At 74.6% G+C, this 55,276-nt stretch carries 55 protein-coding genes and 2 pseudogenes (1 of these 57 cut by a window edge); 18 read left to right on the forward strand and 39 right to left on the reverse strand.

Going from position 1 to position 55,276, the window contains the following annotated elements; genetic code table 11:
• The 3 genes from NMK34_RS16825 to NMK34_RS16835 form a co-directional block, all read right to left on the reverse strand.
• Positions 1-31: the 5' portion of a class I SAM-dependent methyltransferase gene (locus NMK34_RS16825; protein ID WP_318334212.1), read on the reverse strand. It extends 746 nt beyond the left edge of the window; 31 of the gene's 777 nt are visible here — the first part of the coding sequence; the start codon lies at positions 29-31; its stop codon lies off the left edge, out of view.
• 134 nt (positions 32-165) lie between these two features.
• A complete protein-coding gene (locus NMK34_RS16830) occupies positions 166-1,098 on the reverse strand; it encodes a hypothetical protein (protein WP_318334213.1) in 933 nt (310 codons plus the stop codon).
• Complete coding sequence (locus NMK34_RS16835; protein WP_318334214.1) at positions 1,095-2,072, reverse strand: TolB family protein; 978 nt, start codon at positions 2,070-2,072, stop codon at positions 1,095-1,097. The genes NMK34_RS16830 and NMK34_RS16835 overlap by 4 nt, the downstream gene beginning before the upstream one ends.
• A 139-nt stretch (positions 2,073-2,211) precedes the next feature.
• On the opposite strand from NMK34_RS16835, the gene NMK34_RS16840 reads away from it, so the two are divergent.
• The 5 genes from NMK34_RS16840 (at position 2,212) to NMK34_RS16860 (ending at position 4,419) form a co-directional block, all read left to right on the forward strand.
• Positions 2,212-2,805: an HD domain-containing protein gene (locus tag NMK34_RS16840; RefSeq protein ID WP_318334215.1), complete on the forward strand. Its 594-nt coding sequence runs from the start codon at positions 2,212-2,214 to the stop codon at positions 2,803-2,805.
• 82 nt (positions 2,806-2,887) lie between these two features.
• Positions 2,888-3,529 (forward strand): dihydrofolate reductase family protein, encoded by a 642-nt coding sequence (locus tag NMK34_RS16845; protein ID WP_318334216.1) that lies wholly within the window; start codon positions 2,888-2,890, stop codon positions 3,527-3,529.
• A gap of 31 nt (positions 3,530-3,560) precedes the next feature.
• Entirely contained in the window at positions 3,561-4,040 is a 480-nt protein-coding gene (locus tag NMK34_RS16850; RefSeq protein WP_262011649.1) for a DUF2975 domain-containing protein, read from the forward strand.
• Positions 4,040-4,258, forward strand: coding sequence for a helix-turn-helix domain-containing protein (locus tag NMK34_RS16855; RefSeq protein ID WP_013476639.1), 219 nt, complete (start codon positions 4,040-4,042; stop codon positions 4,256-4,258). Before NMK34_RS16850 ends, NMK34_RS16855 begins: the two co-directional genes overlap by 1 nt.
• The gene (locus NMK34_RS16860) at positions 4,255-4,419 is read left to right on the forward strand and encodes a hypothetical protein (RefSeq protein WP_318334217.1); all 165 of its coding nucleotides are present in this window, start codon (positions 4,255-4,257) and stop codon (positions 4,417-4,419) included. The genes NMK34_RS16855 and NMK34_RS16860 overlap by 4 nt, the downstream gene beginning before the upstream one ends.
• Before the next feature lie 32 nt (positions 4,420-4,451).
• Here NMK34_RS16860 and NMK34_RS16865 read toward each other — a convergent pair whose 3' ends face one another.
• Both NMK34_RS16865 and NMK34_RS16870 read right to left on the reverse strand, forming a co-directional pair.
• Entirely contained in the window at positions 4,452-5,651 is a 1,200-nt protein-coding gene (locus NMK34_RS16865; RefSeq protein ID WP_318334218.1) for an RtcB family protein, read from the reverse strand.
• Between the two features lie 389 nt (positions 5,652-6,040).
• The gene (locus NMK34_RS16870; RefSeq protein ID WP_073828521.1) at positions 6,041-6,433 is read right to left on the reverse strand and encodes a hypothetical protein; all 393 of its coding nucleotides are present in this window, start codon (positions 6,431-6,433) and stop codon (positions 6,041-6,043) included.
• A gap of 147 nt (positions 6,434-6,580) precedes the next feature.
• Here NMK34_RS16870 and NMK34_RS16875 point away from each other — a divergent pair, with 147 nt between their 5' ends.
• On the forward strand, positions 6,581-7,354 hold the full coding sequence (locus NMK34_RS16875; protein ID WP_318334219.1) for an alpha/beta hydrolase family protein: 774 nt from the start codon (positions 6,581-6,583) through the stop codon (positions 7,352-7,354).
• Positions 7,355-7,378: 24 nt separating this feature from the next.
• On the opposite strand, the gene NMK34_RS16880 is transcribed toward NMK34_RS16875, so the two are convergent.
• Genes NMK34_RS16880 through NMK34_RS16890 form a run of 3 tightly spaced genes read right to left on the reverse strand, consistent with a single transcriptional unit; the run spans position 7,379 to position 9,768 of the window.
• Positions 7,379-7,885, reverse strand: coding sequence for a DinB family protein (locus tag NMK34_RS16880; RefSeq protein ID WP_318334220.1), 507 nt, complete (start codon positions 7,883-7,885; stop codon positions 7,379-7,381).
• 44 nt (positions 7,886-7,929) lie between these two features.
• Positions 7,930-8,742 carry a M15 family metallopeptidase gene (locus tag NMK34_RS16885; RefSeq protein WP_318336363.1) on the reverse strand — a complete coding sequence of 271 codons (813 nt, stop codon included), beginning with the start codon at positions 8,740-8,742 and terminating at the stop codon, positions 7,930-7,932.
• A 60-nt stretch (positions 8,743-8,802) separates the two neighbouring features.
• Positions 8,803-9,768, reverse strand: coding sequence for an acetylxylan esterase (locus NMK34_RS16890; protein ID WP_318334221.1), 966 nt, complete (start codon positions 9,766-9,768; stop codon positions 8,803-8,805).
• 199 nt (positions 9,769-9,967) lie between these two features.
• Between NMK34_RS16890 and NMK34_RS16895 the strand changes: the two genes are divergently transcribed.
• Positions 9,968-10,993 (forward strand): LacI family DNA-binding transcriptional regulator, encoded by a 1,026-nt coding sequence (locus NMK34_RS16895; protein WP_135240348.1) that lies wholly within the window; start codon positions 9,968-9,970, stop codon positions 10,991-10,993.
• Between the two features lie 15 nt (positions 10,994-11,008).
• Here NMK34_RS16895 and NMK34_RS16900 read toward each other — a convergent pair whose 3' ends face one another.
• From NMK34_RS16900 to NMK34_RS16935, 8 genes are all read right to left on the reverse strand, one after another.
• Positions 11,009-12,289 carry a D-alanyl-D-alanine carboxypeptidase gene (locus NMK34_RS16900; RefSeq protein ID WP_318334222.1) on the reverse strand — a complete coding sequence of 427 codons (1,281 nt, stop codon included), beginning with the start codon at positions 12,287-12,289 and terminating at the stop codon, positions 11,009-11,011.
• Positions 12,290-12,389: 100 nt separating this feature from the next.
• Complete coding sequence (locus tag NMK34_RS16905; RefSeq protein ID WP_318334223.1) at positions 12,390-13,112, reverse strand: polysaccharide deacetylase family protein; 723 nt, start codon at positions 13,110-13,112, stop codon at positions 12,390-12,392.
• Complete coding sequence (locus tag NMK34_RS16910) at positions 13,109-14,272, reverse strand: MGDG synthase family glycosyltransferase (protein WP_318334224.1); 1,164 nt, start codon at positions 14,270-14,272, stop codon at positions 13,109-13,111. The genes NMK34_RS16905 and NMK34_RS16910 overlap by 4 nt, the downstream gene beginning before the upstream one ends.
• Before the next feature lie 54 nt (positions 14,273-14,326).
• Complete coding sequence (locus NMK34_RS16915; RefSeq protein ID WP_318334225.1) at positions 14,327-15,631, reverse strand: D-alanyl-D-alanine carboxypeptidase family protein; 1,305 nt, start codon at positions 15,629-15,631, stop codon at positions 14,327-14,329.
• A gap of 101 nt (positions 15,632-15,732) precedes the next feature.
• Positions 15,733-16,149, reverse strand: a complete 417-nt coding sequence (locus NMK34_RS16920) for a protein-tyrosine phosphatase family protein (protein ID WP_318334226.1) — start codon at positions 16,147-16,149, stop codon at positions 15,733-15,735.
• Positions 16,150-16,247: 98 nt separating this feature from the next.
• On the reverse strand, positions 16,248-16,868 hold the full coding sequence (locus NMK34_RS16925) for a hypothetical protein (protein ID WP_318334227.1): 621 nt from the start codon (positions 16,866-16,868) through the stop codon (positions 16,248-16,250).
• Between the two features lie 13 nt (positions 16,869-16,881).
• Positions 16,882-18,666 (reverse strand): DUF4012 domain-containing protein, encoded by a 1,785-nt coding sequence (locus NMK34_RS16930; RefSeq protein ID WP_318334228.1) that lies wholly within the window; start codon positions 18,664-18,666, stop codon positions 16,882-16,884.
• A 103-nt stretch (positions 18,667-18,769) separates the two neighbouring features.
• On the reverse strand, positions 18,770-20,011 hold the full coding sequence (locus NMK34_RS16935; RefSeq protein ID WP_318334229.1) for a glycosyltransferase family 4 protein: 1,242 nt from the start codon (positions 20,009-20,011) through the stop codon (positions 18,770-18,772).
• A gap of 123 nt (positions 20,012-20,134) precedes the next feature.
• On the opposite strand from NMK34_RS16935, the gene NMK34_RS16940 reads away from it, so the two are divergent.
• A complete protein-coding gene (locus NMK34_RS16940) occupies positions 20,135-20,716 on the forward strand; it encodes a low molecular weight phosphatase family protein (protein ID WP_318334230.1) in 582 nt (193 codons plus the stop codon).
• Here NMK34_RS16940 and NMK34_RS16945 read toward each other — a convergent pair.
• Positions 20,697-22,145, reverse strand: coding sequence for a polysaccharide biosynthesis tyrosine autokinase (locus tag NMK34_RS16945; RefSeq protein ID WP_318334231.1), 1,449 nt, complete (start codon positions 22,143-22,145; stop codon positions 20,697-20,699). The two genes, NMK34_RS16940 and NMK34_RS16945, sit on opposite strands and share 20 nt — an antisense overlap.
• Before the next feature lie 185 nt (positions 22,146-22,330).
• Between NMK34_RS16945 and NMK34_RS16950 the strand changes: the two genes are divergently transcribed.
• Together NMK34_RS16950 and nhaA are read left to right on the forward strand one after the other, a co-directional pair.
• Positions 22,331-24,178: a nucleoside-diphosphate sugar epimerase/dehydratase gene (locus NMK34_RS16950; protein ID WP_318334232.1), complete on the forward strand. Its 1,848-nt coding sequence runs from the start codon at positions 22,331-22,333 to the stop codon at positions 24,176-24,178.
• Between the two features lie 161 nt (positions 24,179-24,339).
• Positions 24,340-25,641, forward strand: a complete 1,302-nt coding sequence (gene nhaA / locus NMK34_RS16955) for a Na+/H+ antiporter NhaA (protein WP_318334233.1) — start codon at positions 24,340-24,342, stop codon at positions 25,639-25,641.
• Positions 25,642-25,701: 60 nt separating this feature from the next.
• Here the strand turns inward: nhaA and NMK34_RS16960 are convergent, their stop codons facing one another.
• The 8 genes from NMK34_RS16960 to NMK34_RS16995 form a co-directional block, all read right to left on the reverse strand.
• Entirely contained in the window at positions 25,702-25,905 is a 204-nt protein-coding gene (locus NMK34_RS16960; protein WP_013286558.1) for a hypothetical protein, read from the reverse strand.
• A gap of 122 nt (positions 25,906-26,027) precedes the next feature.
• Positions 26,028-26,615 carry a TMEM165/GDT1 family protein gene (locus NMK34_RS16965; protein WP_128137940.1) on the reverse strand — a complete coding sequence of 196 codons (588 nt, stop codon included), beginning with the start codon at positions 26,613-26,615 and terminating at the stop codon, positions 26,028-26,030.
• 226 nt (positions 26,616-26,841) lie between these two features.
• A complete protein-coding gene (gene egtD / locus NMK34_RS16970) occupies positions 26,842-27,807 on the reverse strand; it encodes an L-histidine N(alpha)-methyltransferase (RefSeq protein ID WP_318334234.1) in 966 nt (321 codons plus the stop codon).
• Between the two features lie 32 nt (positions 27,808-27,839).
• Complete coding sequence (gene egtC, locus NMK34_RS16975) at positions 27,840-28,586, reverse strand: ergothioneine biosynthesis protein EgtC (RefSeq protein WP_318334235.1); 747 nt, start codon at positions 28,584-28,586, stop codon at positions 27,840-27,842.
• 9 nt (positions 28,587-28,595) lie between these two features.
• Positions 28,596-29,903 carry an ergothioneine biosynthesis protein EgtB gene (gene egtB / locus NMK34_RS16980; RefSeq protein WP_318334236.1) on the reverse strand — a complete coding sequence of 436 codons (1,308 nt, stop codon included), beginning with the start codon at positions 29,901-29,903 and terminating at the stop codon, positions 28,596-28,598.
• Positions 29,900-31,135 carry an ergothioneine biosynthesis glutamate--cysteine ligase EgtA gene (gene egtA / locus NMK34_RS16985; RefSeq protein WP_318334237.1) on the reverse strand — a complete coding sequence of 412 codons (1,236 nt, stop codon included), beginning with the start codon at positions 31,133-31,135 and terminating at the stop codon, positions 29,900-29,902. The genes egtB and egtA overlap by 4 nt, the downstream gene beginning before the upstream one ends.
• 155 nt (positions 31,136-31,290) lie before the next feature.
• Positions 31,291-32,052, reverse strand: coding sequence for a hypothetical protein (locus tag NMK34_RS16990; RefSeq protein WP_318334238.1), 762 nt, complete (start codon positions 32,050-32,052; stop codon positions 31,291-31,293).
• Between the two features lies 1 nt (position 32,053).
• Entirely contained in the window at positions 32,054-32,689 is a 636-nt protein-coding gene (locus tag NMK34_RS16995; protein ID WP_262011675.1) for an RNA polymerase sigma factor, read from the reverse strand.
• A gap of 507 nt (positions 32,690-33,196) precedes the next feature.
• On the opposite strand from NMK34_RS16995, the gene NMK34_RS17000 reads away from it, so the two are divergent.
• Positions 33,197-34,582, forward strand: a complete 1,386-nt coding sequence (locus NMK34_RS17000; protein ID WP_318334239.1) for a serine/threonine-protein kinase — start codon at positions 33,197-33,199, stop codon at positions 34,580-34,582.
• 61 nt (positions 34,583-34,643) lie between these two features.
• On the opposite strand, the gene NMK34_RS17005 is transcribed toward NMK34_RS17000, so the two are convergent.
• A complete protein-coding gene (locus NMK34_RS17005) occupies positions 34,644-34,970 on the reverse strand; it encodes a hypothetical protein (RefSeq protein WP_412098895.1) in 327 nt (108 codons plus the stop codon).
• A gap of 49 nt (positions 34,971-35,019) precedes the next feature.
• Complete coding sequence (locus tag NMK34_RS17010; RefSeq protein ID WP_318334240.1) at positions 35,020-35,715, reverse strand: DUF305 domain-containing protein; 696 nt, start codon at positions 35,713-35,715, stop codon at positions 35,020-35,022.
• Positions 35,716-35,853: 138 nt separating this feature from the next.
• Between NMK34_RS17010 and NMK34_RS17015 the strand changes: the two genes are divergently transcribed.
• Positions 35,854-37,305, forward strand: coding sequence for a hypothetical protein (locus NMK34_RS17015; RefSeq protein WP_318334241.1), 1,452 nt, complete (start codon positions 35,854-35,856; stop codon positions 37,303-37,305).
• A gap of 88 nt (positions 37,306-37,393) precedes the next feature.
• The gene (locus tag NMK34_RS17020) at positions 37,394-38,008 is read left to right on the forward strand and encodes an HD domain-containing protein (RefSeq protein WP_318334242.1); all 615 of its coding nucleotides are present in this window, start codon (positions 37,394-37,396) and stop codon (positions 38,006-38,008) included.
• A 26-nt stretch (positions 38,009-38,034) separates the two neighbouring features.
• On the opposite strand, the gene NMK34_RS17025 is transcribed toward NMK34_RS17020, so the two are convergent.
• Positions 38,035-39,030, reverse strand: coding sequence for a carcinine hydrolase/isopenicillin-N N-acyltransferase family protein (locus NMK34_RS17025; RefSeq protein WP_318334243.1), 996 nt, complete (start codon positions 39,028-39,030; stop codon positions 38,035-38,037).
• A 48-nt stretch (positions 39,031-39,078) separates the two neighbouring features.
• Positions 39,079-39,552, reverse strand: coding sequence for a DUF1203 domain-containing protein (locus tag NMK34_RS17030; RefSeq protein ID WP_318334244.1), 474 nt, complete (start codon positions 39,550-39,552; stop codon positions 39,079-39,081).
• A gap of 122 nt (positions 39,553-39,674) precedes the next feature.
• Between NMK34_RS17030 and NMK34_RS17035 the strand changes: the two genes are divergently transcribed.
• Positions 39,675-40,550 carry a transglutaminase domain-containing protein gene (locus NMK34_RS17035; RefSeq protein WP_318334245.1) on the forward strand — a complete coding sequence of 292 codons (876 nt, stop codon included), beginning with the start codon at positions 39,675-39,677 and terminating at the stop codon, positions 40,548-40,550.
• A gap of 45 nt (positions 40,551-40,595) precedes the next feature.
• On the opposite strand, the gene NMK34_RS17040 is transcribed toward NMK34_RS17035, so the two are convergent.
• The 9 genes from NMK34_RS17040 to NMK34_RS17080 form a co-directional block, all read right to left on the reverse strand.
• On the reverse strand, positions 40,596-42,206 hold the full coding sequence (locus tag NMK34_RS17040; RefSeq protein WP_318334246.1) for an asparagine synthetase B family protein: 1,611 nt from the start codon (positions 42,204-42,206) through the stop codon (positions 40,596-40,598).
• A 4-nt stretch (positions 42,207-42,210) separates the two neighbouring features.
• The gene (locus tag NMK34_RS17045; RefSeq protein WP_318334247.1) at positions 42,211-43,170 is read right to left on the reverse strand and encodes a hypothetical protein; all 960 of its coding nucleotides are present in this window, start codon (positions 43,168-43,170) and stop codon (positions 42,211-42,213) included.
• Positions 43,171-43,272: 102 nt separating this feature from the next.
• Positions 43,273-44,067 carry an isocitrate lyase/phosphoenolpyruvate mutase family protein gene (locus tag NMK34_RS17050; protein WP_318334248.1) on the reverse strand — a complete coding sequence of 265 codons (795 nt, stop codon included), beginning with the start codon at positions 44,065-44,067 and terminating at the stop codon, positions 43,273-43,275.
• Positions 44,064-45,068, reverse strand: coding sequence for a cytochrome P450 (locus tag NMK34_RS17055; RefSeq protein ID WP_318334249.1), 1,005 nt, complete (start codon positions 45,066-45,068; stop codon positions 44,064-44,066). The genes NMK34_RS17050 and NMK34_RS17055 overlap by 4 nt, the downstream gene beginning before the upstream one ends.
• Before the next feature lie 89 nt (positions 45,069-45,157).
• Positions 45,158-45,901, reverse strand: a complete 744-nt coding sequence (locus NMK34_RS17060) for a winged helix-turn-helix domain-containing protein (protein ID WP_318334250.1) — start codon at positions 45,899-45,901, stop codon at positions 45,158-45,160.
• Between the two features lie 242 nt (positions 45,902-46,143).
• Complete coding sequence (locus NMK34_RS17065) at positions 46,144-46,434, reverse strand: hypothetical protein (protein ID WP_318334251.1); 291 nt, start codon at positions 46,432-46,434, stop codon at positions 46,144-46,146.
• A gap of 323 nt (positions 46,435-46,757) precedes the next feature.
• On the reverse strand, positions 46,758-47,291 hold the full coding sequence (locus NMK34_RS17070; protein ID WP_184686197.1) for a 2'-5' RNA ligase family protein: 534 nt from the start codon (positions 47,289-47,291) through the stop codon (positions 46,758-46,760).
• A 44-nt stretch (positions 47,292-47,335) separates the two neighbouring features.
• Positions 47,336-47,941, reverse strand: a complete 606-nt coding sequence (locus tag NMK34_RS17075) for a response regulator transcription factor (RefSeq protein WP_013286580.1) — start codon at positions 47,939-47,941, stop codon at positions 47,336-47,338.
• Entirely contained in the window at positions 47,938-49,083 is a 1,146-nt protein-coding gene (locus tag NMK34_RS17080) for a sensor histidine kinase (RefSeq protein WP_318334252.1), read from the reverse strand. Before NMK34_RS17080 ends, NMK34_RS17075 begins: the two co-directional genes overlap by 4 nt.
• 132 nt (positions 49,084-49,215) lie before the next feature.
• Between NMK34_RS17080 and NMK34_RS17085 the strand changes: the two genes are divergently transcribed.
• From NMK34_RS17085 to NMK34_RS17095, 3 genes and pseudogenes are all read left to right on the forward strand, one after another.
• Positions 49,216-50,043 (forward strand): hypothetical protein, encoded by an 828-nt coding sequence (locus NMK34_RS17085; protein WP_318334253.1) that lies wholly within the window; start codon positions 49,216-49,218, stop codon positions 50,041-50,043.
• A 118-nt stretch (positions 50,044-50,161) separates the two neighbouring features.
• Positions 50,162-50,452: pseudogene (locus NMK34_RS30920) on the forward strand (DEAD/DEAH box helicase); the annotation flags it as partial.
• A 179-nt stretch (positions 50,453-50,631) separates the two neighbouring features.
• A pseudogene (locus tag NMK34_RS17095) lies at positions 50,632-52,098 on the forward strand (DEAD/DEAH box helicase); the annotation flags it as partial.
• A gap of 102 nt (positions 52,099-52,200) precedes the next feature.
• On the opposite strand, the gene lon reads toward NMK34_RS17095, so the two are convergent.
• Complete coding sequence (lon, locus tag NMK34_RS17100) at positions 52,201-54,537, reverse strand: endopeptidase La (protein WP_318334254.1); 2,337 nt, start codon at positions 54,535-54,537, stop codon at positions 52,201-52,203.
• 234 nt (positions 54,538-54,771) lie between these two features.
• On the opposite strand from lon, the gene NMK34_RS17105 reads away from it, so the two are divergent.
• A complete protein-coding gene (locus NMK34_RS17105) occupies positions 54,772-55,119 on the forward strand; it encodes a histone-like nucleoid-structuring protein Lsr2 (protein ID WP_262011993.1) in 348 nt (115 codons plus the stop codon).
• Positions 55,120-55,276 lie beyond the last annotated feature (157 nt).

A 55,276-nucleotide genomic window follows, 5' to 3' on the forward strand; every position in this document is an offset into this window, starting at 1 on the left:
GCGACGACGTCCCGGTCGGCGGCTCGGCCATCACCCCTCCTGGAGCGGACGCCGGCCCCGTCGGCGGCGTCCGCCCCCAAGCCTCGCACCGCTTCCGCAGTCCGGGGTGCACATCCGCCGGGTACTCCGACGCGGCGGCCGGTCGTCCGGCCGCCGCGTCGATCGTCAGACGGCCGGCGCCCAGTCCAGCCGCATGCTGTCGTCGTACTCGTCGCCCGGGATCCACCACGGCTCACCGAAGCCGCTGGTGAAGACGATGATGTTGCCGCCGTCGGCGTCCGGGTTGCTGTCCGGGACGGACAGCGCGGCGCAGTAGCGTCCGTCCGGTGAGAACACCGGCGAGATGATGAACCGCGGTTCGTCGGTGAGCTTCTTCAGCCCGGTGCCGCCGATCCGCACCGACGCCAGCGACAGGTTGTGCCGTTCCTGGTCCAGGTACCACCTGTTGGTGCTGAACACGATCCGCTGGGAATCGGGCGTGAAGACCGCGTGATCGGCGAACTCGCCCGGTACGCGCTGGAGGACCAGTCGCGCCTTGCCGGTGGCCAGTTCCAGCACGCGCAACTGCCCGCCGTTGGACCGGCTGGTCCACTCCATCACGATCATCGAGCCGTCGCGGGACCAGTTGGGTCGCATCATGCTGTGCCCCTCGACGAGGACGCGCCGGCCGCCGGTGGCGACGTCGACAGCGACCAGTGTGGAGCCGTTGACCACGAGGGCGATCTCGGTGCTGTCCGGGGACCAGGTCGGCCACCCGTAGCGGTTGCCGGGAGCGTCGCTGATCAGCGTGCGGACCTGACCGGTGACGCGGTCGAGGAGCAGGAGCACGGGCTGCCCCTCGTAGTCGGGCACCGCGATGTAGCGCCCGTCGGGCGAGGCGGCCGCGTCGGCGCCCGGGGGCAGCAGCACCTGCGGGGTGGTGCGGCCCGGGTTGATCTGCAGCACGCCGGCGCTGCCGGTGACGATCCACGGCCCGTTGACGCCCGAGGCGGCCGAGGCGGGTGCGGCGGACGCCGGCCCGCCGGCCAGCCCGGTCGCGGTGGCGGCGCCGGTGAGCGCGGCGGCGCGCAGCAGCGTACGGCGGTTCAGCGTGGTCATGCCGGCACCTCCGTGGTGATCGCCCGCGCCCAGTCCAGCCGGGTGCTGTCGTCGTACTCGTCGCCGCGGATCCACCACTGCTCGCCGAAGCCACTGGTGGACACGATGATGTTGCCGCCGTCCGGGTACTCGTTCTCCGGCGGGATCGACAGCGCGGCACAGTAGCGGCCGTCCGGGGAGAACACCGGCGACAGGTAGAACCGGGGCTCGTCGGTGAGCTTCTTCAGCCCGGTCCCGTTGATCCGCACCGACGCCAGCGACTGGTTGTAGACCTCGCGGTCCAGGTGCCAGCGGTTGGTGCAGAAGACGACGCGCCCGGAGTCGGGCATGAAGACCGGCGAGATGAACATCTCGCCGGCCACCGGCGTGTAGACGGGCCGCACCGTGCCGGTCGCGAGTTCCAGCACCCGCAGTTGCCAGCCCTGCGAACGGCTGCGCCACCGTACGACGATCATCGAGCCGTCCCGGGACCAGTCCGGATCCCTCATGGAGTGCCCCTCGACCAGCACGCGGGTGGTGCCGGTGACCACGTCCACAGCGATCAGCCGGTCGTTGTCCAGGCCGGTGACGAGTGCGATCTCGGAGCCGTCCGGCGACCACGTCGGCGCGCCGTAGCGGACACCGAACGGGTCGGCGAGCAGCGTGCGCTTCTGGCCGGTGACCCGGTCGTACACGGCCACGAACGGCTCCAGCGTGCCGTCGCCCGAGCGGGCCGTGTTGACCCAGGCCACGTACCGGCCGTCCGGTGAGGACTTCGCGTGGTCTCCGTTCGGCAGCAGCTCGCGCGGCGTGGTGCGGCCCGGATCGACCTGGAGCACACCCCAGCCGACGCTGACCAGCCACGACCCGTTCACCACGTCGGCGGCGGCCGGCGCGGCGGACGCGGCGTGCGGCACGGCGGCCACCCCGGTCGCGGCGGCGAGCCCGGTCAGCGCGGCGGTACGCAGCAGGGCACGACGATTCAGTGCGGTCATTCGACAACCCCCGTGAGAGACGTGGCCCTCACCCTCCCGAGTGGATCGACGCACCGGAATCGGACGAGCGGCCGCTTCACGTTCGGCTGCTCGTCCATCACCGCCGGTGAGGCCACGGCGGCCCGGTACGCTCGCCCCGATGACCTCCGACGCGCTGCACCGCGCCCTCACCGAAGCGGGCGACCCGCCACTGCGCCCCCTCCCGGGCGTGGCGGTCGAACTGCTGGCCGCCCTCGCCGCCCCGCCGCGCCTCGGCGCGCACCTGCGGCTGGTGCACGACGTCGCCTGGCACCTGACCGCCGCGTTCGCCGACCGGTTCGCCGCGGTGCCGTTCGACAGGCAGGCGGTGCTGTTCGGTGCCGCAGTGCACGACCTCGGCAAGGTCGAGCATCCCGCCGAGCTGACCGGCCCGGGGTCGGCGCACGAGGAGGCGGGCTACCAGTTGCTGCTGCGCTTCGGCGTACCGGAGGAGCGGGCCCGCTTCGCCGTCACCCACGCCGCCTGGCACTCCCCCGGCGTGCAGCTGGAGGACCTGCTGGTCAGCCTCGCCGACAAGGTGTGGAAGGGCCGCCGGGTCACCGACCTGGAGCAGCTCGTGGTCGACCGGCTCGCCGGCATCACCGGCCAGGAGCGCTGGCAGACGTTCCTGGACCTCGACGACGTGCTCGCCGAGCTGGCCGCCGGCGCGGACCGCCGGCTGGCGTTCCAGGCCGAACATCCGGTGTACGGCTGACGCCGGACCGACGGCGGCGATGAGTCCGGCATCGGCCGCCGGTCTGCCCTGGGTCGGTGTTCTCCGATCTCCGGGAGGAAGCATGAGCACCAGCGAAGCGCGGGGCCGGGTACGGGCGTTCGTCACCGTGTCCCTGGACGGCTACGTCACCGGTCCGGACGACCACGCGGGCCAGGGGCTCGGTGTCGGCGGCGAGCGGCTGCACCACTGGGTGATGGGCGGGCCGTGGACGTACGACACGCCACGCGAGCCCGGCACCGGCATGACCGGTGAGGACCGCGCGTACTTCGACGAGTTGCTGGCGGGCGTCGGCGCCGCGCTGTGCGGCCGGGGCATGTACGACAGCGCCGGCGCCTGGGGCGGCCGCAACCCGTTCGAGGCGCCCCTGGTCGTGCTCACCCACCGCACCGCCGACCAGCCCGACCCGGACGCCGGCTTCCTCATGGTCGACGGGTTCGACGCGGCGCTGGCGGCGGCCCGGCGTACGGCCGGTGACGGCGCGGTGGTCATCGGCGGGGGTGCCGACGTCATCCGGCAGGCGCTCGCGGCCGGCGTCGTGGACGAGCTGGGCCTGTCCACCGCGCCGGTGATCCTCGGCCGCGGGAAGCGGCTGTTTGAGGGCTTCGACCGGGACGTCGACCTGGAGATCCGCGCCGTGCACCACTCGCGGTACGCCGTCCACGTCCGCTATGCCGTCAGCCGCCGCGCGAGCGACACCGATTGACTTTCGATAGATTCCGCGCGATAGTCGATGCATGCTTACGGCGCAACGCGCGGTGACACCACTCCGCGCCTTCCTGGTCCTGCTGTTCGCGATCCTGGTGCTGTTCCAGACCATGTCGCTGCCCGGGCAGTTCGCGCACATGGCGCGCGAGAACCCGGACATGGCGTACCTGCGGTGGCCCGCCACCGCGGTGACGATCTTCTGGGTGCTGTGCGTGCAGGTGGTGATCGTCTGCACCTGGCACCTGCTCACCCTGGTCAAACGCGACCGCATCTTCACCGAGGCGTCCCTGGGCTGGGTCGACGGGATCGTCTGGGCGGTCGCCGCCGCCTGGGTGGTGCTCGTCGGCGTGTTCGGCTACGTCGGCTTCAACGCCGACGACCCGGGCCTGCCGCTGCTGCTGTTCCTGCTGGTCACCGGCGTCAGTGTGCTGGGGCTGCTGATGGTCGTGCTGCGCGCGCTGCTGCGCCAGGCCACCACGCTGCGCACCGACATGGAAGCGGTGATCTGATGCCGATCGTCGTGCGCATCGACGTCGAACTGGCCAAGCGCAAGATGAGCGTCGGCGAGTTCGCCGAGCGCGTCGGGCTCACCCCGGCCAACGTCGCCGTGCTCAAGAACGGCCGCGCCAAGGCCGTCCGGTTCAGCACCCTGGAGGCCATGTGCCGGGTGCTCGACTGCCAGCCCGGCGACCTGCTCGAATGGGTCGCCGACGAGGAGGAGCGATGAGATACCTGGCCGCCGCCGTGGCCCTGCTCGCCGTCGTACTCGGCGTCACCGGCTTCGTGTACGGCGAGGCCGACGACTCCCCCGGCCTCCAGCTCCTGTCCGCGCTGCTCGTCATCGGCGCGGTCGCCATCGGCGTACGCGTCGCCCGGCGTACCCGATAGGGCCGGCGCCCCCTCGACGCCGGCCCTGTCGCTCAGCCCTTCACGCAGACGACCTGCTTGAGGTGGGCGACCACCTCGACCAGGTCGTCCTGCTGGGCCATCACCTCGGTGATGTCCTTGTACGCGCCGGGGATCTCGTCGACCACACCGGCATCCTTGCGGCACTCCACCCCGGCGGTCTGCGCGGCCAGATCCTCGGTGCTGTACGTCCGCTTCGCCTGCCCCCGCGACATCCGCCGCCCGGCGCCGTGCGACGCCGAGCAGTACGCGTCGAGGTTGCCCTTGCCGCGCACGATGTACGAGCCGGTGCCCATCGAGCCCGGGATGATGCCCAGATCCCCCTTGCCGGCCCGGATCGCGCCCTTGCGGGTCACCAGCACGTCCACCCCGTCGTAGCTCTCCTCCGCCACGTAGTTGTGGTGGCAGGAGATCGGCTCGTCGTAGCCGACGTGCGGGAACGCGTCCCGGACCACCTGGCTCAGCAGCGCGAGCATGACCGCCCGGTTACGGCGGGCATACTCCTGCGCCCACCACAGATCCCGCCGGTACGCGTCCATCTCGGGCGTGCCGGCGAGGAACACCGCGAGGTCCCGGTCCGGCAGGCCGGTGTTGTGCGGCAGGCCGCGCGCCACCGCCATGTGCCGCTCGGCCAGCTCCTTGCCGATGTTGCGGGAACCGGAGTGCAGCATCAGCCAGACCCGGCCGTCGTCCGCGCCGCCCTGCTCCAGGCAGACCTCGATGAAGTGGTTGCCGCCGCCGAGCGTCCCGAGCTGACGCTGCGCCCGCGTCTGGAGCTGGGCCACCTTCCGGTCCAGCGTGCCGAACCGCCGCCAGAAGTCGTCCCAGCCGGCCTGCTCCAGCCCTCGGATCCGGCGCGGGTCGACGGCGTCGTCACGCATCGCGAAGCCGACCGGGATCGCCGCCTCGATCGCCGACCGCAGCGGCGCGAGGTCGTCGGGCAGGTCGGCGGCGGTCAGCGAGGTCCGCACCGCGGACATGCCGCAGCCGATGTCCACGCCGACCGCGGCCGGTGACACGGCCTGCCGCATCGCGATCACCGAGCCGACGGTGGCGCCCTTACCGAAGTGCACGTCCGGCATCACGGCGACGCCCTGCACCCACGGCAGCGCGCCGATGTTGCGCAGCTGCCGGGCCGCCTGCGCCTCGATCGCGTACGGGTCGGTCCAGACCCTGACCGGTGCCCGGGTACCGGCCAGCGGGGTGAAACCCATCGTCGTCTCCTTGCTCATGTCCGTCTGACATAGGTGCCCCGGACACGGAGAACCGCCCGGCTCCGGTGTCGGGGCGGGCGGTTCGCGCGGATCGTCGCGCCGGCGCTAGACGCGCCACCACCCGGGTTGCCACTGCCGTCGCCGGCCCGTGCCCGCTTCGGGCAGCAGGGCACCGGCGCGCGGCGCGAGCCGCTCGGCGCGGGTGCGGTTCTGCTGCGACACGGCAGGCTCCCTGGTGGATCGGATCGACGTTGCCCGTTCACCGTACGGGCGCCGCGCACGAGCGGCAACGCGATATCTCTTCGGGCGCAGTGGCGACAGCGGGGGCGAGGAACGACGCACCCCGCCTCGCGACTCCGTGAGTGCCGGGCGCGCCCGGCGGCCGGCTGCTAGCCGGCGTGCGCCACCGGGTGGCGCCGCATCTCCTCCATGAACGGGTAGCGTGCGGTCAGCTCGGCGAGCGTGATGCCGGCCCGCCACGCGGCGGCGACCTGCGCGACCTGGAGCAGGTCGGTGGCGTCACCCCGGGCCTGGACGTCGCCGTCCACCCGCAGGTCGATCATGAAGTAGCGGGCCTGGGAGCCGAGGCTGACGCAGACGACGCCCCGGGGAGAGGTCATCTCGGCGCAGGTGAACCGGCTGCGCCCCTGCTCGGGCGCGGTCACCTCGCCGACGTCGAGCTGGTGCGCGGCGGCGGTCGCCACGAGCGCGGGGGCGAGACCGCCGGGCTCGACCAGATCCGGGTAGAGGCGCACACCCAGTGCGGCGGACACGTCGCTCATGCCTGACTCCCACTTCCTCGTGACAGAGACCAGCAGCGCGCAGGTTACGAGTGTGTTTCCGGCACGCACGGCCATCCTTTCCCGTACGACCGTCCCGGGGCAATAGGAACGCCCTCATCGAACCCCTCCGAGGTACGCTGCCGCCTCATGGCGCTGATCCGCTGTGACTTCTTCTCCGAGGCGCTCGGCATGGGCACGTCGATGACGGTGCTGCTGCCCGATCGCGGCGCAGCCGGGATCGGCGTGCCCGGCGCCGCCGCCGACGGTGACCCGCCGGTGCTCTACCTGTTGCACGGCCTCACCGACGACGACACGGTGTGGACCCGGCGTACCGCGATCGAGCGGTACGTGGCACCGCTGGGGCTGGCCGTGGTGATGCCGCAGGTGCAGCGGAGCTTCTACTGCGACGAGGCGCACGGCAACCGGTACTGGACGTTCCTCAGCGAGGAGCTGCCCGAGGTGTGCCGGTCGTTCTTCCGGCTGTCCGACAGGCGGGAGGACACGTTCGTCGCGGGCCTGTCGATGGGCGGCTACGGGGCCGTGAAGTGGGCGCTGCGCCACCCGGACCGGTTCGCGGCGGCGGCGAGCCTGTCCGGCGCGCTGGACGTGACGCGCCGCCGCCACCATGCGACCCGTCCGGTCGACCCGGCGGTGTGGCGCACCGTCTGGGGTGACGGCCCGGTACCCGCCGACGACGACACGGTGGGGCTGCTGGAGCGCTCCGGCGACGACCGGCCCGCACTCTACGTCGCCTGCGGCACCGAGGACTTCCTGTACGAGGACAGCCTGCGGTTCCTCGACGTGGCCCGGAAGCGCGACGTGCCGGTCACCGTCGACTTCGGTCCGGGTGACCACGACTGGGCGTACTGGGACGCGCGCATCCAGGACGTGCTGGCCTGGCTGCCGCTGCGCGCGCGCTGACCGGTGCGCGGGCGCCGAGCGGGCTCAGACGCCCACGGTGCCGTCGATCGCCTCGCGGATCAGGTCGGCGTGCCCGTTGTGGCGGGCGTACTCGTGCAGCATGTGCAGCATGACCAGGCGCAGCGAGACGTCCTCGCCCCAGCGTGCCTGGTGACCTGTCACGTCGAGCGACTCGGCCTCCCGTTCGATGCGCCGGGCGTGCTCGATCTCCCGCTGCCACGCCTCGAACGCCTCCGCCGCGTCGGCGTCGCGGGCGTCGTACGCCTGCTGGAAGTCACCGCTGTCCGACCACACCAGCGGCACGTCCTCGGCGGCGATGACCCGGCGGAACCAGGTGCGCTCCACCTCGGCCATGTGGCGGACCAGGCCGAGCAGGGACAGCGTGGACGGCGGTGACGCCTGCCGGCGCAACTGCGCATCGGTCAGCCCCTCGCACTTGAGGGCCAGCGTGGCCCGGTGGAAGTCGAGGAAGGCGCGCAGCGACTCCCGCTCGCCGGCGAGCAGCGGCGGGCCGATCCGTTCGGTCTCCATGAGCGTCGAGCCTAGCCGCGATCGATCTTGGTGGAACGACCGCGTCACCGCAGTGACGAACCGGCCACCGGGAAGTCGAACCAGGTGTCCGGGTACGGCTCGTCGACGTACCGGTAGTGCCACCACTCCAGCGGATAGTTCTCGAAGCCCTGCGCGGACATGAGCCGGCGCAGCAGATCCCTGTTGCTCCGGGCGGTGTCGCTGATCCGCGCGTCGGCGGTGTGGGCGCGCGGGTCGAAGCAGTCGAACCCGGTGCCCATGTCGATCGAGTCGTCGGCGAAGCGGCGCCCGGCGGGGTCGGTGCAGGGCACGAGCGGCTGGCCGGGCGTGTACGCGGGCTGCGGGGGCCCGGAGACCGGGACCAGGGTCAGGTCGACGGTGCTGCCCCGGCTGTGCGCGGTGGGCGCGCCGATGTAGCCGTCGGCGAACAGCCGGTCCTTGGGTACGCCGGGATAGAACTCGCCCTTCATCCGCTGCTCACCGGGCAGTTTCGCCCAGGCGACGAAGTCGTCGGCGGCGCGCTGCGGGCGGTAGCAGTCGTACACCTTGAGGCTGTGCCCACCGGCGAGCGCGGCGGTCTGCACCCGGTGCAGCGCCTGCGCCGCCGGGCGGGTGAGCAGGCAGCGCGGTTCGGCGTACCCGTCGATCGGCCGGCCGACGAAGTTGTGCGGGCCCGCGTACCGGATGTCGGTGCGGACGGTGGGGTCGACGGTGGTGAGGTCCACGATGTCCGCCGGGGCCCGCGGGCCGGTCGGGGTGGGTGACGGCGGCGCGGACGGCGACGGCGACGGCGCGGGCCGCTGGCAGGCGGCGGCGAGCAGCGCGGCCGTGACGGCCAGGACCGCCGTCGCGCGCATGCCGGTGCCCATCCGCCGTGTCTACCAGCCCGGGCGGGCCGGCATCGGCGGAACCGGTGGTCAGCCGCCCAGCACGGTACGCAGGAAGTCGACGGCGGCGGCGTCGTCGTCGATGGCGCCCGCCTCGTGGCCGTTGAACCGCCACACCGTCAGATCCTTGTCGCCCCGGTAGTCGTGGTAGGCGGCGTAGACGGTGGACGGCGGCGTGATCTCGTCCATCAGCGCGACGGAGAACCGGGCCGGCACTGTGGCGCGGCGGGCGAACGCGACGCCGTCGACGTAGCCGAGCGTGCGCAGCGCCTGCTCCTCACGGTCGCGGTGTACGGCGAGGTAGTCGCGGATCTCCCGGTACGGCGTGGCGTCGGTGATCGTGATGGCGCGCGGGATGTCGCAGAGGAACGGCACGTGCGCGACCGCCGCGCGGACCCGTGGGGCCAGCGCGGCGGTGGCGAGCGCGGCGGCGCCGCCCTGGCTGTGACCGAGTACGGCGATCCGGTCCGGGTCGACAGCGGGCAGCTCGCACGCGGCGTCCACGGCGCGGACCGCGTCGGTGAGGAAGCGCCGGTAGTAGTACCTGTTCGGATCCTCGATGCCCCGGGTGGCCATGCCCGGCGCCTGTGGCCCGGCGGCGGCGACGTCGGGTGTGTCACCCCGGCTCCACCCCGAGCCCTGACCGCGCGTGTCCATCTGGAGGTGGGCGAAGCCGGCCGCGGACCAGAGCAGGTTCTCCAGCGCGTGGCCGCGGCCGCCGCCGTACCCGACGTACTGCACGATCGTGGGCAGCGGCTCCGTCGCGCCGCGCGGCACCCGCAGCCAGGCGCGGATCGGCTGTCCGGCGAAGCCGGGGAACGTGACGTCGAAGACATCGACGCCGGTCAGCGGCGTGGGCAGCGGGGTCACGGACACCGGGTCGCCGCAGGAGCGCGCCTGTGCGAGAGTGTCAGCCCAGAAGGCGTCGAAGTCCGGAGGCTCGTGCAGGTCGCTGCGGTAGGTGCGGAGTTCGGCCTCGGTCAGGTCGGTGAACACGCCTCGGTTTTCCTCGTCGTTCGTCGGGGGTGGACGGCGAGCCGTCGGAAGATGACTGGCGCATTTCCGGAACGTTTCCGCAACTCGTGCGAACGCTAGGGCCGGTCCGGCCTGTCGTCAAGCCCTCGGCGTACGGCAAGATGTGCGTGGGGCGGGACGGTCTACCGGTCGGTTCCGGCAGCCGGCGAAGGGAACACGGGTGAGCGCGGACGACGAGCGCAGGGTGACCATCACCGCGATCGCACGGGAGGCCGGCGTCTCGGTCCCGACCGTGTCGCGCGTGCTGAACGGACGTTCCGACGTCGCACCGGACACCCGGGAGCGCGTCGAGGAGCTGCTGCGTCACCACGGTTACCGGCGCCGCGGCAGCCGCACGGTGCGCCGGGCGGACCTGGTCGACCTGGTCTTCAACGACCTGGACAGCCCGTGGGCCGTGGAGATCATCCGCGGCGTGGAGGATGTCAGCCACGCCGCCGGGGTGGGCACCGTCGTCTCGGCGATCCACCGCGAGTCCAGCTCCACCCGGCAGTGGCTGCACAACCTGCGTGCCCGCGCGTCCGACGGCGTGATCGTGGTGACCTCGCACCTGAGCCCGGCCGTGCAGGCCCAGCTGCGGCGCCTCAACGTGCCGGTGGTGGTGGTCGACCCGGCCGCCGGCGTGGCCGCCACGGACGTGCCCGCGATCGGCGCCACCAACTGGACCGGCGGCCTGGCCGCCACCGAGCACCTGCTCAAGCTCGGCCACCGCCGGATCGGTTTCGTGGCCGGCCCGCCGCACCTGCTGTGCAGCCGGGCCCGGCTGGACGGCTACCGGGCCGCGCTGGCCGCCGCCGGTGTGGCCGCCGACGACCGGCTGGTGCAGCCCGGCGACTTCTACCACGCCTCCGGGTTCACCGCCGGCGGCGCGCTGCTCGACCTGGACGACCCGCCGACGGCCATCTTCGCCGCCAGCGACCAGATGGCCTTCGGCGTGTACGAGGCGATACGCCGCCGCGGACTGCGGGTCTGCGACGACGTGAGCGTGGTCGGCTTCGACGACCTGCCCGAGGCGCGCTGGGCCTCCCCGCCGCTGACCACTGTGCGCCAGCCCCTCGTCGAGATGGGCCGGCTCGCCGCGCGGACCGTGCTGCGGCTGGCCCAGGGCGAGGAGATCGACTCGCCCCGGGTCGAACTGGCCACCGAACTGGTGGTGCGGGACAGCACCGCGGGGCCCGCCTGCCGCTGATCCGGGCCGCTCCTTTCACTCCTGTTCCGGAATTTCCGGCTCCCGCAGCGCCGACCCGGTCGCCATGGCTACCGCGGCGGCGTTGCGGCGCCGCCGGGCCAGCAGCAGCGCTCCCCCGGCCGTCAGCACCGCGCCCACCGCCACCGTCACCCCCGCGCCGGGCCGCGGCCCGGGTGCCGCCCCGCCGCCGCGCAGATCGGCGTGCCCGGCCAGCGCCGAGGCCGCCCCGCCCGCCGGTGGCGCCGAGCGGTCCAGCTCCCCCGGCTCGACGAGCCGGCCGACCCGCGCGTCGCGGGGCTGCGCGAACCCCCAGTCGAGCAGCGCCGCGCCCTGCTGCCAGCCCCGCTGGGTGGTCACCTCGGCGCCGAGCAGCGTGACCACGAGGCGCCGGCCGCCGCGCTCGGCCGCGCCGACATAGGTGTGCCGGGCCAGGTCGGTGAAGCCGGTCTTGCCGCCGAGCGCGCCCGGGTAGTGGTCCAGCAGCATGTTGTCGTTGGAGATGGCGAACCCCTTCGCCCGCTGTGCCGGCTGGGCCGGTATCTGCGCGACCCGGGTGGCGGCGTATTCGCGGAACGCCGGGTCGGCGAAGCACGCCCGCGCGATCAGCGCCAGGTCGTACGCGCTGGTGAACTGCCCCGGTCCGTCCAGCCCGGACGGGGTGACCGCGTGCGTCTGCCGGGCCCCGAGCCGGTGCGCCTCCTCGTTCATCGCCCGCACCCCGCCGGCCAGCCCGTCCGGGCCGCCGCCGAGGCGGGCGAGCGCGTTGGCCGCCTCGTTGCCGGAACGCAGCAGCAGGCCGAGCCAGATCGTCTCGATCCGGTAGTGCCCGCCCTCGACCAGCCCGACCGCCGAGCTGCCCGGTTCCACGGCCAGATCCCCCGCGGTCACCGTGACCTCCCGGTGCGGATCCAGCCGGGGCAGCATGGTGGCGGCGAGCAGCAGTTTCTGCACGCTCGCGGGCACGCCGTACTCGTGCGGGCCGCAGCCGCCGAGCACCGCGCCGCTGTCCAGGTCGGCGACCACCCAGGAGGTGGCGGTCACCGCCGGTGGCGCGGTCGACGCGGGCGGGACGACGAGGCCGGCGGTGTCGAGCGCGGCGCCGCCGACGGCCCGCGCCGCCGGATCGGGCGCGGGCGGCGGCTGCGGCGGCCGGGTCGCCGGGGCCGGCACGTTCGGGCAGGGCGGCGCGGCCGGCAGCCGGCGTACCGGAGCGCGGGCGGCGGCCGCCGCCGGTGTCACGGAGGCCGGCAGCAGCAGGACGGCGGCCAGCGCCACGAAGGATCCCCAGGTCCTCATGACCCGGACGCTAGCCACGCCGACCCGAACGGGTCACCGGCTCCGGGATTCGGGCCCTCGCGCCGGAGTCAGGCGGTAGGCTCCCCGGCCCGCTCGCGGCTCAGCGCGCGTGGAGCCCGTGCCCGGCGAGCGGGCCGACCTGCCATCCGCGGCGGCGGCACTCGGCCAGCACGCGCGGGAGCGCGGCGAGACCGGCCCGCCAGGCGCCCGGCGCGGCGGTGCGGGAGGAGTCGTGCAGCAGGATCGTGCCGCCCGTGTCCAGTCCGGCCAGGACGGTGCGCGTGACGGTGTCCGCGGTGGCGGTGGCGGTCCAGTCCCGGCCCCAGCAGCTCCACAGCACCGGCCGAAGGCGCAGCCGCCGGGCGGCCAGCAGCGCGGCGGTGGTGAGCACGCCGTACGGCGGTCGCAGGAACCGGGGCGGACTGCCGGTCACGTCGGTGACCAGGTCGTACGTGCGAGTCAGGTCGCTGACGGTGCGGGCCGGGCCGCGCAGCAGCAGGTTGTCGTGCGTCCAGCCGTGCACGGCGATCTCGTGGCCGTCGCCGGCGACCCGGCGGCCCAGCGCGGGGTGGCGCCGCAGCATCGCGCCGAGCACGAAGAACGTGGCGCGGACCCGGTGCGCCGCCAGGACGTCCAGGACGTGGCCGGTGGACTCCGGGTCCGGGCCGTCGTCGAAGGTCAGCGCGACCCGGCCGGGCGTCCCGAGCCCGTGCAGCCCGGGCAGCAGCCGTCGCCGCAGCGCGGGTAGCGCCGTCACCGCCGGTGCCGCGTGCAGCGCCGGCAACGCGAGCGCGGCGGCCCGTGCCAGGGTGGCCGCTCTCATCGCAGGCCGCCGGTGGACTGCAGCAGCGCGGCGAGCACGGCGACGGCGTCGCCGACCGGGTCCAGCAGCGGGCGGCGCGTACCGGCCGGTCCGGCCGGCGGTGCCCGGCGTGCCGCCTCGGCGACCAGGCCGGCCGGGTCGCGGGACACGTCGTCGCGGGACGGGCTCACCGGTCCGGTCCCGATCACGGCCGCGAGGACCGGCCCGAGCTGCTGCGGTGTGGCCGCCCACCGGCTCAGGCCGGCCCGGGCCAGGATCGCGGCGTTGGCGCGCCCGTGCCCGGCGATGGGGCGGTAGGTGACCACCGGCAGCCCGGCCGCCAGCGCCTCCTGGCAGGTCAGCCCGCCGGCGTTCTCCACCATGACGTCGACCGCGCGCATCAGCGCCGGCATGTCGTCGACCCAGCCCAGCACGTGCCGGCCGGCGCCGCGCAGCCGGTGACGCAGCGCCGCGTTGTGCCCGCACACCACCACCGGCCGGACGCCCGCGGCGGCGACCTCGGCCACCGTGGCCGCCACCTCGCCGGCGCCCCAGGAGCCCGCGACGACCAGCGCGAGCACCCCGTCGGCCGGGAGGCCGAACCGCTGCCGGGCCCGCCGCCGGTCCTCCGGGGCGGGCCGGGCGAAGGCGCGGGACACCAGCGGCTGCACGGCGGTGACGTCGGCCGCGCCGGCCGTGTGCGTCTCGGCGTGGCGGACCGCGCAGTACACGTCCACGCCCGGCGCGAGCCAGGTCGGGTGCACCACGAAATCGGTCACATAGGTGATCACCGGGACACGGAGCCGCCCGCGCCGCCGCAGCGGACCGAGGAGCTGGTTGGCGAACGGGTAGGTGGTGACCACGGCCCGCGTGTCGGGCGGGATGCGGCGGCGCAGGCGGCGGCGGAACGGCCGCATCAGCGCACGGATCGCGCGTACCGCGGTCCGCGAGCTGCCGGTCAGCCGGAACAGCGCGTGGTAGCCCCAGGGAAGCCGGTGCAGCACCCCCCGGTACGTCTCACGTACCGCCCGGTGCACCGGGCGGGGCAGCAGGTGCAGGAGGTTCAGCCGGTCCACCGCGAAGCCCCGCGCACGCAGCCGGTGCGCCAGCTCGTCGGCGGCCCGGTCGTGTCCGGCGCCGATGTCCGCCGAGACCACCACGATCCGGCCCGGGTGCTCCATGCCGGGCGCATACCCACGGAATCGGTGTCCACGCGAACCGCCGGGACGCCGGGTTCAGGCGCGGCGGCGTCCGCGACGGCGGGACCGGCCCCTCCGGGCGGCGAGCACCGCCGCCACCCCGCCGACGGTCAGGGCCAGCAGACCGGCGAGCGGCACGATCATCCGCCAGTCCCCGTCGCCGACCCGGCGCAGCGCGGTACCGGCCGGCCCCCGCCAGGGCGGGGATGCGGTACGGCTCGGCTCCGCGGCCGCCGCCGGCCGGGGCTCCGCCGCCTCGGCGTCCCGCTCGCCCGGCTCGACCAGCCGGCCGACCGAGGCGTCCCGGGGCTGCCGGAAGCCCCAGTCGAGCAGTTGGGCGCCCTGCTGCCAGCCGCGTACCGGGCGGGCCTCGGCGCCGAGCAGCGTCACCACGAGACGGCGTCCGCCACGCTGGGCGGCGCCGACGTAGCTGTGCCGGGCCAGCTCGGTGAAGCCGGTCTTGCCGCCGAGCGCGCCGGGATAGCGGTAGATGAGCTGGTTCTCGTTCTGGATCTGGAACCCGCCCTTCTTCAGCGCGGGCTGGGCCGGGATCTGCGTGCGCTCGGTGAGCGCGTACCGGCGGAACGCGGCGTCGGCGAAGCAGGCCCGCGCGATGAGCGCCAGGTCGTAAGCGCTGGTGAACTGGCCGGGGCCGTCCAGGCCGGACGGGGTGACCGCGTGCGTCTGGCCGGCGCCGAGCCGGCGGGCCTGCGCGTTCATCTCGGCGACGCCGGCCTGGGAGCTGCCGGCGCCGAGGCGGGCCAGCATGTTGGCGGCGTCGTTGCCGGACTGGAGCAGCAGGCCCAGCCACAGCGTCTCCACGCTGTAGCGGCCGCCGACGAGCAGGCCGACGGCCGAGCTACCCGGTTCGATGTCCAGGTCGGCGCGAGTGGCGACGGCGACCTGCCTGGGGTCCAGCCGGCTCAGCATGGTGGCGGCCAGCAGCAGCTTCTGGGTGCTGGCCGGGGTGCCGGGGACGTGTGCGCCGCAGGCGCCGAGGACAGCGCCGGTGTCCAGGTCCGCCACGAGCCAGGTGGTGGCGGTGACCGCCGGGGGTGCGGGACTGCCGGGTGGAGTGACCAGCCCGGTGCCGGCCAGCGCCTCGCCGCCCACCGCCGCCTGTTCGGGTGTCGTGGCCGGCGGTGTCGGGCGGGGCGGCCGGCTGACCTTCGGCGCGGGCAGGCGCGGGCAGGGCACGGGTGCCGCGGCCGGCGCGGCTGCGGCTACGCCGGCCGGGGCGGCCGCGGGTGTGAGCGCCGGGGCGGCGGCGGTGGCCGGGGCCGGAACGCCGGTGGTGAGCAGGGTGACGGCGGTGGCGGCGGCCAGGACCCGGGCTCTCATGAGATGGCACCCTACCGAGCCGGATGATCAGGTCTGGACGACTCACCGGTGTCGTGACGCCGTGCCGATCATGCGGTCCCGGTCGGTGACCGGCGGGGGCGTCAGCGCACGCCGCGCAGCCACCACCGCTGCCACGGCGTCTCCACCGCGCGCCTGTGGTAGCCGGACCGCACCCAGGCCACCGCCCGCGCGGGCGGCAGCCCGTCCAGCACGGCGAGGGCGGCCAGCGCGGTTCCGGTGCGGCCGATGCCGCCGTGGCAGGCCACCTCGACCCGCTCCCCCGCGTACGCGCGCCGCCACGCCTCCCGCAGCGCGTCGAGGGCGTCGGCGCGGTCGGCCGGGATCCAGAAGTCGGGCCAGCGGACCCGCCGGGACTGCCAGTCCGGCTCGGGACCGGGTGCCAGCAGCAGGGCGAAGTCGGCCGGCGACGCTGCCCCGGCGACCCGGCGGCCGCGTACGGTGGCGCCCCCGGGGAGCGTGAGCAGGCCGGCCCGGTCGGTCCACGGTGTCGCGTCCATCGGCTCATTGTGTCCCGGCGCCCGGACGCGTGAGTGCCCGCCGGACGGCGTCCGGCGGGCACTCACGATCGGGCCGGGTCGTCCCCGGCGCACCCGGATCAGCCGAGGCGACGGCGACGCCAGGCCATCGAGGCCAGCAGCAGCACCGCACCGGCGGCGGCGAGGCCCCCACCGAGCTTCAGCGGCGTGCCGATGCTGTCGCCGGTGACCGGCAGCCCGCCGTGGTGCGGCGAGCGGGTCGGCCGCGGCGGCAGGACGGTTCCGGTCGCGCTCGCGATCCGCCCGGACGTCAGACCGGTGGCGGTGAACGTGTACCGGCCCGGCCGGGTCGGCCGGTAGGTGACGGTGAACTTGCCGCTGGCGTCGGCCGTCACGGTGAACGTGGTCGGTGCGGGCTGCGGCTGGGCACGGTTCGGCGTGTAGGCGACGGGCGCCATCGCCACCGTGCTGCCGTCGCTGCGCCGCGCGGTCCCCTCGGCCGGGGCGGCCGCGGGCAGGCCCGTGATCGCCACGTCGATGCGCACCGACTCGTTCGGCGCGAAGTTCGAACCCCGCAGGGTGAACGTCTCGCCGAGCCGGATGGTGGTCGGTGAGACGGTCAGCGACGCGACCTCGGGCGGGTAGACCGGGGGCTGCGGCTGTGCCGCCCCGGCCGCGGTCGGCACGGCCGCTACGGCCAGGCCCACCGTGAGCGCCATGATGATGCGGGATAGCCGCATGATGGTTTCCCTCCTACTGTTCACAGCTTGGTGCGTTGACTACTTGGGTGGTCCATGGGGTGACGGTGGGCGTGTGCACCAGTTCGGCAGTCCCGGCGCCGGTCTGGCCGGTGAGCACCGTGACGTCGAGCGTCCGGGTCTGCCCCGGTCGGGTCTCCACGTTCGCCACCGCGACCTGGCGGCGGCCGTGGGTGCCACTGCCCATCGCGGTGTCCCGTCCGTCCAGCCGGCCGGTGAGCACGGCCCCGCCGGTGGGCGTGTGCACGGAGACGAAGGTGCGTGCGGTGTACTTGTCGCCGGCCAGGGCCAGTCCGGTGACCGACTTGCTCAGGCCCGACTTGGGGGCGGCGGAGTGCACCGTGACCCGCAGCCGCAGCTCGCGGCGCCCGTCCGGGTGGCATTCGCCGACCGTCACGGTGGCCGAGAACCTGAGGTAGTAGCCGAGCTTCGCGCCGCTGCCGTCGTTGAGGAACACGCCGACGGTCGGCACGGTGTCCTTCTCCGGGAGTTGACCGGCCAGCCGGCTGCCGGCCAGTGCGCGTTGCTCCTCAGATCGGACACTCCAGAACAATATCCGACGTTCATTGATTGAACTGGTAAAAACGGTCAAAAGCGCCCTCGGGTCTACCGTCTTGGTGAACAGCGTGTCGAAGACGCCCGACGCCGATCTGCTGAAGAACTCGTCCTGGTCCTTCGTGTCCAGATCCCGGTACGAGTCACTGAGCAGCGTCCGTACCGCGGTGGCGGCGGCCAGCGACGGCCCGTCCGGCACGTTCACCGGACCCACCACGCCGAGCAGGTACGACAGGACCACCGGGTCCACCGCCAGCACCCCGTCCACTGTGGTGCCGGTCCGGCGGCGCACCATCTCCCGGTAGAGCGCGGCGGCGGCCGGGAAGTCCGGGGTGAGGTTCACGTCCGCCGGATAGAGGCCCGGCAGCTCGCCCCAGAGCCGCTTCGCCTCCTCGTCGACCTTCAGCGGCGGGTCGAAGGACCCCAGTTCGGACGAGCTGCCCTGCTTCACCAGGCGGATCCGGCCGCCCTCGGCGCGCAGCACGGCGTACGCGCCGAACATGCCGCCGGTGGCGCGCAGCTCGGCCGGGTTCTGCGAGACCAGCAGGTAGGTGCGCGGCCCGTCCGCGCCGAGCAGCGGCGGCAGCAGCCGGGCGCCCCGGTCGGCGGCCGAGGTCAGCTCGCCGAGCTGGTCCAGCTCGGTGCGCAGCGCGACGACCGCGTCGCGTACCTGCGTCACGAGGTCGCCGGTGGGCACCTGCCGCAGCCGGTCGGCGGTGCGGCGCACGGCCTGGTCGGCGGCGGACACCTCGGCCGAGACGGCACGCAGGCGGGCCAGATCCAGCTTGCCCTGCTTCGGCACCAGCGAGGCGAGGTCGACGCGCAGCAGCGTGGGGAACGCGAGCCGGGCCAGGTCGTCCACCGCCACCGAGATCTGCCGGACCGCGGCCAGGTTGTCCCCCGCGTACGGCGTCTGCTGGCCCACCCACCACACCGGGTCGCCGGTCTCGCCGCGCGCGGCGGCGGCCTGCTCCTGCAACGCGGCGAGCGTGCGCTGGGCGCGGGTCACGTCGCCGTCGAGCACCTGGGCGCTGAGTTCCCGGGCCAGCCCGGCGGCGTTCACCAGGTGGGCGCGGGCCTGCCAGCCCCGGAACGCGACCCAGCCGCCGGCGCTGAGCAGCACCGACACGACGACCAGCCCGGTCAGCAGGATCCGGCGGACCCGGGCGCGCCGACGCCGCCGCGAGCGGCGCCGCCGGCCGGGCGTGGCACCAGGTCCGGTCACGGATTTCCCCCTACGTGTCGGTCGAATCGGACACAATTCGCGATCGAATGCTTTTTAGCACGTGAAAGAGCCTTTTCGAGGCGTTATTCGACACTCTGGTAATTCATCGGCTGTGTGCGAGGTTTGTTCGGTTCGAGGACCACGCGGCCGCCTCGTGCAGCAGCGCCTCGATCCGATCGACCCCGGCTCGCATCGACATGTCCCGCAGGTACGCGTCGCGGCCCCGTCTGCCCATGTCGAGCCGGGCGGCCGGCGGGATCGCGGCGGCCAGCCAGAAGCGGTCGGCCAGTGCCGCCCAGTCCTCCGGCGGGCAGGACAGGCCGGCGCGGGCCCGCTCCACCAGCTCCGCCGTCTCCCCCGCCGCGGAGGCGACCACCGGCGCGGCGCAGGAGAGCGCGGCCTGGAGCTTGCCGGGCACCCGGCCCCGCAGCTCCGGCAGGTCGCGCTGGGCCACGAGCTGGTAGTCGGCGGCGGCGTACAGCTGCGGCATGTCCACCGCTGACCGTCGCTCCAGGAACCTGACGTTGTCCGCGCCGAGGTCGGCGGCGAGCCCCCGCACCCGCCGCTCCTGCGGACCGGAGCCGACGAGCACCAGATCCATCCGGTCGCCGAGCGCGGCGGCCGCCCGGACCGCCGTCTCCAGATCCTGGCGCGCGCCGATCGTCCCGGCGTGCATCACCACGCAGCGGTCGTCCCGGCGGACCAGCCGCCGCACCGCCGGACCGGCCTGGGTGGGGCGGAAGATGCGCTCGTCGGTCCAGTTCGGCGCCGCGCGCACCCGGTCCGGGTCGGCCCCGGCAGCACGGACCAGATCCGCCATGGACGGTGAACCGACGGCCACCACCGCCGCCTCCCGGTGGAGGCGGCGGGAGGCCGCCTCCAGCCGCGCGGACCACCCGCCGTCCGGCGCCGCGCGACCGTCCCGCTCCGTCCACACGTCCTGCACGTGCAGGACCGTCGGCGTACGGCCGAGCAGCCGCAGCAGCCCGGTGGCGGCGAATGTGACCGCCGGGTGCCCGTAGACGTAGAGCGCGTCGACCCCGCGCAGCAGGCCCCGGCCGGCGAGCGCGGCGCTGCCGGCGAAGGACAGCCAGCTCGCGGTACGGGCACGCGCGGAGCCGTCGCCCGCGGCGTACCGGGGCACCCGGCGCACGGTCAGCCGCTCGCTGTGCGTCTGGTGCCGCCAGCGCTGCCGCCAGCCGGGATAGACGTGGCCGCCCGGGTAGTCCGGGAATCCGGTGAGCACCCGTACCTCGTGCCCCCGGGCCACCAGCTCCTCGGCCAGGCTGCCCGGGACGAACGCCGGCTCCGGCGGGAAGTGGTAGGTGAGGATGCCGACCCTCATGACCGCGCTCCCGGCGCGGCTTTCCGGACGGCCGGGCGCCGCACCGCGTACCATTCCCGCATCCCCTCTGCGTCCGGCCGCGACCGCCGGAAGAACGCCGTCGCGGCACCCTCCGTCGCGACCGTGCCGACGAGAGGGGTGCAGATGGTCGACGAGGTGCTCTTCGTCTGCCACGCGAACATGTGCCGGTCACCGATGGCGGAGTTCATCGCCCGCCGGATGCTGGCCGGCCTGCCGCTGGCGGTGGCCAGCGCGGGAACCGACGCGATCGACGGGGCGGCCATGCACCCGTACGCGGTCGAGGTGACCGCGGCCGCCGGCGCGGACCCGGCGGCCTTCCGCACCCGCCGGCTGCGTGCCGAGCACCTGACCGGTGCGGCGCTGGTACTGACCGCGACCCGCCGGCAACGCTCGGCCTGCACCTCGCTGGCGCCGGCCGCGCTGACCCGGACCTTCACGCTGCGGCAGTTCGCCCGGCTGGCCGCCGAGGCCCGCCCCGCCGAGGCCGAGGCGGACGCGGGCACGCCGTTGCGGGCGGCGGTGTCGGCCGCGGTCCGCGCCCGGGGGCGGCTGCAACCCGCCGCCCCCGGCGCGGAGGACCTGCGCGACCCGATCGGCGGTTCGCCCGCCGACTTCCGGCGCTGTGCCGAGGAGATCGAACGGTCGATCCGGCCCGTGCTCGCACTCATCGCGACAGCCGGGTGAGTTCCTGCGTCCGGTCGCCCACGGCCTTCGCGCCCCGCCGGGTGCCGGCCCGGTCGGCCGGTACGGAGGGTGCCGCGGGCGGCACGACCACCTTGTACGCCTCGTACTGGTAGGCGTCCGCCTTCGCCACCTTGGCCATGTTGAGCACGCAGCCGAGCAGGCGCACCGAGACCGAGCTGAGCGCGTGCGCCGCCGCGGCGACCTGACTGCGGGAGGTACGCCCCTGCTGGGTCACCAGCAGCGCGCCGTCGGCCTGCACGGCCACCACCACACCGTCGGTGACCGCCAGCAGCGGGGCGGTGTCGATGACCACGATGTCCGCCGAGTCCCGCAGCGCGACCAGCAGGTCCGCCATGGACTTGGAGCCGAGCAGCTCGCTCGGGTTGGGCGGGGTGGCGCCGCTGGGCAGCACCAGCAGGGACTTCTCGCCCCAGCGCTGCACCACGTCACCGACCTGGACGTCGCCGACGAGCACGTCGGTGAGGCCGACACCGCCGTCGAGCCCGAGGTAGTCGGCGACCTTGGGGCGGCGCAGGTCGGCGTCGATCAGCAGTACCCGCCAGCCCGCCTCGGCCAGCGCGATGGCGGTGTTGCAGGCCATCGTGGTCTTGCCCTCGCCCTGCAGCGCGCTGGTCACCGCGATGACCCGGGCCGGCTCGTGCACGTCCACGAAGCGCAGGTTGGTGCGCAGCTTGCGGACCGCCTCGGCCCGGGCGGAGGTGGCCGCCTCGCCGACGATCAGCGGCGCGGACCGCGCACCGGTCTCGTACGGGATCTCGCCGAGCAGCGGGCTGCCGGTCACCCGTTGCAGCCCGGCGCCGTCGCGCATCCGGACGTCGGCCACCCCGCGCAGCACTGCCAGGCCGGCGCCGAGCAGCAGGCCGAGCACGCCGCCCAGGACCAGGTTGCGGGTGGGCTGGGGCGAGACCGGGTTGGAGGTGACCCGGGGACCGCTTACCACCTCGATCTTGATGGGTGGGGCCTTGCCGTCCGGCGGCGTCTCGACCTTGCGGACCAGCTCGGTGAACTTCGTCGCGAGCGTCTCGGTGGTCTTCAGCGCCCGGGTCTGGTCGGTGTCGGTGATCGTCGCCTTGAGCAGGACCGTGCCGGTCGTGGCGGTGGTCTGGATCCGGCTGCGCACCTGGTCGGCGGTGAGGCCGAGCGGCGCGTCGGCCACCACGCTCTGCGCCAGCCGGTCGCTGGTGAGCAGGTCACCGTAGGACTTCACCCGCTGCTGGAGGAAGAGTCCGCCCTGGTAGGCGTCGGTGACCCCCTGGCTGGGCGTGGTGACGAAGAAGGTCACCGAGGCCTCGTACCGAGGCGGGGTCCGGACCGTCACCAGCGCGGCGGCGCCCAGACCGAGCATCACCGTCACCAGCACGATCCACCAGTGGCGTCGGACCAGGCGCAGGTAGCCGAGAACGTCCATCACGCTCCCCCTCGCGACACGCCGGTCTGCCGATGAAACTGCACGAAAGCCCCCTAAAAACCCCAGTCGCCGTGCCAGGATCGAATCGCCTATTCACGACGTTACGTGACTGGACGACAGTAAACGACCGAACAGGCACAGACGGTCTAATCCTTTCAATACGGATAGGACGTAGAGGGCAGCCCATGGATCGTGATGCGATCACAGCCGTTCGACCCCCCGGCCGGATCACCCACCGCGCCGCCACCCTTTCCCTGTTAACGCTGGACACGGCCGCGTGGTGCGGAGGTTTTCTCGGCGCCGCCTGGACGCGGTACGAATTCGACCTCACCGCCGCCGCGAGCGCCCGTACGCTCGGCCTGGCGCTGGCCTGCGCCGCGCTGTACGCCGCGCTCACGCTGCTGCGGTCCTGGCTCTACGGCCGGTACCCGATCGGCAGCGCCGGCGACGCGCGGGGCCTGGCCGCCACCGTCGCGCTCGTCGCGGCGGTCGGCTTCGTCGCCCTGCTGCCGTGGACGGAGCACCCGGTCCCGGCCAGCACGCCGCTGGTCGGCGGTGCGGTGGCACTCGTGGTGATGGCGACCGCCCGCGGACTCTGGCGGGGCTACGCCGACCGCCGGCCGCCGAACGCGGGACACGCCGAGCGCTGCCTGGTCTACGGGGTGGACACGGCGAGCGAACGCCTCGTCCGGGTGCTGCTGCACGACGCGGACAGCAGCTACCGGCCGGTGGGCCTGCTCGACGACGCGCCCGAGAGCCGCGGCCTGCGGCTGGAAGGGCTGCGCGTGCTCGGCGGCCGGGAGCAGATCGGCGTCGCCGTCCGGGCCACCCGGGCGAGCACCGTCATCTTCTCGATGAGCGGCTCCGACCCGCAGCTGCTGCGCGACGTCCGCACCCGCACGCTGGAGGCCGGGGCGGCGTTCAAGGTCCTGCCGCCGGTCCGCGAGGTCCTCGACCGCCCGGTGGCCGCCACCGACGTCCGCGATCTTCAGCTCACCGACCTGCTGGGCCGCGCGCACCGGGTGGCCGAGCTGAGCGTGGAGCGCGGCGGGCTGGCCGGGCGCCGGGTGCTCGTCACCGGTGCCGGCGGCTCGATCGGCTCGGAACTGTGCCGGCAGATCGCCCGCTGCGAGCCGGACGAGCTGATGATGCTCGACCGGGACGAGTCCGCGCTGCACGCGCTGCAGATGTCCCTGCACGGGCGCGCGCTGCTGGACGGGCCGGAGCTGATCCTGGCCGACATCCGCGACGCCGAGGGGATCGCCCGGGTGATCGCCGACCGGCAGCCCGACGTGGTGTTCCACGCCGCCGCGCTCAAGCACCTCACGCTGCTGCAGCGCCATCCCGGTGAGGCGATCAAGACCAACATCCTGGGTACGTTGAACGTGCTGGAGGCGTGCCGGGACGTCGCCGAGTTCGTGAACATCTCCACCGACAAGGCGGCGAACCCGGTCAGCGTCCTCGGCTACTCCAAGCGGATCACCGAGCGGCTCACCGCGTACCACGCGCAGCGCCTGAACGGCAGATACCTCAGCGTCCGGTTCGGCAACGTGCTCAGCAGCCGCGGTTCGGTGCTCACCGCGTTCCAGGCGCAGATCCGGGCCGGGGTGCCGGTGACTGTCACCCACCCCGACGTGACCCGCTACTTCATGACCGTCCAGGAGGCGGTGCACCTGGTGCTCCAGGCCGCCACGATCGGCCGCGGCGGTGAGGCGCTGGTGCTCGACATGGGTGAGCCGGTCCGGATCGCCGACGTGGCCCGCCGGCTGGCCGCCGAGGCGGACCGTCCGGTGGAGATCGTCTTCACCGGTCTGCGCCCGGGCGAGAAGCTGCACGAGCACCTGTTCGGCGCCGACGAGGTGGACACCCGGCCGCTGCACCCGCTGATCTCCCACGTCCCGGTGCCCGAGCTGGACCCGGACGAGGTGCGCGGGCTCGACCCGTACGCCGACCCGGACGAGCTGATCAAGCGGATGGCCGCGTTCTGCGACCCGGTCGGGGCCTCCCTGCCGGCTCTGCCCGGGCAGCGCTGACCCGCCGGCCGAGGGGACGCTCCGCCCGAGTGGTGAGACGGGCGTCCCATCGGCCGGCTCGGCTCGCCGCGGGTGGCGGCGCCCGTTAGGGTTGATCCCGGTGTGCCGGGAAGCCTGGTCGGCGATGGTTCCGCCGACCCCAGCTTCCGAACGGACGCCGCATGCCCCAGCACACCCCGCCCCGCTCCCGCCTGCTGTCCCGCCGCTCCTGGCCGGAGGCCCGCTTCCTGGCCGACGTGCTTCGCACCGAGACCGTCGGCGGCGGCCTGCTGCTGCTCGGCGCGGTGCTCGCCCTGGTCTGGGCCAACTCGCCGTGGCGCGCCGCGTACGCCGAACTGAGCCACTGGGTGCCGTGGCCCGGCGGTGCCGGGCTGCACCTCGACCTCGACCTGCGCACCTGGGCCGCCGACGGGCTGCTGGCGATCTTCTTCTTCGTGGTCGGCCTGGAACTCAAGCGCGAGTTCGTCGCCGGTGACCTGCGCGACCCCCGGCGGGCCGCGCTGCCGGTGGTGGCCGCGCTCGGCGGCATGATCGCGCCGGCGCTGATCTACCTGGCGGTGACGCTCAGCGCCGGCGGCGACGGCCTGCGCGGATGGGCCATCCCGACCGCCACCGACATCGCCTTCGCGCTCGCCGTGCTCGCCGTCATCAGCTCCCACCTGCCGCAGGGGCTGCGTGCCTTCCTGCTCACCCTCGCGGTGGTCGACGACCTCTTCGCGATCACCATCATCGCGGTCTTCTACACCGACGCGTTCCACCCGCTGCCGCTGCTCGGCGCACTGCTGCCGATCGCCGCGTTCGGGCTGCTCGTGCAGCGCCGGCGGACCTGGTGGTGGGCGCTGATCCCGCTGGCGATGGCCGCCTGGACGCTCGTGCACGCCTCCGGCGTGCACGCCACGGTGGCGGGCGTGCTGCTCGGTTTCACCGTGCCGGTGCTGCGCGGCCGCGACGGCGCGCCCGGCCTGGCCGAGCGGCTGGAGCACCGCTGGCGGCCGGTCTCCGCCGGCCTGGCCGTGCCGGTCTTCGCCTTCTTCGCCGCCGGGGTGACGCTGGTCGGCGTGGACGTGGGCGGCGTGCTGACCAACCCGGTGGTGATCGCGGTGGCCGCCGGGCTGGTGCTCGGCAAGGTGATCGGCGTGTTCGGGTCGACGTACCTGCTCGCCCGGTTCACCCGGGCCGAACTGGACGAGGAGATCACCTGGGCCGACCTGCTCGGGCTGGCGTTGCTGGCCGGCATCGGCTTCACCGTGTCGCTGCTCATCGGCGAACTGGCGTTCGGTGCCGGCAGCCCGGAGGAGGACGGCGTCAAGGTGGCCGTGCTGCTCGGCTCGTTGATCTCCGCCCTGCTGGCCTCGGTGGTGCTGGTCCGCCGCAACCGGGTCTACCGGCGGATCAGCGAGCGGGAGAGCCGGGACGCCGACGGTGACGGCGTACCGGACGTCTACCAGGAGGGCCCGGCCTGAACCGGGGCGACGGGCGCGACCGTCCGGTCACGCCCGCCGCCACCCTCGACGCGGTACGCCTCAGCGCCGGCGCTCGGCCGGCCGCGGCTCGCGCTTGCGTTCCGGTTCCTCGAGCGCCTCGGCGGCCGGCGCGGTGAGGTCGTCACCGGGCACTGCCACCTGCTCGGCGCGGTCCTGCTCGTCCTCGCGCCCGCCCGGCGGCGGCTCCGGCGCGGTGGCGCCCCCGGCGAAGCCGTACTCGTTGGGCTCGTCGTGCCTGCTCATGGGCGGAACCTCCCGGTCGTGCCGATTCGTCCTCCGCCGGGCGGTCACCGCCACGGCGCTCACCCGGGCTACTTACCCACCGGAGCGCCCTCCGATCATCGGGCGCCGCCGCACCACGCACGTCAGGTCAGCTCGGAGACCGCCTCGAAGATCAGCCAGAGGCCGCAGATGGCGAACAGCACGGCCGCGCCGTAGCGGATGGTCCGCTCCGGCAGGTGCCGGCCGAGCATCCGGCCCACCAGGATCGCCAGCGCGTCCGCAGCCACCATGCCGAGCGTCGAGCCGAGCCAGGTGCCGAACCAGCCGTACTTGGTGGCCAGCGTGATGGTGGCGAGCATGGTCTTGTCGCCCAGCTCGGCCAGGAAGAACGCCACACCGACGGCGATGACGGCGGACCGGCCGCCGCGCTCGGCCTTGCGCTTCTCCTCCTCGGTCAGCTTGTCGCCGCGCAGCGTCCAGGCACCGAAGCCGAGGAACGCCAGACCGGCGATGAGCGAGATCCAGTCGGTGGGCAGGGCCGCGTTCAGGCCGTACCCGATGGCGACCGAGGCCAGGTGGACGACGGCGGTGGCGATCGTGATGCCGATGAGCACCGGCACCGGCTTGAACCGCGTGGCGAACGTCAGAGCCATGAGCTGGGACTTGTCGCCCAGCTCGGCGACGAAGATGACGCCGAAGCTGACCACCAGCGCGACGAGGAAACCCTCCATGTGAACCTTCCCGATCAAGCCGGGAGGAGGAACGGGGGCGCCCTCGACCCGGCTGCGACAGCCTGAGTCGAAGGTCTCGCCCGCCCCGGAGACCGGGGCCGCGTGGCCGGATGCGGAACGCACCAGTGTGTCGACCACGACATTGAGGGCTACTCCCCTTCGCGCCGCCAGCCTAGCCGATCACCGGCCGGCCCGGTCACCGGGTGTGGCCGGAGCCACGGCGGCCTCAGTCGGCGCGGGCCAGGCTCACCCCGAACAGCCCGTCCGGGTCGGTCCAGAACGCCCGCCTGTCGAACCCGGCGGCGGTCAGCTCGGCCGCGATCCCCTCCGGCCGGAACTTCGCCGACACCTCGGTCCGCAGCTCCTCACCGGCGGCGAACACCACGTCGGTGTCGAGCACCCGCACCCGGGCCGGGTGCTCGGCGCGCAACCGCATCTCGATCCACTCCCGCTCGGGATCCCAGACCGCCACGTGCCGGAACGCGTCGACGTCGAAGTCCGCGCCCAGCTCACGGTTGATCACCCGCAGCACGTTGCGGTTGAACTCGGCGGTCACGCCCGCCGCGTCGTCGTAGGCGGGCACGATCACGCCCGGATCCTTGACCAGGTCGGTGCCGACCAGCAGCCAGTCGCCGGTCTCCAGCGCCGCGCGCATCGCGGTGAGGAACTCGGCCCGTTCCACCGGCAGCAGGTTGCCGATCGTGCCGCCGAGGAACGCCACCAGGCGCCGGCCGCCGGTGGGCAGCCGGTCCAGGTGGCGGGTGAAGTCACCGACGATCCCCCGCACCCGCAGCCCCGGGTACGCGGCGGCGATCTGCTCGGTGGACGACCGCAACGCGCTCACCGACACGTCCAGCGGCACGAACGTGCCCAGGTCGCCGTGGCGGGTGAACGCGTCGAGCAGCAGCCGGGTCTTCTCCGACGAGCCCGAACCCAGCTCGATCAGCGTCTTCGCGCCGGTCATGGTGGCCACGTCGTCGGCGTGCGCGGCCAGCACCGCCCGCTCGGCGCGGGTCGGGTAGTACTCCGGCAGGCGGGTGATCTCCTCGAACAGCTCGCTGCCCCGGGCGTCGTAGAACCACTTCGGCGGCAGCCACTTCGGTGTCGCGGCCAGCCCGACCCGTACGTCCTCCCGCAACCCACGGTCGAGGTCCTGCTGCTCCAGGTGGATCTCCAGCGGCTCCGCGCTCATCGAGTGTCCTCTCTTGCGGTGGGTACGGATCGTCAGGCGGCGGTCGTGTCCCGCACGTCGAGCCCGCCCGTGGTCGCCACCACGAGCCGGCCGTCCGGCACGGCCCGCCAGGCCGGGTCGTCGTCGAACGGTTCGGACGCCAGCAGCACCGAGTCCGGGCCGCGGCGCACCGACAGCGCGTGACCGGCCGTGCTCGCCACCACCGTCGTACCGTCGGTGAGCAGCAGGTTCAGCCGGGAGCCGGGAGCGGCGGCGGTCACCGCCGCGACGGTGTCCGCCACCGCCTCGTCCGGCGGCGCGCCGGCCCGTAGCCGGTGCCGGACCAGCGCCCACAGCAGCGCCGAGTCGGTCGGCACGTCCAGGGTGATCAGGTCGCGGACGGGCAGGCCGGCAGCGAGCGGGACCAGGGTGTCCGGCCAGCCCCGCACCACGCCGTTGTGGCTGAACAGCCACCGCCCCTCGGCGAACGGCGCCGCCGCCGTCTCGTGCAGCGGCATGCCGACGGTGGCCGAGCGGACCGCGGCCAGCACCGCCCGTACCCGGGTCACGGCGGTCAGCTCCGGCAGCGTGGTGTCGCTCCACATCGGCTGGGCCCGCCGGTAGCGGACCGGGTCGCCGTCGCCGGGGTACCAGGCGACGCCGAAACCGTCGGCGTTTATGGTGCCGCCGCCGCGCATGTCACGCGGCGCCCACGACTGGCGCAGCAGCCCGTACGGCGGGTCGAACAGCAGGCTGGACAGCAGCACGGGTGGACCGAGGTACGCGAGGTGACGGCACATCGGGCCGGTTCACTCCTCCGGGCCGGCGTCACGGGCGCAGCGGAACCCGCTGAAGATCTGCCGCCGGATCGGGTAGTCCCAGTTGCGGAACGTGCCCCGGCAGGCGGACCGGTCGGTGCCGAACGAGCCGCCCCGTAGCACCCGGTGGTCGTCGCCGAAGAAGACCTCCGAGTACTCCCGGTACGGGAACGCGGTGAAGCCCGGGTGACCCCGGAACGGCGAGGACGTCCACTCCCACACGTCGCCGACGAGCTGGTGCACGCCCAGCGGCGAGGCGCCCGCCGGGTACGCGCCCACCGGCGCCGGCCACAGGTGCCGCTGCCCCAGGTTGGCGTGCTCGCCGATCGGGTCCTCGTCGCCCCACGGGTAGCGGCGGGACCGGCCGGTCACCGGATCCCAGCGGGCCGCCTTCTCCCACTCCGCCTCGGTGGGCAGCCGCTTGCCGGCCCACGCCGCGTACGCCTGCGCCTCGTACCAGCAGACGTGCACCACCGGCTCGTCGTCGCGTACCGGCGACCAGCGGCCGAACCGGCGGTACGCCCAGCCGTCCCCGTCGCGCCGCCAGTGCATCGGCGCGCTCAGGTCCGCCTCGACGCGGTGCCGCCAGCCCGCCTCGCTCCACAAGCGCGGCTCGTCGTACCCGCCGTCGGCGATGAACGCCCGGTACTGACCGTTCGTCACCGGCGCGGCGTCGATGACGTACGCGGGCAGGTCGACGGTGTGCGCCGGGCGCTCGTTGTCCAGCGCCCACGGGTCGGTGGAGGTGCCCATGGTGAACGGCCCGGCCGGCACCCGTACCTCCCCGCCGACCCGGGCCCGGGGCTCCGGCGGGGGCGGCGCGTCCAGCACCGGGGCGCCCGCGCGCAGCTGGTGGGTGGCGAGCATGGTCTCGTCGTGCTGCTGCTCGTGCTGCACGATCATGCCGAACGCGAACCCGTCGGCGACGAGCGGACGCTCGGTGAAGCGGATGCCGTCGAGCAGGTCGAACACCTTGTCGCGGACCGTACGCACGTACGCGCGGGCCTCGGCCGGCGGCAGCAGCGGCAGCGCCGGGCGGTCCTTGCGGGGCTGCTTGAACGCGTCGTAGAGGTCGTCGATGTCGTGGCGCACCGGTTCGCGGCCGCCGACGTCGCGGACCAGCCACAGCTCCTCCTGGTTGCCGACGTGCGCCAGGTCCCAGACCAGCGGCGACATCAGCGTGGAGTGCTGCCGCACCAGGTCGTCGTCGTCCACCGCGTCGGTCAGCAGCGCGGTACGGGCCCTGGTCCGCTCCAGTTCCGCGGCGATCCGGTCACGTAGTCGCTCGGTGGTGGTCACCGGTGTCCCCTCTCCGCGGCGGCGCGGTGCCGCCGGATCGCTCGATCGGTCTCGTCGTGGATGCCCTCCGGCAGGCCGAGCCGGGGCAGGGCCGTCAGGGCCAGGTCGAACAGCGCCGCCGCGGCGCTCGCCAGGGGACGCTCGGCCAGCCCGCACCGGGCCGCCGCGCGCCACCGGCCGGCGACCGGGCCGGCCGCCGCCAGCGCGTCCCGGGTGGTGGCCGGGTCGCTGAAGAGCGCCGTGAGCACCGCCAGCGGCACCGTCCACTCCGGGCCGGGCTGGGTGTCCAGGTAGCGCAGCTCCAGGTAACCGCGTGGGCGTACCGGCGGGAACAGCGTGCTGAGGTGGTATTCCAGGTCGCCGGTGGTGGGCGGGCGGGGCAGCGCCCCGGCCAGCCAGTCGGCGAACGTGACGCCGGGCGGCGCGGTCCAGTCGGGGCCGTCGCCGCGTACGCACAGCAGCGGCGCGGCGAGCGCGTACCGGGTCCAGGCCGCCACCGGATCCTCGTCGGCGCGCTCGGGCGACCACACCGGACGGGTCCGGGCCGGGTCGATGGCCAGCCAGGTGGCTATCCGGGCGGAGGCCCAGCCGGTGCGGCGGCCCGCGTGCCGGTCGGCGGTGGCGAAGGCGGCGAGCAGCGGCGGGCCGACGGCGTGCGCGGCGGCCCAGCGCTGTGCCAGGTGCTCCGGCTCGCCCGCGTCCAGGCAGACCTGGAGCCCGGCGGTGCTGTACATCATCGCCCGTCCCGCCGGGCCGCGCCGGTCGAAGGCGCAGCGCATGGCGCGGTACCGGGGGGTCTCCACGACGGGCCGGGGAAGGCGCCACGGGTCGATGCCGCTACGGCCGAGCACCAGGCCGGCGGCGTCCAGCCGGGCCCGCAGCTCGGCGACGTCGGCCTCGGTGGCCAGGATGAGCGCGGCGACAGTCGATCGCGGCGTGGCGGAGATCTCCACCTGCCCGCCGGGCTCCACGGTCACGGCGCCGCCGCGCCGGAGCTCGTCGGCCGGGCTGGTGGGGTCGAGGGTCACCGGGCTGTGCCGCCCCAGCGCCTCGCGTAGTCGCTCGCGGTCGACCGGCCGGGCCGGGTCCGCGGCGTCGTGCACGGTCCATTCCAGTTCGACGCCGACGAGTGCGGGTGGACCGGTCTTGAAGCAGATCCGGGCGAGGTGGCCCCGGGCCGCCTCCTCGTCCCCCAGGACGACTGCGCGGTCCAGGTCCGGCGACATCACCATGGGACGGCTCCTCCTCGGCGATGGGCGACGACGTCGTCGCGACGCGCCCGGCCGGGACGGCACGGGACGCCGCCCCACCATCCTCTGTCTAGCAGACGAGATCCGCTTGCCCGGAGAGATGAATTTTTGTCCGGAATCTGATTGCGCCGCGCCGCTCAGTCATCCGTCTCCCGGCCCGGGGGCTCGGGCTCCGGCGCGTCGTCCGGGCCCCCCGGCGGCGCGCCCACGAGGTTGCGGCAGTAGCTCTCCACCTGCTCGGGGCCACCGGCGGCGGCCACCAGGCCGGCGAAGCCCGGCTTGGTGAGCGCCTTCTCCCGCTGTCGTTCCGGCTTGGCCAGGTAGGCGCGGCAGTGGCCGGCCAGGCTCGCCCCACCGGCCGGGGGCGTGGGCGGCCGGCCCTTGGCGCTCGGCGTACCGGACGGGGCCGGCGCCGGCGGGGATTCCGCGCCGGACGCGTCACCGGCCGGGGTGCTCGGCGCCGGCCGGGACGGCCCGGTGACGGCGGGGCCGGTGCCCGTCGGTCCGGCGCCGGTGGGGGCGGCCGTCGTCGCGGGCGGCGCCACCGGCTCGGGGTCGTGGTCCAGGCGCACGGCGGCGAACGCCACCCCGGCGACGGCGGTGGCGGCGAGCCCGGCCACCGCGGCGGCGACCCGCAGGCGCCGGCGCGGGCGCGGCGCGATCACCGGCGCCGCCGCGGTCCCGGCGCGGGCCGCCCGGAAGGCGGCGAGCGCCTGCTCCTCCCCGGCGGCCTCGTCCGGGCCGGCCGGTCCGGCCGCGGCGGACAGCAGCCGGGTCAGCGGGTCGGCGTCGGCGCCCGGCGGCGAGCCGGCGCGAGCGGCGTCGAGCAGCCGGTCGGATTCCGCCCGGTCGGCGGGCCCGCCGGACCGGCGAGCGTGCATGCCGTCGTCTCCCCTCACGTCAGCCCTCCGCCGGCTCGGCCTCGGGCGCGTGCGGCACCTGGCGCTCGGTCCGCGGACGCGGCGCGACGGCGTCCCGGGTGTCCTCCGGCGCGGCCTGCGCCGCCGAGCGCTCCAGCAGCGCGGCGAGCCGGCGCAGGCCGCGGTGCGCGGCGGTGCGCACCGCGCCGGCCCGCCGGCCCAGCACCCGCCCGGCGGTCTCCGCGTCCAGGCCGATGACGGCCCGCAGCATCACCGCCTCGGCCTCGGCCGGCGGCAGCGTACGGATCAGCGCGAGCGCGCTCTCGGTGGCGATGGCCTCACCGGCCCGGTCCGCGGTGTCGACGTCGGCGGCCAGGTCGTTGAGGGCCTGCACCGGCACCGGCACGGAGGGCCGCCGCCGCTGCCGGCGCAGATGGTCCATGGCCCGGTTGCGGGCGATGGTGACCACCCAGGCGCGGAACTCGCCGCCGGTGAACGACGGCAGGTCGCGGGAGATCTGGAGCCACGCCTCCGAGGCCACGTCCTCGGCGTCGGCGCCGACGAGGGCGGTCAGGTAGCGCAGCAGCGCGGGTTGCAGGCTGCGGTAGAGGAACCGGAACGCCTCCTCGTCCCCCGCCTGCGCCGCGGCGACCGCCTCGTTCAGTTCGGCCGTCACGCGCGCCGCCCCACCCGGATGACGACCCGGAGCCGGGCGTCAACGGGTGCCAGTGACCACACCGCCATCCGCACTCGGCCCCCCGGTGAGCTGAATCAGGCACCCGCACGAGGGTGCGGTGCGCCGTGGACACTGCCGCGCGGCACGGGCGTCGGCGGGACATACCGTACCGGCGTCCGGGGGCGGCCGGGAGTCGGGCCGACGCCGGGGCGGGCCGGGTGGGTCGGCAAGCCTCCGCACGGCGGAGAAACAGAGAGAAATGTCTACCTGCGTCACCGGCGTGTCGGGGTAACACCGGCGGCGGTCGCGACGCTCCGCGAATCGGACCCCCGCCGGGGCGGCAGGCCGGGAGCGCGGGGGCACGTCACTTTCTGGCCGATCGTACCGGGTCGATCACGATCAGCCGATCGGCGTCCCGGGTGCCGGACACCCGCCCGAACGGCCGGGCCGGACCGGCCGCGGATATCGCGGGAAATACTTCGGGCCTGCTGTGGGTACGGTATGGGGGTGCTGTCCTCAGACGTCGTACTCAGCGGTCGGTACCGCCTGGATGACCGTGTCGCCACCGGCGGCATGGGCGACGTCTGGCGTGCCACCGACCTTGTCCTCGGTCGCCCGGTCGCGGTGAAGGTGCTGCTTCCCGCCCTGGTGTCCGACCCCGACTTCATCGCCCGGTTCCGTTCCGAGGCCCGGATCATGGCCTCGCTGCGCCACCCCGGCGTGGTCCAGGTCTTCGACTGCGGCGAGGACGACCTGCCCGGCGGCGGCCGGGCCGACTACCTGGTGATGGAGTTCGTCGCCGGTGAGCCGCTGTCGCGGCGGATCGAAACCGCCGGGCAGCTCGAGGTCGCAGAGACCATGTCGATCGTGGCCCAGGTGGCGCAGGCGCTGCACGCGGCGCACGGCCGCGGCATCGTGCACCGGGACGTGAAGCCGAGCAACCTGCTCGTGCAGGACGACGGCACCGTGGTCCTGGTCGACTTCGGGGTGGCCCGGTCGACGAACGTCACGAGCATCACCAGCACGAACGCGGTGCCGGGAACCGCCCTCTACATGGCGCCGGAGCAGGCCGCCGGCCGGCCCGTCTCGGGCGCCACCGACGTGTACGCGCTCGGCGCCGTCGCGTACTGCTGCCTCACCGGCAGCCCGCCGTTCACCGGCGACAACCCGCTCCAGGTGGCCGTACGCCATCTCGACGACGAACCGCCGGAGCTGCCGGCGGAGATCCCGGCGTCGGTGCGGGAGCTGGTCTCCCGCGCGCTTGCCAAGGATCCGGCCGACCGTTACCCGAGCGCCGCGGCGATGGCCGACGCGGCGCGGGCCGCGCGTACCGACTCGCCGACCGCGACGGTGGCACTCCGCGGCGCGGCGGGTTCGGCGCGGTCCCGCGACGACCAGCCGGCGGTCCGCCCGGGCGCCGCGGTGGCGACGTCGCGGCGGCGGGGCCGGCGCGGCACGCTCGTCGGTGCGCTGGGCGCGGTGCTGGTGGCGATGGGTGCGCTGGGCGCGCTCGTGGCCGCCGCCAACGACACCGCCGAACCGGCCACGAAGATCGACAAGACGGCGCCCGCGGTGGTGCCGAGCGACCCGGCCGCGGAGCCGGTCGCCGACGAGCCGTCGGCCGTCGACGAGTACACCTACCGCCCGGTCGGCCCGGGCGGCCGGCCGTCGGCCACGCCCTCGGTGTCGCCGAGCACCTCGGCGACACCGTCGGCGCAGCCGAGCGTGACCGACGAGCCTGCGCCGTCGGCCGAGCCGAGCAGCACGCCGTCGAGCGCGCCGACGACGACGGCACCCACCACGCCGCCGGCGCCGGACCCGACCACCGCCGACCCGGGCAGCGGCACGGGCGGCGGCGGTGACACCGGCGGGCAGCCGGCCACCCAGCCCTGACCCACCACGAGCCGGCCCCGCCCACGGCGGAGCCGGCTCGTCCGTGTCCGGGCGGCGGTGCTCAGTCCGCGCCGAGCGACGCCACCACCGGCCGGGACAGCGCCCGGTGGGCCGGGAGGACCGAGGCGAGCGGCGCGGCCAGCCGCCGCATCTCCTCCAGCGCCGCCCGCCCGGTGTCGGCGACGTCGTGCAACTCGCGGGCGATGCGGGTGCGCTCCTCGGTGACGGCGGCGCGCGCCTCGGCCTCCCGTTCCCGTTCCCGTTCCCGTTCCAGCGTGGCGGCGCGTTCCTCCAGGCTGAGCACGTAGAGCCGGCGGGTCCGCAGGTTCAGTCCGGCCAGGAAGACCGCGCCGACGATCAGGGTGCGACCGAGGATCAGGCGGTTCACGATCCCCAGCCCAGGCCCGCCCCTGCGTCCTCCCCCGCCCGCTCCCAGGTCAGGGGGTCAGCAGGGCCTGCATGCGGCTGATCTCGGCGGACTGCTCGACGGCCACCGAGGTGGCGAACTCCTGCATCGGCTGGTCGACGCCGACCTTCAGCAGGTCGGTGGACATGACGATCGCGCCCCGGTGGTGGTCGGACATCATCTGCACGAACAGCTTGTCGAACGCCGCGCCGCGGGCGTCGGCGAGCCGCCGCATCGCGTCCGGGGACTGCATCCCGCGCATGCTGCCGTGGTCGTGCCCGGGTACGTCGGCCGGCAGGTCGCGCGTGCTGAGCCAGGCGCGCAGCAGGCCGACCTCCGGCCCCTGCGCGGCGCGGATCCGGTCGGCGACGGCGCGCACCCGCGCGTCGGCGGCGCGCTCGGGCGCGAGGGCGGCCATCTCCAGGGCCTGCTCGTGGTGCGGGATCATCATCCGGACGTACCAGACGTCGAGGCTGTTCCAGCGGGGCGTGGTGACACCCCGGACCTGTTCGGCCGGGCGGGTCGCAGCGGGCTCCCCCGGGCGTCCCGGCACCACCACCGGCGGCGCCGACCCGGCGGCGCTCGCGCTCGGCGCGGCCGGCGCGGCGGTTCCGGCCGCCTCCGGGGTACGGGTGTCCTCGCGCCCGGTCAGCGCCAGCGCGCCGACCACCACGAGGGTCACCAGTGCTGTGACGCCCACCCACACACGCGCCTGCCGGCTGGTCATACGACGCCTCCTCCGGTCAAGGTGACAGCGATCCTATCCATAGACGAAAGTTCCCATGTGTGACCCAGATCACATTGATGGCCGTCTCAAATAGGTAAGGTGTGGCGAATCATGACCCCCTTTCGAAGGGTGTTGCCGATGATCAGCATCCGCACGTCCCGAATCCGGATCGTCAGCCTGGCCGCCGCCGGCCTGCTGCTCGCCGGCGTCGTCGCCGCGCCCCCGAGCAGCGCGCAGGAGATCCCCCGCGCCCAGGCCGCGCCGGCCACCGTGGACAGCGCCGTCCCCGGTGTCGACGAGATCTCCAGCAGCCCCAACCTGCGCCAGGTGGCGAACCTGCCCAAGCAGGCGCCGTTCGACACCACTGCCGCCCTCGGCACCGACATCGCCTTCCAGGGGCGGTACGCGTTCGTCGGCAACTACGACGGGTTCGTCGTCTACGACGTCTCCCGCCCGAGCCGCCCGGCGATCGTGTCCCAGGTGCTCTGCCCCGGCTCGCAGAACGACATCTCGGTCCACGGCAACCTGCTGTTCCTGTCGACCGACTCCTCCCGCAGCGACGACTCCTGCGCCAGCACCACTCAGTCGGCGTCGGTGAAGGAGTCCTGGGAGGGCATCAAGATCTTCGACATCCGGGACAAGCGCAACCCGCGCTACATCAAGTCGGTGGAGACGGCGTGCGGCTCGCACACCCACACCCTGGTGCCCGGCAAGGACAAGCGGAACGTCTACCTGTACGTCTCCTCGTACAGCCCGCGGGCCGAGTTCCCGGACTGCCAGCCGCCGCACGACTCCATCTCCATCGTCAAGGTGCCGGTGAAGAACCCCACCACCGCCTCCGTGGTCGCCACGCCGAACCTGTTCCCGGACGGCGGCTACCCGGGCATCCCCGGTCAGTCGTCGGCCACCACCGGGTGCCACGACATCACCGCGTACCCGTCGAAGGACCTGGCCGCCGGCGCCTGCATGGGTGACGGCGTCCTGCTGGACATCAAGAACCGTGAGGCGCCCCGGGTGATCGAGCGGGTCACCGACGCGGAGAACTTCGCGTTCTGGCACTCGGCCACGTTCAACAACGCCGGCACCAAGGTCGTCTTCACCGACGAGCTGGGCGGCGGCGGCGCGGCCACCTGCAACGAGGTGGTCGGCCCGAACCGCGGCGCGGACGCCATCTACGACATCACCGGCCGCGGTGACGCCCGCAAGCTGGAGTTCCGCAGCTACTACAAGATCCCCCGGGTCAACGCCGACACGGAGAACTGCGTGGCCCACAACGGCTCGCTGATCCCGGTGCCCGGCCGCGACATCATGGTCCAGGCCTGGTACCAGGGCGGCATCTCGGTGTGGGACTTCACCGACTCGCGCAAGCCCAAGGAGATCGCCTACTGGGAGCGCGGTCCGCTGGACGCCTCGCAGCTGCGTACCGGCGGTTCCTGGTCGGCCTACTGGTACAACGGCCACATCTACTCCAGCGACATCCAGAAGGGACTGGACGTGCTGGAGCTGCGTGACCCGCGTACCTGGCTGGCGCAGTTCCTGCTGGTGCCCGAGCTGAACGTGCAGACCCAGGCCGGTTACCTGAGCTGGTGACACGCCGACCGTCGCCGGGCCCGGTGCTCCCCCTCGCGGGGACGCCGGGCCCGGTGCGGTTCCGGGACGGAGACGGAAACACGCACCAGTGACGATCGACGACCGGACGGCGGTGCCGAGCGACACCCTGATCCGGGCCCTGCACGAACGATTCGCGCCGTCCCGGGAGGCGTTGCGCCTCGTCTGGACGCACTGCCGGATCGTCTGCGACATCGCCGGACAACTGCTCGACAGCAGCGGCGTGAACGCGGACGCCGCCGTCGTGCGGGCCGGCAGCCTGCTGCACGACATCGGCGTCTACCGCCTCTACGACACGGCCGGGCGACTCGACGAGCGGAACTACGTACGGCACGGCGTGCTGGGTCACTCGCTGGCACGGGAGGCGGGGCTGCCGGAGGTGATCGCCCGGTTCTGTTCCCGTCACACCGGCGTCGGAATCACCCCGGCGGACGTGCGCCGGCAGGGCCTGCCGATCCCGGCCGCCGACTACACGGCCGGCACCGTCGAGGAACACCTCGTGATGTACGCCGACAAGTTCCACAGCAAGACCACGCCACCGGCGTTCGTCTCCGCCGCCTCCTACGCGGTCGCCGTGCGGCGCTTCGGGGCGGAGAAGGCCGATCGGTTCGCGGCACTCGTCGAGCGGTTCGGCGAGCCGGACCTGCCCACGCTCGCCGACAGGTACCAGCAGCCGATCGTCTGAGGGGCACGGTGCCACCGCGGCCCTGGTCAGTCGCTCATCGGCAGCCGGTAGTCGCGGGTGCCGCCGCCGGCCGTGACCACGCGCACCTCGCCGCTGCGCAGCCCGTACGTCACCGACCAGCGGGTGTGCGACTGGCGTACCGCGTTCAGCAGCCGCAGCGCACCGGCCGCGTCGACCACCCCGCCGGTGCGGTCCAGCTCCTTCGCCAGCACCCCGTACCGGTGGTCCTGGCGCAGTTCCCGGTCCGGCACGCCGACGGCGGGCACGTTGGTCAGCGCCTGCCACGGGCCCTGCCGCCGGTCCACGGAGAGCTTCCCGTCGACGAACTCCACCACGGCGGAGGCGCCGGTCGCGTCGGCCAGCAGGTAGTGCAGCGGCGGCCCGCCGTCGAAGTCGAGGTTGTAGCGCCGGAACACGGCGACCGCCTCGTCCACGGTGGCGGCCGAGTCGAGCACCAGGCGCAGGATGCGCACCGAGCCGACAGCCGGCAGTCCGGGCACCGGCTCGGCGCGTGCCCCGTCGTCGGCGGCCAGCCCGACCGCGAGACCCCGCTCGTTCATGCCGTCGAACGGCAGCAGCGGCGCGTCCAGCAGCCGCCGGTCCCCGGTCGGGTCGGCGGGAACACCCAGGTACGAGATGTCGACGAGGGAGATCGAGGCGTACCCGTCCGGCGGGTCGGTGCGCAGCACCAGCGCGGGATTGGGCTCCCAGTCGAAGTTGCGGGCGAACAGTGGGCGCTCCCGGTCGGCCAGCGCGGCGAACAGCGAGCAGCCGAACGGGCTCGGCGGCGTCGACCCGGCCAGCCCGGCGGTCGGGTCGTAGTCGCCGTCGTACGTCATCTCGTACATCGGCAGGTCGTCGATCTTGCGGAGGCTGGCCAGGGTCCGCTCGACCTGCCCCGGATCCTGCCGGGACGCGGTCGGTGAGCCGGCCGCGGCCGGCGGGCCGGACCGGCGGCTCTCCCCGCAGGCCGTGGCGAGCAGGAGCAGCGCGAGCCCGCCGGCGATGAGGGTCCTCCGCATGACAGCGACGCTAGAAGAGGCGTCCGCCGATGTCCATCCGGGACTCGGTCAGCTCCGCACGACAGCGAACATCCAGCAGCCGTACACCACGTTGCGGCTGTGCAGCCGGTCCACCGCCGGATCGGCGAACAGCTCCGCGATCACCGCCTCCGGATCGCCGCCGTCGTGCCGCCGTCCGCCCACGATGCGGCCCCGGCTGTCGTACGCGCGCAGCACCTGCTCCCGTCCGCGCCACCGCGACGGGTACGCCGTCACGTCGTCCGGGCCGGCGCAGCCGGCTGCGTGCGCGAACACCGGCCCCACCTCGCGGTACGGACCGGGTGGCAGCGGCGGGGCGTACCCGAACAACAGCAGCGCCTCGTCCGGCCGGGCGTCGCGCAGGCAGCAGCGCAGCGGCTCGCCGCCGGTGGCGCGCCGGTGCTCGGGCGGCTGGCCGGTGGCGTCGCGGCCGGTGCGCCGCAGCTCGGCCAGCGTCCCGGCGGTCAGCGGGCGGATTCCGAACACGGTACAGGTGGTCGTCACGGTCCCAGCCTGACGCGGCCCCGGCCACGGCGCTGGCGGTGATCGGACCTGGCGTTCGGGCACCGCGAGATTGCGGGCCGAGCGGGCACCCGCGGACCGCGTCCGGTGCCGACAATGGCCGGATGGACGTCGACGACTACCGGGCCCACTCCCCGTACAGCGATCCCCGCCACCACACGGCGCTGCTCGACGCCGTACCCGCCGGCCTGCCGACCGTCGCGGCGACCGCCCGCAACGTGATCGTCCACTACCGCGCCGGCGGCGTGGAGCTGCCGGACGTCCGCCAGGCCGAGGTGAACCTGCGCTGGATGGACCGCATCCTCGACACCGACCAGTCCCGGTTCCCGCTGCCGCTGACCGCCGAGCGCCCGGCCGCCGAGCGGGTCGCCGGCTGCTGCCGGGACCATGCGCTGTTCGTCGTCGCGGCGCTGCGTCAGCACGGCGTACCGGCCCGCAGCCGGGTCGGCTTCGCCGGCTACTTCGTGCCCGGCTGGCACCACGACCACGTGCTCGCGGAGTGGTGGAACGGCGAGCGCTGGGTCTGGTCCGATCCGGAGCTGGACCCGGGCGGCGAGCAGCCGTTCGACGGCTACGACATCGACCCGGAGGCGGGGCACTTCGAGTCGGCGGCCCGGGTGTGGCTGGCATACCGGGCGGGCCGGATCGACCCGGACACCTACGGCGTGGACCCGTCGCTGCCGATCCGCGGCGACTGGCTCGTCCACGACTACGTGCTGCTGGAACTGGCCCATCGGCACCGGGACGAGGTGCTGCTGTGGGACGAGTTCGGGGCGATGACCGAGGACCTGACCGGTGCCGACCTGACGCTTGTCGACGAGGTCGCGGCGCTGCTGGTGGCCGCCGACCGGGGCGACGCCGCCGCCGGGCGGGAGCTGGCCCGGCGGTACGCCTCGGACGCCCGGTTGCGTCCGGGGCCGACTGTGCGCTGCGCCGACCCGGTCTCCGGCGCGACCGCCGACGTGGACCTGCGGCGCTGACCCGCACGGCGACCGTGCGCCGGCAGGTCACCGAGGCCGCGCGGGCTAGCCGGGCAGTGGCGCCTCGTCACCTCGGGTGCGGCGCGGGTTGACCAGCCGCCGGACCATCGGGGCGGCGTTCCAGCGGGCCGCGCCGACCAGGTCCCGGGCGTGTTCTAGCACCGTGTAGTCGGGCCGGGCGATGCCCTCGGCGATGGCCCGGTCGAGGTCGTTGCCGCAGCGGGTGAGCACGCTGTCGAAGTCCCGGCGGACCGGTTCGAGCAGGTCGTAGCCGAAGGAACGGTGCAGCCGGGCGAACAGCGGCTTGTAGAGGCGGGCCCGTTCGTGCAGCCCGGACGAGTACGACATCGGGTTCTTCGGCCGCTGCCGTACGTACTCGGGTAGCAGGTCCGCGAAGGCCCGCCGGACGATCCACTTCTCCTGCCCGTCGCGGAGTTTCACGTCCAGCGGCAGCCGCATGGCCAGTTCGACGACGCTGAGGTCGAGGAACGGCACCCGGGCCTCCACGCCGTGCGCCATGCTGGCCCGGTCCACCCGTTGCAGCTCGGTCCGGCACAGGTTGCGGATCTTGTGCAGGAACAGCCGGCGGGACCGTTCCGGCCCGACCCGGTGGTACATCGGGTACCCGCCGAACAACTCGTCGGAGCCGTCGCCGGTGAGCACCACCCGGACGCCCAGCTCGCGCAGCCGCCGGAAGATCGGCACCGAGACGACGGCGTTGATGATGTCGCCGTACTCGGTCAGCTCGGAGATCCGGATCGCCTCGCGGACGTCGGCGAGCCGGATGTCACGCGGCCGCAGCTCGATCACCTCGTGCGGGACGCCGAGGTCGGCGGCGAGCCGCCGGGCGTACGCGACGTCCGGGCTCTCCGGGACGCCGATGGTGACCGCCACGCAGTCCGGGTGCAGTTCCCGGGCGTGCAGCAGCGCCAGCGAGCTGTCCAGGCCGCCGGAGAGCACCACGCCGACGGTGAGGTCGGTGTCCAGCCGGGCGCGCATCGCGTCGGTCAGCGCGACGCGGACCAGCAGGGCCGCCTCGTCCGGGTCGTCGATCACCGGCAGGCCGTCGCCGAGGGTGAGCAGGTCGACGTGCGGGCCCAGCCGGACCGGACGGCCGGGCTCGACCCAGCCGTGGTGCCCGGGTGCCACCTCGCCGATCGGCGCGCCGTGCCCGACCAGCGCCTTGACCTCGGAGGCGAGGTGCAGGCAGCCGGGCAGGCGGGACCAGTACAGCGGCTTGACGCCGAGCGGGTCGCGGGCCAGGTACGCCCGGCCGGTGTCGCGCTCGACGACGACGAACGCGTACTCGCCGCGCAGCCGCCGGACCGCGTTCTCGCCCCACTGGCGGAACGCGGCGAGCACCACCTCGGTGTCGCCCGCGGTCCTGAACCGGTGCCCGAGCCGGGTCAGCTCGGCGCGCAGCTCGTGGTGGTTGAAGACCTCGCCGTTGAAGCAGAGCAGGTGCCGCTCGTCCGGCGACATCCACGGCTGCACGGATCGTTCCCGGTCCACGATCTTCAGCCGCCGTACGCCGGCGAGCAGGCCGTTCTCCTGCCGGGTCTCGGTGACCTCACCGCGTGGTGCGAGCGCGGCGAGCATCCGCCGGAACGTCGCCGGGTCCGCCTCGGGGCCGATGCTCAGCGCGATGCCGCACACCGGGTCACACCCCCATCTCGGCCTCGTACGCGCGCCGGTAGCGGCGGCGGACGGCCGGGGCGAGACAGACGTGCCAGGCCTGTCCCTCGTCGACCACGTTCACCTCGCCGGCGTCCTGGCGGGCCAGCAGCAGCCCGGCCAGCGCCGGGCGGGCGCCGAAGCGGTCGTACCACTCCAGTTCGACGTCGGCGGCCCAGCCGAGGCAGTGCCCGCTGGGCACCATCGCCGCGTACCCGAGGCGGCGCAGCCGGTACTGGTGTTCGGCGCTGCGGGCCAGGCTGGTCACCCAGAGCGGCGGCGTGCCGTCCGGCGCGATCGCGGTGAACTCCCGGGCCAGGTCGTTGAGGAAGGCGATCATCTCGCGGCGGGCCCGGCGGAACAGCAGCCCGGCGGTACGCGGGGTGGCGTCCGGGCGCAGCCGCCGCCGGACGGCCCGCAGCCCGCGTCCCACCACTGTGGCGGGCTGTTCCTGGTAGCGGAACTCGAGCAGGCCGCGGCGGCGCAGCCATTCCAGGTCGACCAGTTCGGTGCTGGTGCGGACCTGGTCGTCGGTGAGGAACGTCGGGCTGTCCCGCCACCAGAGCACGTCGACGCGGGAGAGCAGGTAGATGCGGACCAGGGCAGTGAGGTCCTGCGCCGAGCTGCGCGCGTTGGGCTGGTAGCGGGCCATCTCCAGCAGCAGCGTCTCCCGGGCACCGATCAGGCCCTGCGGCGTGGCGTCGAGGACGGCGGCGATGGCCGGTTCGCGCAGCCGCTGGTCGAGCAGCACCTGGCGGGCGGTGGTGGACGGCGCGTCGGCGAGCGCGCCCACCTCGACCAGGAGTTCCGCCACCGCCGCCCGGTACGCGGACAGGTCCGGCTCGGTGCCGGCACGCCGGCCGGCGGCGGGCACCCGCCGGGCGGGAGCGGTGGACGTGACGGCGGGACCGGGCTGGCGACCGGGGCTGCGGCTGGGCACTCGCATGGTCTCCGTCCCCTCTCGGTCAGGACACGGCGTGATTGGGCCTGCACACACCGTAAAGACCGGAGAAGGCGCGATTGCTCCCATCTTCCCCGAAGTGCCCGATCAGGTGGCGGACGACGATGCCAGCGCCTGCACCTCCTCGTACCCGGGCGGCGCCGGTAGGCCCGCGTCGCACCCGGCGCCGATCGCGTCGGTCAGGTGCAGCGCCGCGCCGAGGGCGGCCCGGAACAGCAGCGAGCCGGTGCTCACCCGGGCCACGCCGAGCCGCCCGAGGGCGGCCAGCTCCGGGCCGCCGGGCCGGTACAGCACGTTCAGCGGCAACCCCGCCTCGGCGGCGAGCAGGCCGACCAGGTCGTCCGGCGCGCCCGGCACGAACAGGCAGTCGGCCCCGGCGGCCCGGAACGCCGCCGCCCGTCGCCGCGCCTCGTCCAGCGGTGCCGGCACGCCCAGCCACCAGGCGTCGGTGCGGGCGTTGACCACCATCCGCGGCACTGCGGCGCGGACCGCCGCGATCACGGCGGCGACGTGCTCCACCGGGGCCAGCCGCCCGTCCGGGCGCCCGTCCTCCAGGTTCACGCCGACCACACCGAGCGCGGCCAGCTCGCCGACGTAGCGCGCCACCTCGGCCGGGTCGTCGTGGAAGCCGTCCTCGACGTCCACTGTCAGCAGCGTCGGCAGGCGCCGCAGCCGGTACGCCAGCTCCAGCGTCTCGGCGCGGGTCGCCCGGACGGCGTCCGGCTGCCCGGCGGCCGCCGCCACGCCCAGGCTGGTCGTGCCGATCGCCTGATGGCCCCTGGCGGCGAGCGCCGCGGCGGAGGCGTGGTCCCAGGCGTTCGGCAGCAGCAGCGGGTCGCCGGGCCGGTGCAGCTCCCGGAACGCGCGGTACCTGTCGGTCATCGCCGGCTCCCCTCGATCAGCCTGCCGGAGGCGTGGCGCAGGACGTCGACCACGCCTGTCGCCAGGGCGAGCGCGTGCCGCTCCCCCGGGCAGCCGCGGGGACCGGCGCCGAAGGTCAGCACCTCGCCCGCCGGGTCGGCCCGGAACCGGTCCGGCTCCGCGAAGACGGCCGGGTCGCGGTTCGCGGCGTCGAACCGCAGCAGCAGCCGCTCCCCCGCCCGCACCACCTGGCCGCCCAGGCTCAGTGCGTCGGCGGCGACCCGGCGGGTGACCCGTACCGGCGGATCGAGGCGCAGCACCTCGGCGAGCAGCGTGGCAGTGGCGAGCCCGTCCGACGCGGCCCGTCCGTGCCGGACGGCCGCGTCGATCAGCCCGGCGGTCGCGTCGGCGGCCTGCACGAGCAGCCCGAGCCGGTTCGCCGTCACCTCGGCCGGTGCCTGCGGCGACAGGGCGAGCAGCGCCGCGACCGCCCGGTCCGCCCGCCGCTCGGCCGCCGCGTCGGCGCCCGGATGGTAGGCGGCGGCCACCGCCGCCACCTCCGTGACGGCCACCGCCGGGCATGAGCGATCGCACCGAGCGAAGCGAGGGCCGTGAGGGCATGCCCGGCCGGCACAGTCGGCCAGGCCGAGCCGTTCGGCGAGCACCAGCAGGGGTACGCGCCGAGCCGGGGTCATGTTCTCCTCACCCGGCAGGTCGAGGGCCCGCTCGGTCAGCCGTGCGGCGGCGAGGCGCAGGTCCTCCGGGTCGAGGACGTCCAGTGCCGCCACCCCGGCGGCTCGTCGCGCGGCGTGCCGGCCCGGCGGGCTGAACCGGCTCACCGAGGCGCGCAGCCACGCCACGGTCCCTTCCGGCCCGTCCGGGACGGGCGGCACCACGCAGCGGCTGTCGGTCAGAGCGGCGCGGACGTCGGCGTGCCGGGTGACCACCCAGCCCTCGTCGCCGAGCGCCGGTGGTCCGCAGGGCGGGGTGCCCGTTGGCGCAGGGATCGTCGGTAGTCGCATCGCCCGACCGTAGGGCGGGAACGGTTCGGTCCGGACCGAACGATCCGCGACGGACACCGCCGGGCCGGGTCGGACACCGCCGGGCCGGGTCAGGCGCGCGCCGGGCCGGTGTCGCGGGTGGCGGGCGCGGCCAGCAGCACCGGGTCGAGCCCGAGCGCCTCGGCCAGCGCGTCCCGCCCCGCCGGGGTGACCCGTACCGCCCGGCCGGTGCCGCGCGCGGTCCAGCCGAGGTCGAGGAAGCGCCCGCACAGCGCCGCCCCGACCGCGCCGGCCAGGTGCGGGCGCCGTTCGGTCCAGTCCAGGCAGTCGCGGACGAGCGGTCGCCGGGTGCCGCGCAGTGGTTCGACGGGTACGCCGAGACGGTCCAGCCAGCTCATGCCGGCCTCGGTCAGCGCGAGGCCGCCGGTGCGGTCGAGCACGCCACGGTCGAGCAGAGCGTCGTGCAGCAACACGCCGAGCCGCCCGGCCAGGTGGTCGTAGCAGGTGCGCGCGTACGCCAGGGCGGCGCCGGCCGACGCGGCGCGCAACGTGCGGGGCGGGGCCGCCGGTGCGGGCGCCCGCGCGGCCAGGTCCTCGACGAGCTGGGCGACGCCCGGGTCGGCGAGGCGGACGTACCGGTGGCGGCCCTGCCGCTGCTCGACCAGCAGGCCGCCGGCGACCAGCCGGGTGAGGTGGTCGCTCGCGGTGGACGCGGCGACCCCGGCGGCGCGGGCCAGCTCCCCGGCGGTCCAGGCGCGGCCGTCGAGCAGGGCCAGGCAGAAGCCGGCCCGGGTGGGGTCGGCGAGCAGCGAGGCGAACCCGGCGAGTCCGCGGCCGTCGGCACCGGTGGTCATCGGCCCATGCTGACACGTGACCGGCGCGGGCACCGCCGGGCTGGGGCTGGGTGGCGTGGGCGTCCGCGCCGGGAGCGACGGGTGAGCGCCGGCGCCGTGTCCACCGCGAAGGTGACACTCGGCCCGGGCGAGGACAGCGGGCGCAACTACCGGCAGGCCGGCCTGGTCGCGTACGTCGACGACGACCGGTTCGCCCGGCTGACCCAGGTGGCGAACTGGACCATCCGGCAGGTCGAGTACGGCTACGAGCTGCCGTTCGCCGGGCGGCGCGTGCACGGCGGCAGGGATCGCAGGTGCGGCATGTACGCGAGAGGCGCCATCTGGACCTCGCCGGACGACCCCAGGGCGCTCAGCTTGGACTGCTTCTTGGTGTTCGGGTTCTCGACCAGGTTGCGGAAGTCTTCGGTCCCGCCCAGATTGACCTGGTAGGAACTGCCCAGGGTGAGGCCGCGCTCCTCGATCAGCCGCAGCAGTGCGTGGTGCGGCACGGAGGTGCCGAACTGGCTGGCCAGGTCGTCGCCGAGCAACGGCACACGGGCTTCCTCGAAACGTGCCAGTAGGAACTCCTGCCGGCCGCCGGTTCCGACGTGGTGTTCACGAACGCGACGCCCGCCGTCAGAGCCGCCTCGGCGTATGCCCGAGCCGTGTCCGGCCGGCCGCTCGGAGCGGAGTAGAGCTGCACCTCCGCCCCTTCCAGCGCGTGCGCCACCCGTTCGACTTCCGCCGAGTCCACCAGGCCACGACGACCGCCAGTCGAATACTGCCGATCATGGGACGAAGAGTGCCCGGATCTGCCCACGCCTGGGGTTCCGGTCAACGGAACCGACAGCCACCAGCGCCGGGTGAGCCTTCTCGGTCAGCCGCCGGAACGCGGGCAGGCGGTGGTCAGCTCGCTGACGGTGCGGGTGTCGCCGTCGTAGCTGCGCGCCGCCACGAACGCCCCGGCCGGCGGGTGCGCCCCGGCGACCGCCCGGGCGCGGCGCCGGTCCGCCGCACCGAACCGCAGCGCCAGGCTCAGGTGCGGCACCCACCGGCCGGGCTGGTGCCACGAGTGCCCGCCGGACGCCTCGGCTAGTACGTCCCAGACCGCGCCGTGCAGCGCGACGAGTTGCGGGGTCGGGCGGACCAGCCACACCAGTGGCGCGCTGCCGTCGAGCACCGCCACCCGGCCCAGCCGCACCGGCAGCGGAAGCGCCGCGTCGCAGAGGTCGGCCAGGCGCTGCTCGGCGCCGGGCGGGAACTCCTCCACCGAGGCGAGCGTGAGGTGCGGCCGGTTCGTCGGGTGCGTGTTGCGGGCAAGGCTGGGCAGCCCGGCGGCGGCGAGCCGGTCCCAGGCAGCGCGAACCGCCGCTTCCAGTTCGGGAGAGCAGAGCAGTTCGACCGTCCGCACGTGATCAGGCTAGTCGCCGGCGACCGCCCGCGACGCCCCGTACGTCAGAGCCAGCCGGCCTCGCGCGCCCGCCGGACCGCCTCCGCCCGGTCGGCGGCGCCGAGCTTCTGCACGCAGGCGCTGAGATGGTTGCGGACCGTTCCGGCGGCCAGGTGGGTCCGCCGGGCGATCACCGCGACCGGCGTGCCCAGCTCGGCCAGCCGCAGCGTCTCCAGCTCGCGCGGCGTGAGCGGACACTCCGGCAGGGTGAGCGCGTCGGCCGCGAGCGCGGGATCGACGTAACGCGCCCCGGAGTGCACCCGGCGGATCACGTCGGCCAGCGCGCCGCCGGGGGCACCCTTGGCGAGGAACCCGCGTACCCCGGCGGTGAGCGCCGGGCGGAGCTGGGCGGGCCGGCCGTGTCCGGTGAGGATCACCGGGGCGCAGCCGGGCAGCGCCCGGGTCAGCTCGGCGGCGACCTCGACGCCGCCGGGCGGCGGCATCTCCAGGTCGAGCACGGCGACGTCGGGGCGGTGCGCCAGCGCGGCGTCCAGGGCGCTGCGCCCGTCGCGGGCGTGCGCGACCACCTCGATGTCCGGTTCCAGGTCGAGCAGCGCGGCCAGGGCGAGCCGGATCAGCTCCTCGTCGTCGGCCAGCAGGACCCGGATCACGGCGTCACCGGCACCGTCGCCACCAGGCTGAACACGCCGTCGGAGGCCTCGGCCCGGACCCGTCCGCCGGCCGGGGCGAGCCGGTCGGCCAGGCCGCGCAGGCCGCCGCTGAGCCGGTCCGGTCCGGCGTCGTCGCGGACGCCGTCGTTGCGTACGGTCAGCGTCACCACGCCGTCGGTCCGGGTGATCTCGATCCGGCACCAGCCGGCCCGGCTGTGCCGCAGCACGTTGGTTCCGGCCTCGCGCAGCACGGCGGCCAGGTCGGCGGCGACCGCCTCGGGCACCTCGGCGGCGGGCGGGACCACCGTCGTGCGGACGCCGCTGGAGCGCAGCACCTCCCCCACCGCGGCGGCCTGCTCGGCGAGGTCGACCGCGCGGTAGCCGTGCACCGCCGCCCGGACCCGGGTCAGCGCCGAGCCGGCCAGCCGCCGGGCCTCGGCCGCCTCCCGGGCGGCCCGGCCGGCGTCGCGCGGCGCCAGCCGCTCCGCCAGCTCCGCCTTGAGCGCGATCACCGTCAGGTCGTGGCCGAGCAGATCGTGGACGTCCCGGGCGAAGCGCAGCCGTTCCTCGGCGGCGGCGAGCCGCGCCTGGGCGGACTGCCCCTGCCGGGCCTCGACGAGCAGGTCCCAGAACCAGACCTGCACCCATGTGAGGGCGGCGATCCCGGCGCCCACCACGCCGGTGACCATCAGCGCCGTGGGCACCGGCCCGCCCGTCGCCCAGGTGACGGCGGCGGACACCGCGAGGACGCCGGCCGCCGCCACCGCCGCGACGACGGGCCGGAACAGCAGCGGCGTCATGCCGACCAGGGACGCCCCGAGCCAGGCCCAGGTGGGCCAGGTTCCGGCCGCGACCGGGCCGAGCAGCGGCAGGCTGAGCAGCGCCGCCACGGTGAGCGCGGCGTGCCGGCGGCGGCGGGCCGGTACGGGCAGCCACGGCGTGACCGCGGCGTGCAGCACCGCGATCTGGGCGACGGTGAACGCGAGCAGCCCGGCGGCGCCGAGCGCGACGCGTACCGGATCGGGTTCGCGGGCCAGGCCGACGGCGGGCAGCAGCACCGTGGTCCACACGTTCGTGGCCAGCGACAGCAGGGTGACCCGCCGGGCCCGGCGCAGCCGGTGGTCCGCCGGATCGACGCTCATGCCCGCTGATCCTAGGGCGTGCACCGGTCCGCCCACCCCTGAGAAACTTCACGGGCGGACCGTGCGATCCGCACGGTTTCCCGATGACCGACGCGCATTCTCCCGTGCGCCGGGCGGCGGCAGGGTCGGGGCATGACGGAGATGACTGTGGGCGTACCCCGGCGGTGGGCCGGGTGGGCGCGGACCCGGCACCTGGCCGGGATGGTCGTGGCGATGGTGGCCGGGATGGTGCTGCTCGGGCCGCTGTGGCAGGTGGGCGGGAGCCTGCTCGACGGCGCGGCGGTGCTGGCACGGCCGGACGTGGCCGCGCTGGTGATGGCGACCAACATGGCGGCGGGCATGGCCGCCTGGATGTGGTACCGGGGGGACGGCCGGGCCGCCACCACGGAGATGTCGGCGGCCATGTACGTGCCGTTCCTGCTGCTGCTCCCGCCCTGGTGGGCCGGGTGGGTCGGGGACGACACGCTGCTGCTCGGCGGTCACCTGCTGATGGTGCCGGCGATGCTGCTGGTGGCGCTGCGGCACCGGCACACGCCCGCCGCGCCGCCGCGCCGGCACCCGGTCGCCGCGGCCGTGGCGCGCGGGTGGCCCGCCGGGCTGGGGCTGCTCATGACGGTGGACATGTGGTTCGCGCCCAGCGTCTTCGCGCCGTGGACGCTGCTGGTCCTGCCGGCCGGCTACCTGCTGATCGGCACCTGGCGGCGGCAGTGGGGCGACCGGCGCGCGCTGGCGGCGCAGCTTGCCGGGGCGGCCGTGTGGGGCGGCCTGGCGGTCGTGGCGATGATCGCGTCCGCCGACGTCGCCGGGGTGCTCGTCGGGGTGGGCTGGCTCGTCCACGCGGCCTGGGACGGCTGGTACCACCGCACCGGCGCGGTGGTACCGCGCGGGTACGCGCTGTGGTGCGCGGTGTTCGACGTCGGAGTGGGCCTCACCACGCTGCTGGCCGTCCTGTCCCGGTGATCCGGCGGGGGCACGGGGCCACGCCGGATCACCCGGAGGGGACGGCACACAGGTGGCGCGGCGAACGTTTGACCCGGTCGCCGCGACCGCCGCGCGGCGGTGATGAAAAGCTTGTCGCATGAACGCCGCACCGACCCCGACCGACCCCGCCCTTCCCGCCGACGCCGAGGACGGCATCGCCTTCGCCGATCTCGGGCTGCGCACCGAGTTGCTGGGCGCGCTGTCCGCGCTCGGTTACGAGGAACCGACGCCGATCCAGCGGGAGGCCATCCCCCCGTTGCTGGCCGGGCAGGATCTGCTGGGCCAGGCGGCGACCGGTACGGGCAAGACCGCCGCGTTCGCGCTGCCGCTGCTGCAGCGGATGCCGGTGGGGCGGGCCGAGGGCGACCCGGTGTCGCTGGTGCTGGTGCCGACGCGGGAACTGGCCGTGCAGGTCTCCGAGGCGTTCCACCGCTACGGCAAGGACCTGGGCGCCCGGGTGCTGCCGATCTACGGCGGGCAGCCGATCGGCCGGCAGTTGCGCGCGCTCGACCACGGGGTGGACGTGGTGGTGGCGACGCCGGGCCGGCCCGGGCGCCCYMGRRSMTGCCGACGCGGGAACTGGCCGTGCAGGTCTCCGAGGCGTTCCACCGCTACGGCAAGGACCTGGGCGCCCGGGTGCTGCCGATCTACGGCGGGCAGCCGATCGGCCGGCAGTTGCGCGCGCTCGACCACGGGGTGGACGTGGTGGTGGCGACGCCGGGCCGGGCCCTGGACCACATCGCCCGGGGCACGCTGCGGCTCGGCGCGCTGAGCACGGTGGTGCTGGACGAGGCGGACGAGATGCTCGACATGGGCTTCGCCGAGGACATCGAGGCGATCCTGGAGCACGCCCCGGCCGGCCGGCAGACGGTGCTGTTCTCCGCCACCATGCCGGCCCGTATCGACGGGCTGGCCCGGCAGCACCTGACCGACCCGGTCCGCATCCGGATCGAGCGGGAACGGCCGGTCGCCGGGGAGGCGCCCCGGGTGCGGCAGAGCGCGTACATCGTGGCCCGGGCACACAAGCCGGCCGCGCTGGGCCGGGTGCTGGACGTGGAGTCGCCCACCGCGGCGATCGTGTTCTGCCGCAGCCGCGAGGAGGTGGACCGGCTCACCGAGACGATGAACGGCCGGGGATACCGGGCCGAGGCGCTGCACGGCGGGATGAGCCAGGAGCAGCGGGACCGGGTGATGGGCCGGCTGCGGGCCGGCACGGCGGACCTGCTGGTCGCCACCGACGTGGCCGCCCGGGGACTGGACGTCGAGCAGCTCACCCACGTGGTCAACTACGACGTGCCGTCGGCCCCCGAGTCGTACGTGCACCGGATCGGGCGGGTCGGCCGGGCCGGGCGGGAGGGCGTGGCGATCACGCTCGCCGAGCCGCGCGAGCACCGGATGCTCAAGACCATCGAGCGGGTCACCGGGCAGCGGATCGCCATCGACAAGATCCCCACTGTCGCGGACATGCGGACCCGGCGGCTGGAGCTGACCCAGGCCGCGCTGCGGGAGAGCCTGCTGGAGGACGACCTCGACCCGTACCGGGCGATCGTGGAGTCGCTCACCGACGAGTTCGACCTGGTCGAGGTGGCGCTGGCGGCGGTGAAGCTGGCGCACGAGGCGACGTCGCCGGGCTCGGACGACGAGGAGGAGATCCCGCAGGTTCCGGTCCGGGGCCCGCGCGAGGGCCGGCCGGAGACCGGCGGGCGGGGCGAGCGCCGGGGGCCGGGGCGTCCGCGCACCGGCGGGACCACCCAGGTCTTCATCGGGCTGGGCCGGCGGGCCGGGGTGCGGCCGCAGGACCTGGTCGGCGCGATCACCGGGGAGACCCGGATCAACGGCCGGGACATCGGCTCGATCGAGATCGCCGACCGGTTCTCCCTGGTCGAGGTGCCGCAGGCGGTCGCCGACGAGATCATCGCGGGGCTGCGCGGCACCACCATCAAGGGCCGCAAGGCGACGGTACGCCGGGACCGGGACGGCGACGGGCCGGGCGAGCGCCGCGACCGGGGGTACGAGCGGCGCGACCGCCGCTGAGCCCGGCGCGACCGGCTTTCACGGCGGCCGGCCTGGAGACCACAGCGGGCGGACAGGACGACGCCCCGGCCACCGTGCGTACGGTGACCGGGGCGTCGGCCGTCAGGCGGCGGCGAGCGCCGGCCCGTCCAGCGCCTGGGTGCCGAGTTCGGCCGGGCGCAGGGCCAGCGCGAGCACGTCCGCCACGTCGGACAGGGTGTGCACGGTCAGCGCCTCCCGCACCTGCGCCGGCAGGTCGTCCAGGTCCGGCTCGTTGCGCTTCGGGATGATCACCTCGGTGAGACCGGCCCGGTGCGCGGCGAGCAGTTTCTGCTTCACCCCGCCGATCGGCAGCACCCGGCCGGAGAGCGTCACCTCGCCGGTCATCCCGAACTCCGGCCGCACCGGACGCCCGGTCACCAGGGAGGCCAGCGCGGTCACCATGGTGATGCCGGCGCTCGGGCCGTCCTTCGGTACCGCGCCCGCCGGGACGTGCAGGTGGATCCGCCGCCCGGCCAGCGCGTTCGGGTCCAGCCCGTAGCGCCGCCCGTTCGACCGCAGGTACGACCACGCGATGTGCGCGGACTCCTTCATCACGTCGCCGAGCTGGCCGGTCAGCGTCAGCCCGGGTTCACCCTCCATCGTGGTGGCCTCGATGAACAGCACGTCACCACCGGCGCCGGTCACGGCCAGGCCGGTCGCCACGCCGGGCACGGCGGTGCGTTCGGCCGACTCCGGGGTGAACTTCGGCCGGCCCAGGTAGCGGGCCAGGTTCCCGGCGTCCACGTGCACCGGCGCGGCGTCCGTGGCGAGCGCGACGGCCACCTTGCGCAGGATCTTCGCCAGGGCCCGTTCGAGCTGCCGGACGCCGGCCTCCCGGGTGTACTCGCCCGCGATCAGCGCCAGCGCCTCGTCGGCGACGCTCACCTCCTCGCCGGTCAGCCCGGCCCGCTCCCGCTGCCGGGGCAGCAGGTGGTCCCGGGCGATGGCGACCTTCTCGTCCTCGGTGTAGCCGTCCAGCGCGACCAGCTCCATCCGGTCCAGCAGCGGGCCGGGGATCGCCTCCACCACGTTGGCGGTGGCGAGGAACAGCACGTCGGACAGGTCGAGGTCGACCTCCAGGTAGTGGTCGCGGAACGTGTGGTTCTGCGCCGGGTCGAGCACCTCCAGCAGGGCCGCCGCCGGGTCGCCGGAGTAGCCGGCGGCCAGCTTGTCGACCTCGTCGAGCAGCACGACCGGGTTCATCGAGCCGGCCTCGCGCAGCGCCCGCACGATCCGGCCGGGCAGCGCGCCGACGTAGGTGCGCCGGTGGCCGCGGATCTCCGCCTCGTCCCGGACACCGCCGAGGGAGACGCGGACGAAGTTGCGGCCCAGCGCCCGGGCGACCGACTCGCCGAGGCTGGTCTTGCCGACACCGGGCGGGCCGGCCAGGGCCAGCACCGCGCCGGAGCCGCGTCCGCCGACGACGCCGAGGTTGCGCTCCGCGCGCCGGTTGCGCACCGCGAGGTACTCCAGGATGCGGTCCTTCACGTCGGCCAGGCCGGCGTGGTCGGCGTCCAGCACGGCCCGGGCCGCGGCCAGGTCGGTGTCGTCCTGGGTACGCGTGCTCCAGGGCATCTCCAGGACGGTGTCCAGCCAGGTACGGATCCAGCCCGCCTCGGGTGAGGCGTCACTGGCCCGCTCCAGCTTGCCGACCTCACGAAGCGCCGCCTCACGGACCTTCTCCGGCAGGTCGGCGGACTCCACCCGGGAGCGGTAGTCGGCGGAGCCGTCCGGCTCGTCCTCGCCGAGTTCCTTGCGGATCGCGGCGAGCTGCTGGCGGAGCAGGAACTCCCGCTGGGACTTCTCCAGCCCTTCGCGGACGTCGCTGTTGATCTGCTCGGTGACCTCCTGCTCGGCCAGGTGTTCCTTCACCCAGCCGACGAGCAGTTCCAGCCGGGCGGTGACGTCCGGCGCGGCGAGCAGTTCGGTCTTCTGGGTCAGGCTGAGCCAGGGCGCGTAGCCGGCCGAGTCGGCCAGCTCGGACAGGTCGGTCATCCGCTCCATCGCGTCGATCACCTGCCAGGCGCCGCGCTGTTGCAGCACCGAGGTCATGAGCGCGCGGTACTCGCGGGCGAGTTCCCGGGCGCGGCCCGCCGGTGCGGGTTCGTCGAGTGTGTCCGCCTCCACCCAGAGCGCGGCGCCGGGACCGGGCACGCCGGAGCCGATGCGGGCGCGGGTGAGACCGCGGACGACCGCCGCCGGTTCGCCGCTGGGCAGCCGGCCCACCTTCTCGATCGTGGCGACCACGCCGACGGAGCCGTACTCGCCGTCGATGCGAGGCACGGCCAGGAGTTCCTTGTCGCCGGTGGCGCGGGCCGCGTCGACTGCGGCCTGCGTGGTCGGGTCGAGGGTCACCGGGATGACCATCCCGGGCAGCAGGACGGCGTCGGTCAGTGGGAGTACCGGAAGAGTTGCCATCGAACACCTGCCATCACGTTGGTTGAGCGTGTCTGGCTCAAGTAACAAAACATGTCCCTTGTTCCGGATTGTGACCCACGCCACGCCGAGCGCCCCCGTTCCGGCGCTCCGCGCCCAATGGCGGCACCGTTTACCGCGACCCGCCGAATGGAAACAGTCGGCTATTGTTGCGGGATTACCGCGCGGTAGGTCAAACTCTTAGCCACACCCCGCCCGACACAGGGAGTAATGGCGATGGCAAGGAAAGTAATCACCGTTCTGACCGACGACCTCGACGGCGGAAAGGCCGATCGGACCGTCGAGTTCAGCCTGGACGGCGTGGCGTACACGATCGACGTCTCCGACGAGAACGCGGGCGTCCTGCGCAAGGCCCTGGATCCGTACATCAGCGCTGGCAGGCGAATCGGCCGGGGAGCTGCCGAGGTCACCCGCGGCGCCCGTCGCACGACCCGGCCGAGCACCTCGGGAATGGACCGCGAGCAGAACCGCGCCATCCGGGAATGGGCCGCCAAGAACGGGTTCGAGATTTCCGAGCGCGGGCGCATCCCCGTGTCGGTGGTCGAGGCGTACAAGAACCGCTGACCGTCACCGGTTCACCGTCGGGCATCCCGGGGTCACGCTGAGAAATCGGCGTGGCCCCGATCGGCATTCTCCGCTCGGCGCTTTTCGTCCGGCGGATACCCACGGCACGAGATTTCCTCCGGGATCGCCTCCCACCGTTCCCGTACGCGGAAAGGCC

This window comes from Micromonospora sp. BRA006-A, assembly GCF_033433935.1.
Classification (GTDB): domain Bacteria; phylum Actinomycetota; class Actinomycetes; order Mycobacteriales; family Micromonosporaceae; genus Micromonospora; species Micromonospora aurantiaca.

Excerpts from the sequence above, each read along its gene's own strand:
- NMK34_RS16830 (WP_318334213.1), bottom strand. The coding sequence starts at position 1,098 with ATGACCACGCTGAACCGCCGTACGCTGCTGCGCGCCGCCGCGCTCACC.
- NMK34_RS16835 (WP_318334214.1), bottom strand. The coding sequence starts at position 2,072 with ATGACCGCACTGAATCGTCGTGCCCTGCTGCGTACCGCCGCGCTGACC.
- NMK34_RS16840 (WP_318334215.1), top strand. The coding sequence starts at position 2,212 with ATGACCTCCGACGCGCTGCACCGCGCCCTCACCGAAGCGGGCGACCCG.
- NMK34_RS16845 (WP_318334216.1), top strand. The coding sequence starts at position 2,888 with ATGAGCACCAGCGAAGCGCGGGGCCGGGTACGGGCGTTCGTCACCGTG.
- NMK34_RS16850 (WP_262011649.1), top strand. The coding sequence starts at position 3,561 with ATGCTTACGGCGCAACGCGCGGTGACACCACTCCGCGCCTTCCTGGTC.
- NMK34_RS16855 (WP_013476639.1), top strand. The coding sequence starts at position 4,040 with ATGCCGATCGTCGTGCGCATCGACGTCGAACTGGCCAAGCGCAAGATG.
- NMK34_RS16860 (WP_318334217.1), top strand. The coding sequence starts at position 4,255 with ATGAGATACCTGGCCGCCGCCGTGGCCCTGCTCGCCGTCGTACTCGGC.
- NMK34_RS16865 (WP_318334218.1), bottom strand. The coding sequence starts at position 5,651 with ATGGGTTTCACCCCGCTGGCCGGTACCCGGGCACCGGTCAGGGTCTGG.
- NMK34_RS16870 (WP_073828521.1), bottom strand. The coding sequence starts at position 6,433 with ATGAGCGACGTGTCCGCCGCACTGGGTGTGCGCCTCTACCCGGATCTG.
- NMK34_RS16875 (WP_318334219.1), top strand. The coding sequence starts at position 6,581 with ATGGCGCTGATCCGCTGTGACTTCTTCTCCGAGGCGCTCGGCATGGGC.
- NMK34_RS16880 (WP_318334220.1), bottom strand. The coding sequence starts at position 7,885 with ATGGAGACCGAACGGATCGGCCCGCCGCTGCTCGCCGGCGAGCGGGAG.
- NMK34_RS16885 (WP_318336363.1), bottom strand. The coding sequence starts at position 8,742 with ATGCGCGCGACGGCGGTCCTGGCCGTCACGGCCGCGCTGCTCGCCGCC.
- NMK34_RS16900 (WP_318334222.1), bottom strand. The coding sequence starts at position 12,289 with ATGAGGACCTGGGGATCCTTCGTGGCGCTGGCCGCCGTCCTGCTGCTG.
- NMK34_RS16905 (WP_318334223.1), bottom strand. The coding sequence starts at position 13,112 with ATGAGAGCGGCCACCCTGGCACGGGCCGCCGCGCTCGCGTTGCCGGCG.
- NMK34_RS16910 (WP_318334224.1), bottom strand. The coding sequence starts at position 14,272 with ATGGAGCACCCGGGCCGGATCGTGGTGGTCTCGGCGGACATCGGCGCC.
- NMK34_RS16915 (WP_318334225.1), bottom strand. The coding sequence starts at position 15,631 with ATGAGAGCCCGGGTCCTGGCCGCCGCCACCGCCGTCACCCTGCTCACC.
- NMK34_RS16920 (WP_318334226.1), bottom strand. The coding sequence starts at position 16,149 with ATGGACGCGACACCGTGGACCGACCGGGCCGGCCTGCTCACGCTCCCC.
- NMK34_RS16925 (WP_318334227.1), bottom strand. The coding sequence starts at position 16,868 with ATGCGGCTATCCCGCATCATCATGGCGCTCACGGTGGGCCTGGCCGTA.
- NMK34_RS16935 (WP_318334229.1), bottom strand. The coding sequence starts at position 20,011 with ATGAGGGTCGGCATCCTCACCTACCACTTCCCGCCGGAGCCGGCGTTC.
- NMK34_RS16945 (WP_318334231.1), bottom strand. The coding sequence starts at position 22,145 with ATGGACGTTCTCGGCTACCTGCGCCTGGTCCGACGCCACTGGTGGATC.
- NMK34_RS16950 (WP_318334232.1), top strand. The coding sequence starts at position 22,331 with ATGGATCGTGATGCGATCACAGCCGTTCGACCCCCCGGCCGGATCACC.
- nhaA (WP_318334233.1), top strand. The coding sequence starts at position 24,340 with ATGCCCCAGCACACCCCGCCCCGCTCCCGCCTGCTGTCCCGCCGCTCC.
- NMK34_RS16960 (WP_013286558.1), bottom strand. The coding sequence starts at position 25,905 with ATGAGCAGGCACGACGAGCCCAACGAGTACGGCTTCGCCGGGGGCGCC.
- NMK34_RS16965 (WP_128137940.1), bottom strand. The coding sequence starts at position 26,615 with ATGGAGGGTTTCCTCGTCGCGCTGGTGGTCAGCTTCGGCGTCATCTTC.
- egtD (WP_318334234.1), bottom strand. The coding sequence starts at position 27,807 with ATGAGCGCGGAGCCGCTGGAGATCCACCTGGAGCAGCAGGACCTCGAC.
- egtC (WP_318334235.1), bottom strand. The coding sequence starts at position 28,586 with ATGTGCCGTCACCTCGCGTACCTCGGTCCACCCGTGCTGCTGTCCAGC.
- egtA (WP_318334237.1), bottom strand. The coding sequence starts at position 31,135 with ATGGTGATGTCGCCGGACCTGGACCGCGCAGTCGTCCTGGGGGACGAG.
- NMK34_RS17010 (WP_318334240.1), bottom strand. The coding sequence starts at position 35,715 with ATGACCAGCCGGCAGGCGCGTGTGTGGGTGGGCGTCACAGCACTGGTG.
- NMK34_RS17015 (WP_318334241.1), top strand. The coding sequence starts at position 35,854 with ATGATCAGCATCCGCACGTCCCGAATCCGGATCGTCAGCCTGGCCGCC.
- NMK34_RS17025 (WP_318334243.1), bottom strand. The coding sequence starts at position 39,030 with ATGCGGAGGACCCTCATCGCCGGCGGGCTCGCGCTGCTCCTGCTCGCC.
- NMK34_RS17035 (WP_318334245.1), top strand. The coding sequence starts at position 39,675 with ATGGACGTCGACGACTACCGGGCCCACTCCCCGTACAGCGATCCCCGC.
- NMK34_RS17045 (WP_318334247.1), bottom strand. The coding sequence starts at position 43,170 with ATGCGAGTGCCCAGCCGCAGCCCCGGTCGCCAGCCCGGTCCCGCCGTC.
- NMK34_RS17050 (WP_318334248.1), bottom strand. The coding sequence starts at position 44,067 with ATGACCGACAGGTACCGCGCGTTCCGGGAGCTGCACCGGCCCGGCGAC.
- NMK34_RS17055 (WP_318334249.1), bottom strand. The coding sequence starts at position 45,068 with ATGCGACTACCGACGATCCCTGCGCCAACGGGCACCCCGCCCTGCGGA.
- NMK34_RS17060 (WP_318334250.1), bottom strand. The coding sequence starts at position 45,901 with ATGACCACCGGTGCCGACGGCCGCGGACTCGCCGGGTTCGCCTCGCTG.
- NMK34_RS17080 (WP_318334252.1), bottom strand. The coding sequence starts at position 49,083 with ATGAGCGTCGATCCGGCGGACCACCGGCTGCGCCGGGCCCGGCGGGTC.
- NMK34_RS17085 (WP_318334253.1), top strand. The coding sequence starts at position 49,216 with ATGACGGAGATGACTGTGGGCGTACCCCGGCGGTGGGCCGGGTGGGCG.
- lon (WP_318334254.1), bottom strand. The coding sequence starts at position 54,537 with ATGGCAACTCTTCCGGTACTCCCACTGACCGACGCCGTCCTGCTGCCC.
- NMK34_RS17105 (WP_262011993.1), top strand. The coding sequence starts at position 54,772 with ATGGCAAGGAAAGTAATCACCGTTCTGACCGACGACCTCGACGGCGGA.